The organism is Kitasatospora sp. NPDC057015, assembly GCF_042673745.1.
Lineage (GTDB): Bacteria > Actinomycetota > Actinomycetes > Streptomycetales > Streptomycetaceae > Kitasatospora.
This window is the reverse complement of the sequence record NZ_JBHUSG010000011.1, coordinates 96,843-154,513: the sequence shown is the minus strand read 5'-3', so window position 1 is coordinate 154,513 and position 57,671 is coordinate 96,843. Positions and strand designations below refer to the sequence as shown.

44 protein-coding genes, 1 tRNA gene and 2 pseudogenes (1 of these 47 only partly in view) are annotated in these 57,671 nt (G+C 74.0%); 22 read left to right on the top strand and 25 right to left on the bottom strand.

Features of this window, described 5'->3' with window-relative positions:
• Window positions 1–1,115, top strand: the 3' end of a protein-coding gene (locus tag ACFTWP_RS13945; RefSeq protein WP_380264732.1) for a BTAD domain-containing putative transcriptional regulator. The gene continues 1,870 nt to the left of window position 1, outside the view; 1,115 of the gene's 2,985 nt are visible here — the last part of the coding sequence; the start codon falls outside the window, past its left edge; it ends in the stop codon at window positions 1,113–1,115.
• 47 nt (window positions 1,116–1,162) lie between these two features.
• Here the strand turns inward: ACFTWP_RS13945 and ACFTWP_RS13940 are convergent, their stop codons facing one another.
• The 6 genes from ACFTWP_RS13940 to ACFTWP_RS13915 form a co-directional block, all read right to left on the bottom strand.
• Window positions 1,163–2,050, bottom strand: coding sequence for an amidohydrolase family protein (locus ACFTWP_RS13940; RefSeq protein WP_380264730.1), 888 nt, complete (start codon window positions 2,048–2,050; stop codon window positions 1,163–1,165).
• Complete coding sequence (locus tag ACFTWP_RS13935) at window positions 2,047–3,681, bottom strand: acyl-CoA dehydrogenase family protein (RefSeq protein ID WP_380264729.1); 1,635 nt, start codon at window positions 3,679–3,681, stop codon at window positions 2,047–2,049. The genes ACFTWP_RS13940 and ACFTWP_RS13935 overlap by 4 nt, the downstream gene beginning before the upstream one ends.
• Window positions 3,665–4,276 carry a TetR/AcrR family transcriptional regulator gene (locus tag ACFTWP_RS13930; protein WP_380264728.1) on the bottom strand — a complete coding sequence of 204 codons (612 nt, stop codon included), beginning with the start codon at window positions 4,274–4,276 and terminating at the stop codon, window positions 3,665–3,667. The genes ACFTWP_RS13935 and ACFTWP_RS13930 overlap by 17 nt, the downstream gene beginning before the upstream one ends.
• Before the next feature lie 167 nt (window positions 4,277–4,443).
• Entirely contained in the window at window positions 4,444–5,892 is a 1,449-nt protein-coding gene (locus tag ACFTWP_RS13925) for a S28 family serine protease (protein ID WP_380264726.1), read from the bottom strand.
• A 162-nt stretch (window positions 5,893–6,054) separates the two neighbouring features.
• Window positions 6,055–6,954: a serine protease gene (locus ACFTWP_RS13920; RefSeq protein WP_380264725.1), complete on the bottom strand. Its 900-nt coding sequence runs from the start codon at window positions 6,952–6,954 to the stop codon at window positions 6,055–6,057.
• Window positions 6,955–7,062: 108 nt separating this feature from the next.
• Window positions 7,063–7,692 carry a TetR family transcriptional regulator gene (locus ACFTWP_RS13915; protein WP_380264723.1) on the bottom strand — a complete coding sequence of 210 codons (630 nt, stop codon included), beginning with the start codon at window positions 7,690–7,692 and terminating at the stop codon, window positions 7,063–7,065.
• Window positions 7,693–7,820: 128 nt separating this feature from the next.
• On the opposite strand from ACFTWP_RS13915, the gene ACFTWP_RS13910 reads away from it, so the two are divergent.
• The 3 genes from ACFTWP_RS13910 to ACFTWP_RS13900 all read left to right on the top strand — a co-directional run bounded on the left by ACFTWP_RS13910 (window position 7,821) and on the right by ACFTWP_RS13900 (window position 10,577).
• Entirely contained in the window at window positions 7,821–7,976 is a 156-nt protein-coding gene (locus ACFTWP_RS13910) for a hypothetical protein (protein ID WP_380264722.1), read from the top strand.
• A gap of 170 nt (window positions 7,977–8,146) precedes the next feature.
• A complete protein-coding gene (locus ACFTWP_RS13905; RefSeq protein WP_380264721.1) occupies window positions 8,147–8,452 on the top strand; it encodes a hypothetical protein in 306 nt (101 codons plus the stop codon).
• A 133-nt stretch (window positions 8,453–8,585) separates the two neighbouring features.
• Complete coding sequence (locus tag ACFTWP_RS13900) at window positions 8,586–10,577, top strand: hypothetical protein (protein ID WP_380264720.1); 1,992 nt, start codon at window positions 8,586–8,588, stop codon at window positions 10,575–10,577.
• Between the two features lie 34 nt (window positions 10,578–10,611).
• Here the strand turns inward: ACFTWP_RS13900 and ACFTWP_RS13895 are convergent, their stop codons facing one another.
• The 5 genes from ACFTWP_RS13895 to ACFTWP_RS13875 form a co-directional block, all read right to left on the bottom strand.
• A complete protein-coding gene (locus ACFTWP_RS13895) occupies window positions 10,612–13,191 on the bottom strand; it encodes an ABC transporter permease (RefSeq protein ID WP_380264719.1) in 2,580 nt (859 codons plus the stop codon).
• Window positions 13,188–13,964 (bottom strand): ABC transporter ATP-binding protein, encoded by a 777-nt coding sequence (locus tag ACFTWP_RS13890; RefSeq protein ID WP_380264718.1) that lies wholly within the window; start codon window positions 13,962–13,964, stop codon window positions 13,188–13,190. Before ACFTWP_RS13890 ends, ACFTWP_RS13895 begins: the two co-directional genes overlap by 4 nt.
• Window positions 13,961–14,257, bottom strand: a complete 297-nt coding sequence (locus tag ACFTWP_RS13885; RefSeq protein ID WP_380264717.1) for an SHOCT domain-containing protein — start codon at window positions 14,255–14,257, stop codon at window positions 13,961–13,963. Before ACFTWP_RS13885 ends, ACFTWP_RS13890 begins: the two co-directional genes overlap by 4 nt.
• Window positions 14,258–14,450: 193 nt before the next feature.
• On the bottom strand, window positions 14,451–15,119 hold the full coding sequence (locus tag ACFTWP_RS13880; protein ID WP_380264716.1) for a response regulator: 669 nt from the start codon (window positions 15,117–15,119) through the stop codon (window positions 14,451–14,453).
• A complete protein-coding gene (locus ACFTWP_RS13875; protein WP_380264715.1) occupies window positions 15,116–16,315 on the bottom strand; it encodes a sensor histidine kinase in 1,200 nt (399 codons plus the stop codon). The genes ACFTWP_RS13880 and ACFTWP_RS13875 overlap by 4 nt, the downstream gene beginning before the upstream one ends.
• Before the next feature lie 241 nt (window positions 16,316–16,556).
• Between ACFTWP_RS13875 and ACFTWP_RS13870 the strand changes: the two genes are divergently transcribed.
• Window positions 16,557–17,387 (top strand): thioesterase II family protein, encoded by an 831-nt coding sequence (locus ACFTWP_RS13870; protein ID WP_380264714.1) that lies wholly within the window; start codon window positions 16,557–16,559, stop codon window positions 17,385–17,387.
• A gap of 146 nt (window positions 17,388–17,533) precedes the next feature.
• Here the strand turns inward: ACFTWP_RS13870 and ACFTWP_RS13865 are convergent.
• A pseudogene (locus ACFTWP_RS13865) lies at window positions 17,534–18,100 on the bottom strand (ScbR family autoregulator-binding transcription factor); the annotation flags it as partial.
• Window positions 18,101–18,498: 398 nt separating this feature from the next.
• Between ACFTWP_RS13865 and ACFTWP_RS13860 the strand changes: the two are divergent.
• Complete coding sequence (locus ACFTWP_RS13860) at window positions 18,499–19,590, top strand: sugar ABC transporter substrate-binding protein (RefSeq protein WP_380264713.1); 1,092 nt, start codon at window positions 18,499–18,501, stop codon at window positions 19,588–19,590.
• Window positions 19,591–19,898: 308 nt separating this feature from the next.
• Here ACFTWP_RS13860 and ACFTWP_RS13855 read toward each other — a convergent pair whose 3' ends face one another.
• Window positions 19,899–21,047, bottom strand: a complete 1,149-nt coding sequence (locus ACFTWP_RS13855) for an ROK family protein (protein WP_380264792.1) — start codon at window positions 21,045–21,047, stop codon at window positions 19,899–19,901.
• Window positions 21,048–21,626: 579 nt separating this feature from the next.
• On the opposite strand from ACFTWP_RS13855, the gene ACFTWP_RS13850 reads away from it, so the two are divergent.
• A complete protein-coding gene (locus ACFTWP_RS13850) occupies window positions 21,627–22,376 on the top strand; it encodes a DUF2470 domain-containing protein (protein ID WP_380264712.1) in 750 nt (249 codons plus the stop codon).
• Window positions 22,377–22,426: 50 nt separating this feature from the next.
• Entirely contained in the window at window positions 22,427–22,813 is a 387-nt protein-coding gene (locus tag ACFTWP_RS13845; RefSeq protein WP_380264711.1) for a VOC family protein, read from the top strand.
• A gap of 441 nt (window positions 22,814–23,254) precedes the next feature.
• On the opposite strand, the gene ACFTWP_RS13840 is transcribed toward ACFTWP_RS13845, so the two are convergent.
• Window positions 23,255–23,329 (bottom strand) — tRNA-Val (locus ACFTWP_RS13840).
• A 261-nt stretch (window positions 23,330–23,590) separates the two neighbouring features.
• Between ACFTWP_RS13840 and ACFTWP_RS13835 the strand changes: the two genes are divergently transcribed.
• The 3 genes from ACFTWP_RS13835 (at window position 23,591) to ACFTWP_RS13825 (ending at window position 25,898) form a co-directional block, all read left to right on the top strand.
• Window positions 23,591–24,967 carry a hypothetical protein gene (locus ACFTWP_RS13835; RefSeq protein ID WP_380264710.1) on the top strand — a complete coding sequence of 459 codons (1,377 nt, stop codon included), beginning with the start codon at window positions 23,591–23,593 and terminating at the stop codon, window positions 24,965–24,967.
• Window positions 24,968–25,172: 205 nt separating this feature from the next.
• Entirely contained in the window at window positions 25,173–25,655 is a 483-nt protein-coding gene (locus ACFTWP_RS13830; RefSeq protein WP_380264709.1) for a DUF4442 domain-containing protein, read from the top strand.
• Between the two features lie 21 nt (window positions 25,656–25,676).
• Window positions 25,677–25,898, top strand: a complete 222-nt coding sequence (locus ACFTWP_RS13825; RefSeq protein WP_380264708.1) for a zinc ribbon domain-containing protein — start codon at window positions 25,677–25,679, stop codon at window positions 25,896–25,898.
• Between the two features lie 90 nt (window positions 25,899–25,988).
• Here ACFTWP_RS13825 and ACFTWP_RS13820 read toward each other — a convergent pair whose 3' ends face one another.
• The 3 genes and pseudogenes from ACFTWP_RS13820 to ACFTWP_RS13810 form a co-directional block, all read right to left on the bottom strand.
• A complete protein-coding gene (locus tag ACFTWP_RS13820) occupies window positions 25,989–26,900 on the bottom strand; it encodes an HAD family hydrolase (RefSeq protein WP_380264707.1) in 912 nt (303 codons plus the stop codon).
• Between the two features lie 6 nt (window positions 26,901–26,906).
• Window positions 26,907–29,527, bottom strand: a pseudogene (locus ACFTWP_RS13815) (phosphoribosyltransferase).
• A 233-nt stretch (window positions 29,528–29,760) separates the two neighbouring features.
• Window positions 29,761–30,927, bottom strand: a complete 1,167-nt coding sequence (locus ACFTWP_RS13810; protein ID WP_380264706.1) for an HpcH/HpaI aldolase/citrate lyase family protein — start codon at window positions 30,925–30,927, stop codon at window positions 29,761–29,763.
• A 436-nt stretch (window positions 30,928–31,363) separates the two neighbouring features.
• Here ACFTWP_RS13810 and ACFTWP_RS13805 point away from each other — a divergent pair, with 436 nt between their 5' ends.
• A complete protein-coding gene (locus tag ACFTWP_RS13805) occupies window positions 31,364–32,485 on the top strand; it encodes a TerD family protein (protein WP_380264705.1) in 1,122 nt (373 codons plus the stop codon).
• 55 nt (window positions 32,486–32,540) lie between these two features.
• Here the strand turns inward: ACFTWP_RS13805 and ACFTWP_RS13800 are convergent, their stop codons facing one another.
• Window positions 32,541–33,284, bottom strand: a complete 744-nt coding sequence (locus ACFTWP_RS13800; protein ID WP_380264704.1) for a Tellurium resistance — start codon at window positions 33,282–33,284, stop codon at window positions 32,541–32,543.
• Between the two features lie 345 nt (window positions 33,285–33,629).
• On the opposite strand from ACFTWP_RS13800, the gene ACFTWP_RS13795 reads away from it, so the two are divergent.
• The gene (locus tag ACFTWP_RS13795; protein ID WP_380264703.1) at window positions 33,630–34,733 is read left to right on the top strand and encodes a DUF2637 domain-containing protein; all 1,104 of its coding nucleotides are present in this window, start codon (window positions 33,630–33,632) and stop codon (window positions 34,731–34,733) included.
• Window positions 34,734–34,851: 118 nt separating this feature from the next.
• Here the strand turns inward: ACFTWP_RS13795 and ACFTWP_RS13790 are convergent, their stop codons facing one another.
• The 5 genes from ACFTWP_RS13790 to ACFTWP_RS13770 form a co-directional block, all read right to left on the bottom strand.
• Window positions 34,852–35,958, bottom strand: a complete 1,107-nt coding sequence (locus tag ACFTWP_RS13790; RefSeq protein WP_380264702.1) for a DUF475 domain-containing protein — start codon at window positions 35,956–35,958, stop codon at window positions 34,852–34,854.
• Window positions 35,959–36,097: 139 nt separating this feature from the next.
• Window positions 36,098–36,673, bottom strand: coding sequence for a TerD family protein (locus tag ACFTWP_RS13785; protein ID WP_380264701.1), 576 nt, complete (start codon window positions 36,671–36,673; stop codon window positions 36,098–36,100).
• Between the two features lie 407 nt (window positions 36,674–37,080).
• Window positions 37,081–37,656, bottom strand: a complete 576-nt coding sequence (locus ACFTWP_RS13780) for a TerD family protein (RefSeq protein WP_380264700.1) — start codon at window positions 37,654–37,656, stop codon at window positions 37,081–37,083.
• Between the two features lie 210 nt (window positions 37,657–37,866).
• Entirely contained in the window at window positions 37,867–38,325 is a 459-nt protein-coding gene (locus ACFTWP_RS13775) for a peroxiredoxin (protein ID WP_380264699.1), read from the bottom strand.
• A 228-nt stretch (window positions 38,326–38,553) separates the two neighbouring features.
• Complete coding sequence (locus ACFTWP_RS13770) at window positions 38,554–38,991, bottom strand: DUF3052 domain-containing protein (protein ID WP_073927554.1); 438 nt, start codon at window positions 38,989–38,991, stop codon at window positions 38,554–38,556.
• A gap of 606 nt (window positions 38,992–39,597) precedes the next feature.
• Here ACFTWP_RS13770 and aceE point away from each other — a divergent pair.
• Window positions 39,598–42,348, top strand: a complete 2,751-nt coding sequence (aceE, locus tag ACFTWP_RS13765) for a pyruvate dehydrogenase (acetyl-transferring), homodimeric type (RefSeq protein WP_380264698.1) — start codon at window positions 39,598–39,600, stop codon at window positions 42,346–42,348.
• Between the two features lie 174 nt (window positions 42,349–42,522).
• On the top strand, window positions 42,523–43,851 hold the full coding sequence (locus ACFTWP_RS13760; protein WP_380264697.1) for a cryptochrome/photolyase family protein: 1,329 nt from the start codon (window positions 42,523–42,525) through the stop codon (window positions 43,849–43,851).
• A gap of 40 nt (window positions 43,852–43,891) precedes the next feature.
• On the opposite strand, the gene ACFTWP_RS13755 is transcribed toward ACFTWP_RS13760, so the two are convergent.
• Window positions 43,892–45,442 carry a hypothetical protein gene (locus ACFTWP_RS13755; RefSeq protein ID WP_380264696.1) on the bottom strand — a complete coding sequence of 517 codons (1,551 nt, stop codon included), beginning with the start codon at window positions 45,440–45,442 and terminating at the stop codon, window positions 43,892–43,894.
• A gap of 154 nt (window positions 45,443–45,596) precedes the next feature.
• A complete protein-coding gene (locus ACFTWP_RS13750; RefSeq protein ID WP_380264695.1) occupies window positions 45,597–47,204 on the bottom strand; it encodes an MFS transporter in 1,608 nt (535 codons plus the stop codon).
• 216 nt (window positions 47,205–47,420) lie between these two features.
• Between ACFTWP_RS13750 and ACFTWP_RS13745 the strand changes: the two genes are divergently transcribed.
• The 7 genes from ACFTWP_RS13745 to ACFTWP_RS13715 all read left to right on the top strand — a co-directional run bounded on the left by ACFTWP_RS13745 (window position 47,421) and on the right by ACFTWP_RS13715 (window position 57,543).
• Window positions 47,421–48,095, top strand: coding sequence for a TetR family transcriptional regulator (locus tag ACFTWP_RS13745; RefSeq protein WP_380264694.1), 675 nt, complete (start codon window positions 47,421–47,423; stop codon window positions 48,093–48,095).
• A 124-nt stretch (window positions 48,096–48,219) separates the two neighbouring features.
• The gene (locus ACFTWP_RS13740; protein WP_380264693.1) at window positions 48,220–49,533 is read left to right on the top strand and encodes a sensor histidine kinase; all 1,314 of its coding nucleotides are present in this window, start codon (window positions 48,220–48,222) and stop codon (window positions 49,531–49,533) included.
• Window positions 49,530–50,201, top strand: coding sequence for a response regulator (locus ACFTWP_RS13735; protein WP_380264692.1), 672 nt, complete (start codon window positions 49,530–49,532; stop codon window positions 50,199–50,201). Before ACFTWP_RS13740 ends, ACFTWP_RS13735 begins: the two co-directional genes overlap by 4 nt.
• Window positions 50,202–50,440: 239 nt before the next feature.
• The gene (locus ACFTWP_RS13730; RefSeq protein ID WP_380264691.1) at window positions 50,441–51,577 is read left to right on the top strand and encodes an alpha/beta hydrolase; all 1,137 of its coding nucleotides are present in this window, start codon (window positions 50,441–50,443) and stop codon (window positions 51,575–51,577) included.
• Window positions 51,578–51,664: 87 nt separating this feature from the next.
• Window positions 51,665–52,921: an acyltransferase gene (locus tag ACFTWP_RS13725; protein WP_380264690.1), complete on the top strand. Its 1,257-nt coding sequence runs from the start codon at window positions 51,665–51,667 to the stop codon at window positions 52,919–52,921.
• A 210-nt stretch (window positions 52,922–53,131) separates the two neighbouring features.
• Entirely contained in the window at window positions 53,132–55,024 is a 1,893-nt protein-coding gene (locus tag ACFTWP_RS13720; protein ID WP_380264689.1) for a galactose oxidase-like domain-containing protein, read from the top strand.
• A 140-nt stretch (window positions 55,025–55,164) separates the two neighbouring features.
• Window positions 55,165–57,543 carry a Dyp-type peroxidase gene (locus ACFTWP_RS13715; protein ID WP_380264688.1) on the top strand — a complete coding sequence of 793 codons (2,379 nt, stop codon included), beginning with the start codon at window positions 55,165–55,167 and terminating at the stop codon, window positions 57,541–57,543.
• The last annotated feature ends 128 nt before the right edge of the window (window positions 57,544–57,671 follow it).

The following is a 57,671-nucleotide window of genomic DNA, read 5'->3' as shown; positions in this document are numbered from 1 at the left end:
TGCCACCGGGCGGCGAGCGCGACCGGCGGCTGCCCGAACCGATCGGCGCCGCGCAGCCCTTCGCCGACTCGGCGGCGGCGTTCGCCTGGTGCGACCGCGAGCTGTCCAACATGGCGGCGCTGGCCGTGAACTTCGCCGACGCGCCCGCGCACCGGGAGGCGGTGCTGGCACTGACCCGCTCGCTCTCCCCGTACCTGCAGCGCCGGGGCCGGATCGAGGCGCTGCGCGTGCTGAGCGAGATCGCCCTCGCCACCGCCCGGGACTGCGCCGACCCCGGCGCCCAGGGGCAGGCGCTCAGCGACCTCGCCGCCGCCCACTACATGGCCGGGCAGTTCGAGGCGGCCCTGGCCCTCAACGACCGGGCGATCGAGGTGTGGCGGGCACTCGGCGACGACGACCGGGTGCAGCCCGCCCTCGGCAACCGCGGCCTGCTGCTGCGGGACCTCGGCCGGATCGAGCAGGCCACCGTCGTCCTGGAGGAGTGCCTGCTGATCGCCCGGCGCCGGGGCGCGGAACGCGACGAGGCGATCGTGCTGAGCACCCTCGGCAACGTCCGCGAGCAGGACGACCCCCGGATGGCGATCCACTTCCACACGCTGAGCCTGGCGGTGGGCGAGCGGATCGGCGACGTCATCGTCCACCAGGCGGCCCGCAGCAACATCGGCTACGCGCACCTCACGCTCGGCGAACCCGACCTGGCACTCCCCCAGTTCGAGAGCTGCCTGGCCCTGATGACGGGCGACGACGACTGGCACCACGAGTCCCAGGCCCGGCTCGGCCTGGTCCGCTCGCTGCACGGACTGCACCGCGACGAGGAGGCGGCCCAGGAGTGCCAGGTGCTCCTGGCGAAGGCGGCCGAACGGGGCGACACCTACTCGCAGGGGCTCGCCCGGCACGTCCTGGGGCTCGTCCTGCACTCGCGCGGGCGGATCGACGAGGCCGTGGCGCACTGGCAGGAGGCGCTGCGGGCCCTCGCCGGCTCGGACTCGCCCCTGGTCGCCGAGTTGGAGGAGCTGATCGCCCCCGCGTTCACCGCCCGGGGCGGGCACCCGGTGCTGGCCGACGCCGTGCCGTCCCCGCGCTCGGCCCCCTCGGACGCGCCCGCCAGGCGCTGACGGCGGCAGGCCCGCACGGCCGGGCCCTGGTCGCGTCCGACGCTCGCTCAGTTCTGCTTCGCCGCAGGCAGGTCGAAGAGTTCGGCGGCGTTGTCGTGGCAGACCGCCCGCAGCCACTCCTCCCCCAGCCCGAGGCCGGCCAGCGACCGAAGGGCCTCGACGTACGGGTACGGGATGTTCGGGAAGTCCGTGCCGAGCAGGATCCGCCCCCGCAGGGCCCGCAGGCGCGGCAGTTCGGCGGCCGGGAACGGGCTGTCGCGCTCGGTGAAGGCGGTGAAGGCCATCGTGGTGTCCAGTCGGACCTGCGGGTACCGCTCCGCCAGGTCGAGGAAGTCACCGTACTCGGGCAGGCCCATGTGTGCCACCACCAGCGGCAGTTGCGGGTGCCTGGCAAGTACCGAGGCGATCGGCCCGGGCCCGGTGTGCTTGCCGGGCGCCGGGCCCGAGCCGCAGTGCGTGACCACCGGGGTGCCGCTGTCGGCGAGCAGGCCCCAGACCTCGTCGAGCAGCGGGTCGGCGGGGTCGTACCCGCCGACCTGGAGATGCGCCTTGAACACCCTGGCCCCGCCGTCCAGCGCCCGGGCCACGTACCCGGCCGCCCCGGGCTCCGGGAAGAAGGTGGCGGTGTGCAGGCAGTCCGGGGTCCGGGCGGCGAAGCCGGCGGCCCAGCCGTTGAGCCAGGCCGCCATCCCGGGCTTGTGCGGGTAGAGCATCGAGGTGAACGCCCGGACGCCGAACTCCCGCAGCCGCTCGACGCGTTGCGCCTCCTCCTCGCGGTAGGTGATCGGCCAGGGCCGGCCCAGCAGCGGGCCGGCCGCGTCGAAGTACGCCCAGACCTTGTCCAGGACGTTCTTCGGCATGAAGTGCGTGTGCACGTCGACCAGCCCGGGCAGGCCGAGGCCCTGCCAGAACGCGCGGACCTCGGCCGTGCTCACGCCGGCACCGGCAGGGCCCGGTCGATGATCGCGCCGGTGTCCAGGCCGGTCGGCAGGGTGCCGAAGGCGCCGCCGTGGTCACCGCCCAGCCGGGAGGCGCAGAACGCGTCGGCCACCGCCGGGCTGCCGTACCGCACCAGCAGGGAGCCCTGGAAGGCCACGGCCATCGACTCGACCAGGCGGCGGGTGCGGTACTCCAGGTCGGACAGGTCGGTGAGCTCCTTGCGCAGCGCGCCGACGGCGGCGTCCAGCCGGCGGTCCGCGCCGGCGGCCAGGTCCAGTTCGCCGAGGAAGGCCTCGACGCTCTCCGGTCGCTTCGCCATCGCCCGCAGCGCGTCCAGCGCCGCGACGTTGCCGGATCCCTCCCAGATCGAGACCAGCGGCGCCTCCCGGTAGAGCCGGGGCATCCCGGACTCCTCCACGTAGCCGTTGCCGCCCAGGCATTCGAGCGCCTCCGCCGCGTGCGCCGGACCGCGCTTGCAGACCCAGTACTTGGCGACCGCCAGCCCCAACCGCCGTACCAGCACCTCGTGCTCGTTGCCGGCGAGCGCCGCGTCGGTGGCGGCGGCCAGCCGCATCGCGACGGCGGTGGCCGCCTCGGACTCCACCACCAGGTCGGCGAGCACGTTGCGCATCAGCGGCTGGTCGACCAGGGCGGCGCCGAACGCCCGCCGGTGCAGGGCGTGGTGGACCGCGCGGGTGGCGCCCAGCCGCATGCCGGAGGCGGCGCCGAGGGTGCAGTCCAGCCGGGTCATGTTGACCATCTCGATGATGGTCCGCACCCCGCGCCCCTCCTCGCCGACCAGCAGGCCGACCGCGCCGTCGTACTCGATCTCGGCCGAGGCGTTGGACTTGTTGCCCAGCTTGTCCTTGAGTCGCTGGAGCCGGATGCGGTTGCGGTCGCCGTCCGGGAGCACCCGCGGCAGCAGGAAGCAGCTGAGCCCGCCGGGTGCCTGGGCGAGGGTCAGGAAGAGGTCGGACATCGGCGCCGAGGTGAACCACTTGTGCCCGGTCAGCCGGTAGCCGCCGTCGGGGTGCGGGACGGCCGCGGTGGTGTTGGCGCGGACGTCGGAGCCGCCCTGCTTCTCGGTCATCGACATGCCGGCGATCAGGCCGCGTTTGCCGTGCGGCTCGCGCAGCCCGAAGTCGTACTCGGGGGCGGCGAGCAGCGGCTCCAGCCGCTCGGCGAGGGCCGGTGTGGCGCGCAGGGCCGGGACGGCGGCGTAGGTCATGGAGATCGGGCAGGTGTGCCCCGCCTCGACCTGGCTCCAGACGTAGAACTTGGCGGCGCGGGCGGTGTGCGCGCCGGGTCGGTTGTCGCGCCAGGGCGCGGCGTGCAGGCCGTGGCTCACGGCCGTCCGCATCAGGTCGTGCCAGTGCGGGTGGAACTCGACCTCGTCGATCCGGTTGCCGAAGCGGTCGTGGGTGCGCAGCACCGGCGGGTGCTCGTTCGCCAACCTCCCCCACTCCGCGGCCTGTTCGGAGCCCGCGAGGACGCCGAGCCGGTGCAGGTCGGGCTCGGCCCAGCCCGCACCCGACCGGCGCAGGGCCTCGATGAGGCCCGGGTCGGCGGCGACGTCGTGGCCGTAGGGCAGCGGCGCCTGGTTGGTGACCTCATGCGTCGGTGGCATCGTGTCCTCCCAGGGCACGCAGGGTGAAGGAGACCAGGCCGGGGATGACCTCGGCCGGGGCGGAACCGGCGGCGAGCGGCCCGGCGAGCGCCTCGCCGACCGCGCCGACCAGCGCGGCGGCGGTCAGCTCCGGGTCCTGGGCGGGCAGCCGGCCGGCGGCGACGGCCGCGGCGATCTGGGTCGCTATCACGTCGCGGAAGGCCCGCCGGAACACCAGCCGCTCGGTGTCGACGACGGCGTCCGCGGGTTCGACCAGCAGGGCGTAGGCGAGGCGCGGCGCCCGCAGTGCGCGGGCGGCGAAGGTCTCGACGACGGCGGCGACCTTCGCCTGCGGGGTGTCGTGGCGGGCGACGGCCTCGGTGACGGCGGCGATCTCCCGGCCGACCACCCGCCGGAAGAGCTCCACCGACAGCTCCGCCTTGTTGGCGAAGTGCTGGTAGAGGCTGCCGGTGGCGATCCCGGCGCGGTCGGCGACGGCGGCCATCGAGCACCCGCCGTACCCGCGCTCGGCCAGCAGTCCGACGGCGGCCTGGAGCACCGCCTCGCGCTGGGCGTCCAGGCGGGCCTGTACGGCGGGGGTGCGTCGGTAGGGCATGGAAGCATTGAAGCACCCATTCAGTACTTCGACCAGGGGGCGCGCCCGACCGCCGCCGGGCGGACGCGCCGAACCGCCCGCCGTCCCCCGCGCCCCGATGGCGGGGACGGGCACACGGCGGGCGGACGGTCGGGCGGGCGGGCGGTCGGGCAGTCGGGCAGTCGGCGCTACAGCCGGTGGTGCTCCTCCAGCAGGCCGGCCCGGTCGAGGTCGGTGAAGGGCGCACCCTGCGCGAGGGCGGTCGGGCGGCCGGCCTCCGCGGCCCCCAGACCGGCCCAGTCGAGCAGCTTGGCGGTGGCGGCGGCCGAGTCGGCCGGGGTCAGCGCGGCGATCTTGGCGCCGTGGTTGGCGCCGGGAGCCGTGTAGACGTAGCTGTCCTCGCTGCCGCGCCCGAGGGTGAAGGGCTCGGCGCCCCACGGGTCGTTCTGGCCGTAGACGAAGATGATCCGCTCGGCGTCGTGGCGCACCCAGCGGTCGATGTCCCGCATGGCGGCCGGGTCGAACCGCATCGGGATCGAGCGCGGCACGTAACTGCGCGGCGAGTACAGCTCCTTGGTGTCATAGTGCAGCAGGCCGCCGAGGTGCGACACGTCGAAGTTCGGGGCGCCCAGCTCGGTACCGGCCTGGTAGTAGTACGCGGTGTACCCGGCGAGCGACTGGTCGCTGTTGGAGGTGACGCCGGAGTGGGTGTCGAGCCAGGCGTACAGCTGGTCGTCGGTGGCGGTGGCGGCGGGCACGTTCGCGCAGTCCGCCTCGGTGCTGTACTGCCAGAACGCCCAGACCACGTCCAGGACCCCGACCTCGTACGCCCGGTCGGCGTCGCCGATGACGGTGAAGGTGTTGCCCAGGGCCGCGTTGTCGGCGGCGTAGCGCGGCTCCAGGGCGGCCCTGCGGACGAGGAGTTCGCGCTGGGCGGTGTCCAGCGCGGCCCGGCAGGCGGGAGTGCCGACCTGGTCGAAGAAGGCGCTGTAGGCGGAGTCCTCGCGGTCGTTCACGTCGTTCGGGGCTACGTAGGCGACGGTGCCGTCCACGTCGTCCGGGTAGAACCGCCGGTGGTAGACGGAGGACATCCCGCCCTTGCTCGCGCCGGTGGAGATCCACTCCTGGCCGTAGATCCCCTTGAGGGCGGTGATCAGCCGGTGCGTGTCGCCGGCGGCCTGCTGGATGCCGGCCTTGGTCCAGTCCGCGGGCTGGGGCCGGGAGGGCGTGAAGTAGCGGTACTCGATGGAGACCTGGTTGCCGTCGAGCAGCCGGGTGGGTTCGGTCCGCGAGGGCGTGGTGCCCAGGGTGTAGCCGTTGGTGTAGAGGACGGTCGGGCGGTCCTCGCCCCGGTGGAGCACGCTGAACCGCTGCTGGAACGTGCCCAGCCACGGCCGGCGGTGGTCGACCGGCTGGGTGTACGTGAGCAGGAAGTACCGGTGCCCGGTGGTGGTGGGCTTCTCCTCGGTGACGGTCACCCCCGGGACGGCCGCCAGGCGGTCCCGGATGTCCGCGGTGGCGGCGGTGGCGGCGGTGGCGACACCCTCGCCGCGGGCCAGCGCCGGTGCGGCGGACCCGAGGGCGAGCAGGGGGACCAGTACTGCTGCGACCAGCAGCCTCTTGAGCGTGGTGCGCATCGACTCTCCGTTGTTCGGGCGGTGACGGTGCGGGGCGGTGACCTACGGGGTGGTGCGGGCCGTACGGGGCGGTGCGGGTGCGGGACGTGCCGCGGTGCGGTGCGGTGACGGCCGAGTGGGCCGCCCGCTGGGTGCGGGCGGCCCACCGGCGGTCGGTCGGTCTCAGGGGCGCGGCAGGGTGCAGCCGGCGCGGGTCAGGTCGAGGCGGTTCCCGGCGGCGAAGCAGGCCGGGATCCCGTACGTCTCCTGGGCGTAGTTGATGCCCTGGTGGACCGTCACCGTGCCGTTCTGGTCTACCTCGCAGGGGTTGTTCACGGTGCAGGACTCGCCGTCCTCGTTGCCGGTGTTGTTCACGGCGACGACCTCACCGGTGGCGGCGTTGACCACCGGCGAGCCGGAGGTGCCGCCGATGGTGTTGCAGCTGGAGGTGTAGCGGACGGAGTCCTTGAAGGTCCACTCGCCCTCCTTGAGGCGGTAGACGAAGCCGTCGACCGAGCAGGAGTAGATCTTCTTCCAGTACCCGGAGACGACCTTGATCGAGGTGCCCTGGGCGGGGTGGGTCGCGGCGATGGTCAGCGGCGCGATCCCGTACCGCGACTGGATCGCGGAGTACGTGGTGTTGAGCTGGTAGAGCGACACGTCGGTGTCGGTCATGGTGCCGTAGACGACCTTGCTGGCGCGCAGCGTGCCGAGCTTGGCGCCGGAGGCGCTGAGCAGCGAGAAGGTCCGGCTGGAGGCCTGGTTGACGACCACTTCGCCCGGGCCGGGCATGCCGCTCTCCAGACAGTGGCCGTTGGAGAGGACGAGCGCCGGGTCACCGGCGGCCGAACCGGGCAGGCGGACCAGGGAGCCGGAGCAGTTGCTGAGCGCCACCGTCCCGGCGAAGGAGACGGTGACGGCGGGTGCGGCCGGGGCGGGCGCTGCGGCGGGGGCCGCATCGGTGAGGGTCTGCGCCTCGGACGCGGCGGGGGCGGTGGCGGCGGATGCGGGCGCGGCGCCGGCGAGGGCGGTGGCCCCGGCCAGCAGGAGCGCGGTGAGCACGCCTATGAGCGGCTTCTTCATGGGAGGGCCTCTCGTATGTGGGGTGCACCAAAATTGGCGCGCACATGACGAGATGTCAAGACTTCATCGACGGCGGGAAACCGGCCCCACCGGCCCGCCGACGCCCCCTCAGGCGTCCTTCCAGTGCCGGCGCCCGAGGCTGACCAGCCGCAACTGCATCCGTGCGGCGGCGGCCACCCGCCGGGCCGCCGCGGGATCGTCGGAGGGCGCCTCCAGGAAGGCCGCGGCGGTCGACACCACATGGCCCACGTAGAGCTCGGCGAGCATCCGCAGCTCCTCCTCCCCCCAGCCGGCGGAGACCGACTGCAGGGCGAGGGCGTCCCCCACCTCCTGCGCGAACCGGTCCAACTCGGCCGCGATCGCCTCGCGCACCTGCCGCACCCCGCCGTGCCGCTCGCGCGCCAGGAACCGGACATGGGCACGGTTCTCACGGACGTGCAGCTCGATGATCTCGACCGTACGGTCGATCAGCTCCCCCGAACCGCCTCGCCCCTCCAGGACGGAACGGACCAGCAGATGGAGGCTGGCGAGCGACTCCTCGACCAGGGCGACACCGAGATCGGCCATGTCCCGGAAGTGGCGGTAGAACCCGGCCGGGGACATCCCGGCGGCCCGGGTGACCTCGCGAACCCCCAGGCTGGTGAGGTTCTGGTCCTCCAACAGGTGCAGGCCGGCATCCATCAGTGCGCGCCGGCTCTGCTGCTTCTGGGCCTGTCTGACCCCCACGGTGTGACTCACGTCATTCAGTAAACAACTGTTTGCCGAGATTCGCCAGCGTAGAGTGAGGAAGTCAGCGAACACTTGTCATCCCAAGTGTTCGCCGAAATCTCCTGCCGCAGCCGGACAACCGAGAAAGGCCGCCCACCATGTTCCTCCTCGCCCTGCTGGTCACCATGGGAGTCGTCGCCGGTGCCGCCGTCCACACCTCGATGTCCGTCTTCCTCGCCTCGGCCGCCGCGATAGCCCTGTGGCTGCTCGCCTTCGGCGCCCGCGAGGGCCTCGCCCAGCGCCGGGTCCACTGACCCGCCCGGCCCTTCGACCGCACCGCGCCACCACCGGCCCGACGGCCCGCCATCACCGGCCACCGGCCCGACGGCCCGCCTTCACCAGCCACCGGCCCGCCCGCCGTCGGGCCCGCCCACCGGAAATCCGGCCCGGCAGCCCCGCCGGCCGACCATCGGAGGAGAACCCCGTGGACAGCATCCTGACCACCCGTCGTACCCGCGCCCACCGGGCTGCCGCCCGCCCGACCGCCGCCCGGCCGGCCACCGACGCCGACAACCTGGCCGTCGCCTCGTTCCTGCTCGGCCTCCCCGGCCTGCTGCTCTTCAACATCGCCCTCGGCCCGCTCGCGATCGTGCTGGGCGTCCTCGCCCTGGTCCGCGGGACCTCGCGCCGCGGCCGCGCGGTGCTCGGCCTCACCCTGGGCATCGCCGACCTCGCGGTCCTGGCCGCCGCCACCCTCGCCGACCACGGGCAGCTCTGGCACCTCGGCTGACACCGCGCCCGACCGGCCGCCGAGCCCCACGAGCCCCACGGGCCACCACCCGCCGACGACCGGGCCGCGCGGTCGACCGGCTCCGCAACGGCGTCCCCTGCCGGGCCGACGGGGCTGCGGATACGCTCCCCGCATGGAGCCCACCTACGCCGACTTCGCTTCAACTCCCTTCATTTCCAACAACATCGGCATTCGAGCCCAGTACGGATCGGCACCGGACGGCGGCCACCTCAGGGTGGCGCCCGGCGGCCGGCTGGAGCTCGCCTTCGAGGTGCCCACGCACTCCGGGCCCGAGCTGGCCGTCGCCCTGGCCGCCGACGGCGTCCCCGTACTCTCCGTCAACGGGGAGCCCCTCACCATCGGGCCCACGAGCACCCGGCCCACGCGCACCCGACCCGCGAGCACCGAGTCGGCGAGCACCGAGTCCGTCACGGCCGGGTCCGCCACCGCCGACGACTCCTTCGCCACCGGGCCCGGCGCCCCACACGTCGGGCCGGCCGGCGCACCGCGACCGGGAACGGCGCCGTCCGCAGCACGGACCACGCAGCGGGTGCGCCCGGCCGGCGAGCCCACGGCGACCGTCGCGATCCCCTCCGCCGTGCTCCGGCCCGGCCGCAACCTGCTCCTCGTCGCCAATCCCGCGACCTCCGGCCGGGACCTGCTGATCCGTCGGATCCTGGTCGACCCCACCGCGCTCCCCGGCCGCTCCGAGCGGGCCCTGCTGGCCGACCCCGACCGGAACAGGTTTCTGGGGAGCCGCACCCGCCTGCGGATCTTCACCACCCTGCGCACCCCGCTGGACGACCCCGGCGAGCCGTGCGCCGGAGTGCTCCGGCTGGCCCTGGACGACGGCACCGCCCCGGAGCTGCGCACGCTGTCCTGGCAGGACGCCGAGGGCGGTCGCGGGTCCGTCGGCTTCGGCGGCCGGATGCGGCGGTTCCAGGGCCACTGGGTGGCGGCGGACGGCCGGCGCTTCGCGTACGAGGGCGGCGACGCGGGCTCCGAGGAGCCCGCCGACGGGCCGACCCCCGGATGCGACTCCTTCTTCCACCGCCTCGCCGACGGGCGACCCGGACTGGACCTGCGGCTCGACGCCGGAGTCGCGCCGCTGCCCGTCGAACTGGCCTGGAGCGACACCGAGGGCCGCGCAACCTCGATCCTGTTCGACGCCGGCTGGGACACCTTCGTCGGCCACACCCGGCGCGACGGGCGGCCCGTCGACGCCTACCGGGGCCGCCGGGCGCCCGGCGTCGGCCCCGGGCCGTCGGGCAGCCGGCCGGCGCCCACCGGCCCGGCCGCCGGGCAGCCCGCCACCGGGGCCGTCCCGTTCCGCCGGGTGCGCGCCGAACAGGTCGACTTCCCGGCCGTGTTCAGCTCCTTCGCGCAGAACCTGCGCGTCGACGGCCGGCCCCGGACGCCGCACCAGATCCAGGAGGTCGGCGACCTCGTCCTGCCGACCGGAACCCTGGAGGTGACCGCCCCCGGGCGGCACGGGTGGGCGGTGGAGGACGTGCTGCCCGCCGGCCGGTACCCAGTGGCCGTCGCCGTCGAGCCGCTGGCCGAGGCCCCGCAGGCCGGCCAGCACGCGCGGGTCCGGATGCTGGCGGTGGCCCTCTCCGCCACCCCGCCGGTCAGCTGGGACGAGAGCGCGGGGAGCCGGATGAGCGGTCACGGACTGCTCTGCTTCGCCGGCCGCCCGGCGGACCCCGACACCGGGACGGACCCGGCGGGCGAGGCACCGACGACCGGCGGAACCCGGGCGGCCACCGCGGCCGGCCCCGCCGACGGCCCGGGTACCGCGCCGGCCCCCACCACGGCGGCCGTCGTCCGCCGGCTGGTCGACCACGCCCGGCCGGTGCTGGAGGCCAGAGCGCTGATCGCCGGGGGCGACCGCCCCGACGACGCGGCCCCGCACCGCACCCGACCCGCCGGCCACGCCGCCGGACGCGACCCCGGCGCCTTCGCGCACGGCTGGCACACGGTGGCGCAGCCCGCCGCGGGCGGGGTGGCCGTGGGCGTCCTGGTGGAGCGCGCCGAGCGCCCGGACGCGGGCGGCGCCGGCCGGGTCGGCCGCGACGCGGAGGGCCGCCCGGTGGCGTACGTCCACCACTTCCCGCAGCCGTAGGCCGTCGGTCGGGTGGTGCCCGGCCGGCGGAGCGTCAGTCCGCGGCGACCGCGCGCAGCACGTCGAGCCGGGCCGCGCGCCCTGCCGGCCGCAGCCCGGCGACCGCGCCCGCCAGCAGTCCGGCGCCGAGCACCACCGCCAGTTGGAGGGGCGGGATCGCGAAGGAGCCCGTCCCGGCGTCGTCCGAGGCCTTCACCAGGGCCCAGCCGAGGAAGGCGCCGAGACCGAGCCCGCCGACCGTGCCGAACGCGGCGACCAGCACCGACTCCCAGCGGACCATGGCCCGGAGCTGACCGCGGGTCTGACCGACCGCGCGCAGCAGACCGAGCTCCCCGGTGCGCTCGTGGACCGCCAGGGTCAGCGTGTTGGCGATGCCCAGCAGGGCGATCAGCACCGCGAGGGCGAGCAGCGCGTAGACCACCGAGAGCATCATGTCGACGCCGGAGGCCGCACTCGCCGCGTACTGGTCGCGGTCCTGCACCTGCGGGTTGCCGAACGGCTCGGCGGCCCGCTCCACCGCCGCCCGGCCCTGCGCGAGCGGCACACCGGGCCGCAGGGCCACGGCGACCAGGGTGTCGCTGTCCTGCCCCCGGTGCGGGGCCCAGGCCTCGCGGGTGATCAGGTAGTCGCCGGCCAGGCCGGCGCCGTCGTACAGCGCCCGGACGGTGTACGGGCCGCTCGACCCGTCCGTGAAGCCCACCGTGACGCTCCGGCCGAGCTGCCAGCCCTGCCGGTCCGCCTCGGCCCGGGAGACCGCGAGACCGTCGGTGCCGAGCCCGTCCAGCGAGCCCTCGACCCGGCCGAGGTCGACGATGCCGGCCAGCCGGTCCGGGTCGGTGACGTCCAGGGTGCGGCCGTGGCCGTCGATCCGGGCCACGCCCCGGCCGAGCCCGACGCTGCCCCGCACCTCGGGCAGGCCCGCCAGGGCGTCGGCCAGCCTCGGGCTGAGGCCGCTGCCGCCGGCCCCGAAGGAGGGCGCGGTGACGGCGAGGTCCCCGGCGAAGGAGTCGTCGACCGTCCGGTCCATGGTGGCCCGGATCGAGGCGCCGAAGACCGTGAAGAGGGTGACCACCGCGACGCCGATCATCAGCGCGGTGGCGGTGGCCGCCGTCCGGCGCGGGTTGCGGGCCGCGTTGCGCCTGGCCAGCGTGCCGCTGACGCCGCGCAGCCGGGGCAGCGGCGCGCCCAGCACACGGACCGCGAGGGCCGCCGCGACCGGGCCCAGCACCACCGCGCCGGCCAGCACGGCCAGCGCACCGGCGGTGGTCAGCAGGACGGACGGGCCGTCGGTGGCACCGACCACCGCCACCGGGACACCGGCGGCGAGCAGCAGCCCGCCGAGCGCGAGCCTGGCCCGGCCGGCCCGGCCGTCGGCGGCGCGGTCCACGGCGCTCTCGCGCAGCGCCGCGAGCGGCGCCGTCCGCCCGGCGCGCACGGCGGGCAGCAGCGCCGAGCCGGCCGCGACCACCGTGCCCACCAGCAGCGGCAGCAGGACGGCGGCGGGGGTGACCACCATGCCGCCGGTCGGCAGCGAGAACCCGAGGGCGGAGAACAGGGCCTTCAGGCCGGTCGCCACCCCGATGCCGCCGACCAGCCCGCCGAGCGAGGCCAGCAGTCCGACCGCCAGCGCCTCGGCCAGTGTCGCGCCGAGCACCTGGCCGCGCGCCGCGCCGAGCGCCCTGAGCAGGGCGTTCTCCCTGGTCCGCTGCGCCACCACGATGGCGAAGGTGTTGTGGATGGTGAAGGTGGCCACCAGCAGGGCGATCCCCGCGAAGACCAGCAGCAGGGTGGTGAACAGGCCGAGGAACCGACCGGAGACCTGCTCGGTGCTCTCGGCGGTGGCCGCCGCGCCGGTCACCGCCTGCACGCCCTCGGGCAGCCGGGGGGTGATCGCCCGGACCAGCTCGGCCTGCGAGGTGCCCGGCGTGGCGCGGACCTGGATGGCCGCGGCCTGCCCGGCGCCCTTCGGGGTGAGGTGGCGCTCGGCCTCGTCGAGGGTCAGCGCGGTGAAGGTGCTCGGGCCCATCCCGTCCGCGCTGTCGCCGAAGGTGGCGATGCCGACGATGGTGATCCGGACCGGGTCCGGGGTGCGCAGCACGGTGGTGTCACCGAGGTGCAGGCCGCCGCTCCTCGCCGCTCCCCGGTTGACCACGGCCTCGCCGGCCGCGGCGGGCGCGCGGCCCTCGGCGAGCCGGTAGGGGTTCAGCTTCGGGTCGGCGAGCCAGTTGCCGGCCAGGGTGGGCGGCCCCTGGCCGCCGACCGGCCGGCCGTCGCTGCCGACGAGTTGCCCGGCGCCCAGGACGGAGGCCTCGGCGGCGGCCACGCCCGGTACGGCGCGCAGCCGTTCGGCGAGCGCGGCCTCGACCGGCGCCCTGACCCCGCCGGGGGTGCCCGGGGACTCCAGCACGTCGGCGCTGCGGACGACCGCGTCGGTGCCGGCGTTGGCGTCCGCGAACAGGGTGTCGAAGTTGGCCCGCAGGGTGTCGCCGAGCACCATCGTGCCGGCCAGGAAGCTGACGCCGAGCAGGATGGCGAGGAAGGTCCCGGCGAGGCGCCGCCGGTGGGCGCGCAGCGAGCGCAGGCTGATCCGCAGGGCCGCGGTGGCCGGGCTCATGACCGCCCCCGTTCGAAGGCCTTCATCCGGTCCAGCACCCGGTCGGCGGTGGGCGCGGCCATCCGGTCGACCAGGCGGCCGTCGGCGAGGAAGAGCGCCTGGTCGGCGTGGCCGGCGGCGACCGGGTCGTGGGTGACCATGACCACGCAGCGGCCCATCTCGTCCACCGCGCGGCGCAGCAGGCCGAGCACCTCGGCGCCGGTGCGGGAGTCGAGGTTGCCGGTGGGCTCGTCCGCGAACACCACCTCGGGCCGGCCGGCCAGCGCCCGGGCGACCGCGACCCGCTGCTGCTGGCCGCCGGAGAGCTCGCTCGGGCGGTGGTGCAGCCGGTCGCCGAGCCCGATCACGTCGATCAGACCGTCGAGCCAGGCCTGGTCGGGCGCGGCGCCGGCCAGGTCGAGCGGGAGGGTGATGTTCTCCCGGACGGTCAGGGTGGGGACGAGGTTGAAGGCCTGGAAGACGAAGCCGATCCGCTCGCGACGCAGCAGGGTCAGCCGCCGGTCGTTCAGGGTGCCCAGCTCGGTGTCGCCGATCCAGGCGCCGCCGGAGCTGAGGGTGTCCAGCCCGGCGGCGCAGTGCATCAGGGTGGACTTGCCGGAGCCGGAGGGCCCCATGACGGCGGTGAAGCGGCCGGCGGGGAAGTCGACGGTGACGTGGTCCAAGGCGCGGACCTCGGTGGCGCCGATGCCGTGGACCTTCACCGCGTCGACCACCCGGGCGGCGACGTCGGTCACCACGTCGAGGGTGGCCGACCGGTGCTCGGCGGCGCTCACTTCGCACCGCCCCGGTGGTCGCGCGGGTCCTCGGTGAGGACGGCGCGGCGGGCCCGGTACTCGTCGGCGTCGATGCCGCCCTCGGCGTAGCGGCGGCCGAGCACGGCGAGCGGACCGTCCGGACGGCCCGCGCAGCCCCGGCGCCACACGGTGCGGCGCAGCACGAAGGCGACGAGGAGGACCACCCCGATCCAGAACAGCGGGATCAGCAGGATCCAGGGGCCCGGTCCGTTCCAGTCGTGGTCGGCGAGGACGGTCTGGGCCGGCAGTGCGCCGGCCGGCAGCGTGTACATGAGGGATCGTCTCCTCGGCGGTGGCTCGTCCCGGAGGTCCCCGGGCTCCTTCGAGCATTCCGCCGAGGGGGGTCGCGGCGCGTCGTACGGGCAGCGGCTTCGCGGCTACTGCGGGGGGAGTACCCGGGCCGGGGCCCGCTACGACCCTTCGGCCCGATCAGCCCGATCAGCCCGCGCGGATCACTCGACCCGGTCAGCCGAGCCAGCCGGGACGGACCAGCCCGGACTCGTACGCCAGGACGACGAGTTGGGCGCGGTCCCGGGCCGCCAGCTTGACCATCGCCCGGCTGACGTGGGTCTTCGCGGTCAGCGGGCTGACCACCAGGCGGCGGGCGATGTCCTCGTTGGAGAGGCCGAGGCCGACCAGTGTCACGACCTCGCGTTCGCGTTCGGTGAGCACCGAGAGGTCAGGGCCGGCGCCCTCGGGCGCCTTGGAACGGGTGGCGAACTCGCCGATCAGGCGGCGGGTCACGCCGGGCGACAGCAACGCGTCGCCGGCCGCCGCGACCCGCACGGCGCGCAGCAGGTCGGCCGGCTCGGTGTCCTTGACCAGGAACCCCGCGGCGCCGGCGCGCAGCGCCTCGAAGACGTACTCGTCCAGCTCGAAGGTGGTCACGACGACCACCCGGACGGCGGCCAGCGCCGGGTCCACGGCGATCCGGCGGGTGGCCTGCAAACCGTCCAGGCGCGGCATCCGGACGTCCATCAGGACCACGTCGGGGGCGAGTTCGCGGGCCAGCCGGACGGCGTCCTCACCGTCGCCGGCCTCGCCGACCACCTCCAGGTCGTCCTGGGCGTCCAGCAGCGCGCGGAACCCCGCCCGGACCAGCGCCTGGTCGTCGGCCAGCAGCACCCGGATCACGTCGTGCGCTCCGTCCTCGTCGACAGCGTGGCCCGGACCCGGAATCCGCCGTCCGGCCGCGGGCCCGCCTCCAGCGTGCCGCCGAACGCGGCCACCCGCTCCCGCATGCCGACCAGACCGCTGCCGGAACCGCCCGCGTCCCCGTGCCCGGCCGGCCCCGGGTCGTCCACCTGGACGGTGAGGGCGTCGGCGTCCTCCCAGTCCAGCAGCACGGCGGCGCGGCGGGCCGCCGAGTGCCGGATCACGTTGGTCAGCGCCTCCTGGACGATCCGGAAGGCCGTCAGGTCGGCGCCCGCCGCCGGCGTCCGCGGCCGGCCCGCCACCCGAACGGCGACCGTCAGCCCGGCCCGGCCGGCCTGCTCGACCAGCTCGTCCAGGCGGGCGAGCCCGGGGGCCGGTCCGCGCGGGGCGGCGGCGTCCGGCGAGCGGAGCGTGCCGAGCACCTGCCGCACCTCGCCGAGCGCCTCCTTGCTGGCGCTCTTGATGGTGGTCAGCGCGGTGCGGGCCTGCTCGGGCCGGGTGTCCAACAGCTCCAGTGCGACCCCGGCCTGGAGGTGGATCAGCGAGATGCTGTGCGCCAGGATGTCGTGCAGCTCGCGGGCCATCCGCAGCCGCTCCTCGTCCGCCCGGCGCCGTTCGGCCTGCGCCTCGAAGGCCCGGCGCGCGTCCATCCGCTCCCGCCGGAACCGCAGGATCTCGGCCACCGCCACCACCAGCAGCACCCAGGCGACGGCGCCGAACTCCTGCCACCACAGCACCCGCGGCCCGCGCGACCAGGCGGCCGGCAGCACGAAGCCGACCAGCGCGTGGGCCAGGTAGCAGGCCCCCAGACCGAGCCAGGCCGCCCGGCGGTGGCCGCGCTGCACGGCCGCGCAGACGGCGACGACCAGGCTGAGGAACACCGGACCGTACGGGTAGCCGGCGAAGAGGTACGCCACGGTGACCGCCGAGACGCCGGCCACCACCGCGACCGGCCACCGGCGGCGCAGCACCAGCAGCGCCGGCCCGAGGAGCAGCAGCAGGTAGCCGAATGCGTCCAGTTCTACGTGGCCGCCGCTCTGGTGGCGGCCCGCCGCCGTGGTTCCGGCCACCTGGACCACCGCGACCACCAGTGCCGTGGCCACCGGCCAGCCCGCCTTGGCGGCTCGCACCCACGGCGGGCGCCACGGCCCGGAGTCCTCAGGATCGGTTGCCATGTCCGGAAGGCTAGACCGCGGGGCCCGCGCTCCGCGTCACCCGGCCGGGGCGATCGGGCGTACTCCCCGTGTAGTACGCCCGGAGCCTCCCGTCGTCCGTCCCGGCCCTCCGGCCGCGGCCGCGGCGCTCCGCGTTCTCGCGTTCTCGCGACGGTCGACGTCCGCGTGCGCCCGGCGACGCTCCGCGTTCTCGCGGCGGTCGGTGTTTGCGTGCGCCCGCCGCCGTTCCTACGCTGAGGCCGTGCATACCCCAGTTGCCGGTTCATGGATCCGTCGGTTCCCCGCCCTGGCGCCCGGGGGTCGCGGCGCCGAGCACACGGTGCGGCTGGTCTGCTTCCCGCACGCGGGCGGGGCGGCCGGGGCGTACGCCGGCCTGGCGCGGGTGCTGCCACCGGGCATCGAGCTGCTGGCGCTGCAGTACCCCGGCCGGCTGGACCGCTTCCGCGAGCGCCCGCTCGACAGCATCCCGGCGCTGGCCGACGCCGCCTTCGAGGCGCTGCGCACCGAGCTCACCGGCACCTTCGCGTTCTTCGGGCACAGCATGGGCTCCGTCGTGGCCTTCGAGGTGGCCCGCCGCTTCGAGCAGGGCGCCGCGAACGGCCCGGTGCGGCTGTTCGCCTCGGCCCGGCGGGCTCCCTCGGCGCCCCGCCGGGAGCAGCTCCACCTCGGGGACGACGCCGCGTTGCTGGCCGAGCTGGAGCGGCTGGGCGGCACCGAGCGGGAGGTGCTGGACGACCCGGAGATCATGGCCCTCGCCCTGCCCGTCCTGCGCGCCGACTACCGGGCGATCGAGACCTACCAGAGCCCGCCGGACGCGCGGGTCGACTGCCCGCTGACCGTCCTGGTGGGCGACGCGGACCCGGTCACCTCGCCCGCCGAGGCCGCCGACTGGGCCGCTCACTCGACCGCGGGGACCGACCTGCGGATCCTGCCCGGCGGCCACTTCTACCTGGACGCGCAGCTCTCCCGGGTGGCCGCGCTGGTGGCCGGCGCCCTGCTCCCCGCGCCGGGCGGCCCCGCCCTCCCCGAGGGCCCCGCGGAGGACCGGAGCCGTTCGGAGAGCCGGAACTGATCGGAGAGCCCGAGCCCTTCGGAGCGCCGGAGTTCGTCGGGGAGCCGGAGTTCGTCGGGGAGCCTGTGATCGGAGAGCCTGAGCCCCTCGGCGAGCCGGGCGGCCAGGTCCAGGTAGTGCGTGCGGCGCCGGGGCGGCACCAGGCCGGGGATCAGCACCTCCCACATCTCCCGCAGGCGGGCCGGCAGGTTGCCGCCCGTCTCCGTCGCCCGCGCCACCAGCTGCAGCCCGGCGAAGGAGCTGATCACGAAGCGGGCGCAGGCGTCCGGGTCGACGCCGGGGCGCAGGTCCAGCTGGCGCGCCGCCCGCCTGAACTGCTCGCCGAGGACGGCGGCCCACTCCCCGTACGGGCCGGTGGCCGGGCCCCGCGTGATGCCTCCCTCCAGCGTCAGCCGGACGCCGGCGCGGGCCACCGGATCGGCGAGCAGCTGCTCCGCCAGGACGAAGGACAGCCGCACCACCGTCTCGACCCCGGGCAGGCCCCTGGCGAGGAGCCGGTCGGCGGCGTTCATCGCCTGCCGGTGCTGGAGCCCGATCACGGCCAGGGCCAGTTGCTCCTTCGAGGCGAAGTGGAAGTAGAGCGCGCCCTTGGTGACCCCGCTCTCGCCGACGATGTCCGCCAGGCTGGTCGAGCCGAACCCCTGACGGTCGAACATCCGTGCGGCGGCCGCGACGATCGTGGTCCGCGTCAGCTCCGCACGCTGCTGCTTCACGGTGACTGGCTCCTCGGGGCCTGAGGGCGGGCGGACTCACGGGCAGGTCTGACGGACGGGCTCACCGGGGCAGGACCCGCCGGCCCGGAAACGGGTCGACCGGTATGTTATCCGAGCCGAACAGAATGTTCACGCATGATCCAAAACCGTCACCCGGCGCCCACCGGATCCGGGTGCGACCACCCGGAGGGCCAGGAGCCCCACGGGGCCGGGACGCTGAAGCCCGGTCAGCGTCCTTCGCCCACCGATCACCGAGGGCGACCCCACCTTTTAAGAAGATAACGAATTAGGCACCTGTCCAGCGGCGACGTTTTAGTTATTGACGGCAAGCATGGAAGGACGTTTGACTCCGGTCCTCAGCCGCAACGATGCGGCGCAGTCAGGAGGCACCACCCAGCATGAACGTTGTGACGCGTCGCACCATCAGTGGCACAGCCGCACTCGCGCTCGCACTCTTGACCCTCACCGCCTGCGGGGAGGACGACGCGGGGAAGAGCTCGGACGGCGTCGGCCACACCACAGTCGGCCTGCTGCTTCCCGAGAACTCCTCCTCCACCCGCTACGAGGCCTTCGACAAGCCGCTGATCCAGGCCTCCGTCGCCTCGCTCTGCACCAAGTGCACCATCGACTACGCCAATGCGGACGGCAACGAAGCCACCCAGAAGCAGCAGTTCGACGCCCTGCTCGCCAAGGGCATCAAGGTCATCCTGCTCGACCCGGTGAACGCGAAGAACACCGCACCCTGGGTCGAGGCCGCCAACGCCAAGGGCGCGAAGGTCATCGCCTACGACCGGCTGGCCGCCGGAAACGTCGCCGCCTACGTCTCCTTCGACAACGCCCGCACCGGCGAACTCCAGGGCAACGCCCTGCTGGAGGCCCTCGGCCCGAAGGCCGCCGACGCCGAGGTCGTCATGATCAACGGCTCGGAGGCGGACCCCAACGCCGCCAGCTTCAAGAGCGGCGCGCACAAGTCGCTGGACGGCAAGGTCAAGAAGATCTCCTACGAGCAGTCCGGCGAGTGGAAGCCCGACGTGGCGGCCCAGAAGATGAACGAGGCCATCCGCAAGGTCGGCAAGGACAACATCGACGCGGTCTACGTCGCCAACGACGGCATGGCCGCCTCGGTCATCGAGACCCTCAAGGCGGCCGGCCTCAAGAACATCCCGGTCGGCGGTCAGGACGCCTCGATCGACGCCGTGCGCCGGGTGCTCTCCGGTGAGCAGTCGTACACCATCTACAAGCCGTACAAGCCGGAGACCGACGCCGCGGCCACCATCGCCGTCCACCTCTTGAAGGGACTGGACGTCACCTCCATCGCGAGCTCGATCACCGAGAGCAACGGGTCGCACGTCCCGTCGATGCTCCTCACCCCGATCGTGGTGACCAAGGCCAAGGTCGCCGTGACGGTGATCGCCGGCGGTCTCTACACCGCTGCCGAGGTCTGCGCCGCGCCGTACGCCGACGCCTGCGCCGCCGCCGGCATCAAGTAGCCACCGGGACCGGGCGACCCCTGGCGCCGCGTAACCACCCGGACCGGGTGACCACGCCGGCACGGGACGACCGTCGAAACGGGACGGCCGCCAGGACAGGACGGCCGCCAGGACGGGACGACCGTCGGTACCGACTGACCGCGCGTCCCGGTCGGCGCCCCGGACGCCGGGCGACCACCGGATACCGGGCGACCACCCCGGCGCCATCCGCTCCAGACCACCGCAGGGTGGCCCGCCTGCCGCTGTGGCCGGTGCCCGACCGGCACCGGCCGCGGTAGCAGGCGGGCCACCCCGGCAGCGCCGGGCGGTCAGGCCCGGGCCACCGCCGCCGAACGGCGGTCGAAGACCTCCGGCCGGGCGGTGCGCAGCGCCGTGGACAGCGCACCGATCAGCACCGCCTCGTCCCCCAGCAGGCTCGGCGCCAGCCGCGGACGCAGCGGGGTGAGCGCGTGCAGGGCCTCCTCGACCCGGTCGAGCAGAAGGTCGGAACTCTGGCCCATTCCGCCCCCGAGCACCACCAGATCGGGATCGATGACCGAGGACACCACCGCCACGGCGTAGGCGAGTTGCTCCGCCTGGCGTTGCACGGCGGCGAGCGCGGCCGGGTCACCCGCCCGCGCCGCGTCGAAGACCTGCTTGGCCGTCGACGCGCCGCGCAGGCCCGACTCCCGCGCCCCGCGGACCACGGACTCGGCCGAGGCCGCCGACTCCAGCATCCCCCGCCGCTGGTCGTGCTCCCCGCCCGCACCGGCACCCGCACCGCCCGGCAGCGGCAGGAACCCGATCTCGCCGGCCGCCCCGTGCGCACCGCGCTGGAGCTTGCCGCCGGAGACCACGCCCATCCCGATGCCGGTGCCGAGCAGCAGGTAGACGAAGTGCCGGCTCCCGGCGCCCGCGCCCCGCGCGTACTCGCCCAACGCCGCCAGGTTGGCGTCGTTGTGCACGCTGATCGTGGTGTCCAGGCCCGCCCTGATCCGGTCGAAGAGGCCCCGCCGGCCCCAGCCGGGCAACTGGGCCGCGTAGCGCACCCGCTGCTCCGACTCGTCCCAGACGCCCGGGGTGCCGATCGCGGCGTGCACGACGGCGCCGGGGCCGATCCCGGCCTCCTCGATGGCGGCCCGGGACTCCGCGATCACCGCGTCGGCCACCGCGCCGGCGCTGCGGCCCCGGTTCGGAACGTCCCGCCGGGCGGTGATCTCCCCCGCGAGGTCCGCGACCGCGACCCGCAGTCGGCCCCGGCCGATGTCGACGCCCAGCACGTACCCGGCGGTCGGGTCCGGCTCGTACAGGACGGCCACCCGGCCGCGGCCGGGGGCGAGCAGTCCGGCCTCGCGGGCCAGTCCGGCCTGCTCCAGGGTGGCGAGCGCGGCCGAGACGGTGGGCTTGGAGAGACCGGTGTCCCGGGCGAGTTGGGCGCGCGAGGCGGAGCCGGTGGTGCGCAGGCGCTCCAGCAGCATCCACTCGTTGTTGCTGCGCAGCCGCTGCCTGCTCCAGGGCTGCTCGGGCGCCGACCCCGGCGCGGGGTCGGGCCCTCCCAGGTCGGAGCCGCCGGTACCCGATGATGCGCCGCCGGTGCCGGGTGTGCCGGGGCCGGATGTACCGTCCCGGCCATGACCTGAGGCCTCGTCCGCGGAGTGCGGCCCCGAGACGGATGCCCGGTCGGAGCCCTGGTGGGAGGGCTGTTCGGGACGCTGGTCGGAAAGCTGGTCGGAGCCCGGGCCGGGTCTCGCGGCCGGGTGGGAGCTCATGGTCGCCTCCGCGCCTGGATGGTCTCGGTGATCTTCTGATCCGCCCCGCAACTCTAAGCGGGATCGTGCCTGCACCGACCGACGATTCGCCAGGTCGATGTGATGCCCGCGTGCCGCGGGGGTGCGTCGAGTGTGTGGAGGGGGTGGCGCCACGATGTCGACCGATGGCGTCGGCCGCCGACGCCGGTCGACGGCATCGGCCGACGGCATCGGTTGCCGCGCCGCCGGCCTGGCCACCCGTCGACCCAATGGGTTAAGTTAGCCTTACCTAACCAAGGGAAGGCCGTCATGCACCCCACCCACGTCAGCAACCAGGCCCCGACGGACGCCGAGCGGGTACGGAGCCTGCTCCTCACCGCCTCCTCGCTCACCACCACGACACGGGCGGGTCGCCACGACCTGCTGGGCCCGGACCTGCTCGACCTCGGCGCCCTCCCCCACAACCCCGGGGCCCGGCTGACGGCCCCCCAGGACTGCCGACTCACCCACGAGGCGGCCCAGGCGGACGAGGAGGGCGTACCCGTCCTCCTCGAATGGACCGACGTGGCACCGGTCGCCGTCCGCGACCGGGTCCGCTGCCAGGTGCGGATCGCCGGGCGGCTCGGCCGGCCCCGGGCCGCGGCCGACGGCACCGTCGTCCTACCGCTCGACCCGACCCAGGTACTCCTCACCGCCGACGGGACCCACCTCCCCGTCGACTTCGACGAACTCACCCGGGCCGCCCCGGACCCGATCGCGCCCTACGAGGCCGCGCTGCTCACCCACCTGGACGAGGACCACCACGACCAGGTGGCCGCCCTCTCCCGCCTGGTCGACCCCCGCCTGCTGTCCGGCGTCACCCGGGTGCGGCCGCTCGCCCTGGACCAGTACGGCATCGTGCTCCGCCTCGAACACCTCCGGGTCCACCACGACGTCCGACTGGCCTTCGACCGGCCCCTGCTCGACGCCGGCGAGGTCGGCCACCGCATCCACGCACTGCTCGACTCCGCGGCCCGGGTCCGCGCCCGCCGCCTGCGACTCCACACCGAACGGCACTGAGCCCGGACGGCACGGAACCACGCGCCCAGGAGGCGCGGCATGATGAACACGTGATCGGACGCCTGTTCTCCCTCGTCATCGACTGCCCCGCCCCCGCCGAGCTCGCCAGCTTCTACGAGCAACTGCTGACCCTCACCCGGGTGGAGGACACCCCCGACTACGTGGTGCTCGAAAGCCCCACGGGCAGCGAGACGGTGACCTTCCAGCGGGTCCCCGACTTCCGCCCGCCGCGCTGGACGGACCCGGACCACCCGCCGCAGATGCACGTGGACGTCCTGGTCGACGACCTGGACGTGGCCGAGGAGGCCGTCCTGACCCTCGGCGCAACCCTGCTGGAGGGCTCCGACAAGCCGATCGGCTACCGCGTGTACGCCGACCCGGTCGGCCACCCGTTCTGCCTGGTGACCCGGGAGGGCGTCACCGCCCCCGAACAGTGACCCTGCCACCGGCGCCCCGGCCACGGCCGGCTTCCTACCTCCCCCGGTCGCAGTTCCACGCCGCTGAACGAACCGAATGTCGATCCGGTGGCGACGATGAACCCGCCGCAGATGGATCGGGCCTGACGTTGGGACATGCTCCGGAAGCACCCGGGCGAGAAGCCCATCGTGCGTCGGGGATCACGGAGCCCGCCGCCGACAGTGCAACGAGCGCCGGCCACCGGCAAAGCCCCCGCAGGTGGCAATGGAGATCTTGGGCCACTCGCGGATCGCCGTGACCATGAACGCGTGAACGGACGTCTCGACACGCACCCGGCGGCAGATCCCCGGGCACCCGGGCCGTCTGCCGGAGCGGCACCGCAGGAGCGGCTGGCATCACCCGTTGCTGTCAGCCACTGCAGTCAAATGCCCCGTAGCGTGATCGCTGCGGGGCCTTTTGGCTGGTGGGCGCGGACGGTTTCGAACCGCCGACATCTGCTTTGTAAGAGCAGCGCTCTACCACTGAGCTACGCGCCCCCCGTCGCGGCCGGTGGGGGCACGACGAAAGGCAAGACTACCTGGTCCGGCCGGTCCTCCGGGCCATGTGGCCGAGGAGTGGGACGGCGGGCGGGGTCGAGGGCGACGGGAGGTGGGGTGGGCCGGGTGGGAGCGGGGGCGTGGCCGGGGCGGGAGGGGTGCCGGTCGGTGGGGGTGATCGGGAAGAATGGGGGTGGATCAGCTGTCGGGCGGGCCTTCGGGCGGCCGGGCGGGACGGGACGGCAAGGCAGGGAGCGCGGTGTGAGGGTGGCCGGCGGGAGCGGGCGGGGGCGGCTCGGGGGCGCGGCGGTCGAGGCGCTGGTGCTGCCGCTGGTGGTGGCCGGGATGTTGGGGGCGGCCGGGGCGTCGGCGTTCGGTTCGGCGGGGGGTGGCCGGGGTGGCTGGTGGCGGCGCAACGACGCGTTGCGGGCCGAGGCCCGGGCGGCCCGCGATGCCGCGCAGCAGGCGTTCTACGAGCTGGACTCGGCCCAGCGGGACGTGCAGCTGGCGGTGGAGACGGTGCGGGCGGCCGAGGACGGCGCCGCGGCTCGCCAGGCCCTCGCCGACTTCCAGCAGGTGACGGGGCGGGTCGACCAGGTCAGCGTGAACTATCTGGCCGCGCTCGACGCGTTCGACCTGGACGCGGAGGAACTTGAGTCGGCGGCGGCCACCCAGGCCCGGCGGCGACTGGAGGACGTCAAGGGGCAGTTGGGGTCCGCGCAGGCGGAGTTGGACGGGTTCCTGCAGCGCCTGCAGCCGCTGCTCCAGCATGCCGAGTCGCAGCTGATGCGGGTGACGCCGGCCGTCGAGAAGGCGAAGCGTTCGCTGCTCGCCGCGACCACCTCCCTGGAGGCCGTCCGGGGCGCGGGCTTGAAGGCGGACGATCTCGCGGCGCAGTTGGCCGAACTGGCTCCGGAGCTGACCCGCCTGAACGAGGGCGCCTCGCGGCACGGGGTCGCTCCGACGCTGAAGCGGGCCGAGGACGTGGCCCGGCGGGCGGAGGCGATCGCGGAGAAGGCCGGGCAGTTGCCGGAGCGGGCGCAGGAGATCGACCGCCGGGTGGCGAGTCTGCGGACCAGGATCCAGGCGCTGGAGACGAAGTCGGGCACGGTGGAGCCGGCTCTCAGTGAGTTGCGCCGCCGGTTCAGCAGCGCGTGCTGGCAGGACCTCCAGCGGGTGCCCGTCCAGGTCGCCGAGGCGGTGCGGGCCGCGCAGGAGAACCTCGCGGAGGCCGCGCGGGCCCGTGACGAGCAGCGGTGGCCGGACGCGACGGGGGCGATCGGTACCGTCCGGGCGCTGCTGACCACCGCGGACGACTCGGTGGCGGCCGTCAACGAGCGGCTGCGGCGCCTGAACGAGGTGGAGCACGACCCGAACCGCGAGGTCGAGCGGACGCGTTTCGCGCTGCGGGACGCGCAGCGGCTGGCGATGGCCGGGCGGCAGGCGCCGGATCCCCGGCACGCGGGCCCGCTGGACGCGGCCGTCGGGCGGCTGGACCGGGCGGTCGCCGAGCTGGAGGCAGCCGGGCGGCACCCCGACTACTGGCACTTCCTCGGTGAACTGGCGGCGGTGCGGGAGACGGCCGCCGAGGTGGTGGAGCTGATCCGGGGTGACCTGGGCGCGAGCGGCCATCACTGAGAACCGCGAGCGGCCATCACCGGGAACCGCGAGCGGCCATCACCGGGAACCCCGAGCAGCCATCACCGGGAACGGCGAGCAGCCATCACCGGGAACGGCGAGCGGCCATCACTGAGAACCGCGAGCAGCCATCGCCGAGAACTGCGGGAAGTCCACGCCCCACTCCGCATTACTGACGAGTAACTTGATCGGCTAGAGTCCTCCCATGGCACGTAAGCGCACCATGACCGCCGCGACCTTCCGGCGTGGGATCAACCTCTGGCCGCCCTTCCTCTGCGCGGGCATCCGGGTGCTGTCGGTCTCGGAGGACTTCACCTTCGCGAAGGTGAGGCTCCGGCTCGGCCGGCTCAACCGCAACTGGGTCGGCACGCACTTCGGCGGATCCATCTTCGCGATGACCGATCCGTTCTGGATGCTGCTGGTCATGCAGAACCTCGGCCGCGACTACGTGGTGTGGGACGCCGCCGCCGAGATCAGTTTCGTCTCGCCGGGGCGGGGCGACATCTTCGCCGAGTTCACGCTGACCGACGACCGGCTCGCCGAGATCCGCGAGCTGACCCGGGACGGCAAGAAGGCCCTGATCTGGTTCGACACCGAGGTCGTCGCGGCGGACGGCTCGGTCGTCGCACGCGTGCGCAAGCAGGTGTACGTCCGGCAGAAGCGCAAGCAGGACGTACCCACCGGCTGATCCGCTGGGTACCCTGCGGGTATGCCTCGTTATGACTTCCGCTGCCGCTCCTGCGGCGCCACCTTCGAGCTCCGCCGCGCGATGGCCCAGGCCAACGACCCGGCCGTGTGCCCGCAGGGACACCCCGACACCGTCAAGCTGCTCTCCACCGTCGCCGTCACGGGCGTGGGCGGCGGCGCCTCCGCGGCACCGCAGCAGGCCCCGTCCGGTGGCGGCTGCTGCGGCGGCGGCTGCTGCGGCTGATCCCGGACGCCGCGCAGCGGTCCCCGAGCCCGAGGGCGGGCCCGGGGCCGCGGTGCGTTCGTCGGGCGTGCCCGTGCGACCCCGGCGGCCCTACCGGACGGGCGCCGGCCGGGCCGTCGCCTGCGCGCCGGCCCGGACGCGCTCCAGCATCTGACGGACGATCTCCTCGCCCGCCGCGACGCCGATCTGGGTGAGCGCGGTGACGCCGGGCGCCGTCCAGTCGGAGTCGGCGAGTTCGCCGTGGCCGGGGCGCCAGCCCGCGTCCGCCGCGAGCAGCAGCTCGGCGTCGAGCAGCGAGTCGCCGGCCGACAGGACGGTCGCGCCGCCGACCCGGCGTTCCACCTCGGCGAGCGCCGCGCTCTTGCTGAGCGGGGCGGGCACGGCGTAGACCTTGCGCCCCTGGAGGGAGACGGTCCAACCGCGCTCGCCGCACCAGCCGGTGAGCTCGTCCAGCCAACCGGCCGGCAGCTCGGCGCGCTCGACGACGAGGTAGGCGAAGAGGTCCTCGGCGACCCGGCGCTTGTGCGTCCACTCGGGGTCGGCCGACAGGGCCAGGTGCTCGACGACCTCGCGCAGCGGCGCGGACGCGGCCTCCAGCCTGGTGCGGACCTCGGCCTGCCAGTCCTCGTCGGGCACGCCGCCCACCAGGATCTGGCCGCCGTTGGTGCAGATCGCGTACTCCGGCACCCAGCCGGGCGTGGGGCCGGGCAGGTTGACCCGCTCGTACTGGGTGCGGGTGCGGGTGGTGGCGGGCACGAAGAGGGCGGCGCCGACGAGCTCGACCAGCAGTTCGGCCGCCTGCTCGGTCATGAACGAGAGCGCCTTGCCGTCGTGCACCTCGACCGAGAGCAGGCGCGGCGCCAGCCGGTCGGGGACGTCCAGCGCGAGGGCGCGGTTGGAGTAGATCAGCGTCCGGTCGAGGTCGCTCGCCACCAGGAACCGGCGGTCGGCGCCGGCCGGCTGCCGGTCGGTGCTGCTCGTCTGCCGTTCGGGGGTGCTCATCAGGCGTCAGGCCTCCTTCGTGAGGACGGCGGTGCCGGCTTCGCCGACGGCGCCTCGACTGTACCGGGGGTGGATCAGGCCCACGCAGGAGTACGGCAGGTCGTCGACCTCCTCGACGGGCACGCCGCGCTGGGCCGCCAGCAGCCGCACGTGGTCGAGGTCGGCGCCGGCGCCGCGCCGGGCCAGCACCCGCCAGGGCACCCGGCGGAGCATCACCCGGGTGGTCTCGCCGACGCCGGGCTTGACCAGGTTGACGTTGTCGATGCCGTACTCGGCACTGATCCGCTCGACCGCGGCCCAGCCCTCCCAGGAGGGGGTGCGGTCCTCCTCGGCCAGCTTCGCGGCGGCGGCGAGGGCCTCCTCGCGGACGGCCTCGAAGTGGTCGGCGACGGTCTCCAGGAAGGAGTTGGAGACGTCCGCGCCGGCCAGGTCCGCGTAGTGCTTGGCGCCGTGGAAGTCGTCCGGGCCGATCAGGTCGTCGCGCAGGACGGTGCGTGAGATCAGTCCGGAGACGGTGGAGTTGAGGCAGGCGGACGGGATCAGGAAGTCGTCCCGGGTGCCGTAGGTGCGCACGCAGCCGCCCGGGTCGGCGAGGACGGCGAGCTCGGGGTTGAAGCCGGTGCCCACCAGGGCGTCGGCGAGTTCGCGGGTGATCGCGCCCTTGCCCGTCCAGCCGTCGACGAAGACCACGTCGGCGGCGTCGTGGTGGGCGGCGAGGTAGCGGAGCGCGACCGGGTCGATGCCCCGGCCGCGGACGATCGAGACCGCGTAGTGCGGGGTGTCGATGTCGTGCGCGAAGGCCAGCCAGCGGCGGATCAGGATGCCGACCGGGGTGCCGGCCCGGGCGAGGGAGGCGAGCACCAGGCCCCGGCCGCGCTCGCGCAGCAGGGTCTCGGCGACGGTGCCGACGGCCAGCGCGATCCGGCGGGCGGAGGTGCGCAGGGCCTGGTGGAACAGCTCCTGGTACTCGGGGCTGGGCTGGTACTCGACCGGCAGGGACTCGGCGTAGTGGGCGCCGCCGCTCTGCACGGCCTCCTCCCGCTCCTCGGTGGGAGCCTCCAGCGGGACGTCGGAGAGGTCGGTGAGCAGCCAGCTGACATCGGCGGCGGCGTAGGAGGAGAACTCCGGGCCGTACAGCGGGCGCGCTGTGGTCGCGGTGCTGGGGGGCAGCGTGGTCATGTTCGCCTTCGGTCTGGTGCGCGGCTGGTGGTCGGACGCGTGCGTGCCTGGGTCCCGGCTCATGGTGCGGCCGGGGGCTGGGAGGGAGCGGGCGCGGTGGCGGATCCGGGCCGGTACGAGGGCAGTACGGCGAGGACGACGTGGTCGGTGACCTGGCGGAGCTGGGCGAGCAGGGCCCGCTCGCCCTCGTGCAGCGCGGGGGTGTCGCCGTGGTCGTCGACCACCAGCAGGATCGCCTCGAAGCGGCGGGCCGGGTCGTTGCCGGGGGCCACGTTGTAGGCGTAGCGCTCGCCGGAGCCCCCGTCGGCCGGGTCGTCGTGGGCGGGGAAGGCCAGCCGGGTGCGGATGGCGTAGCCGGGGTCGTCCACCGCCAGCACCGGGGAGCGGGTGGTGGTCGAGAAGCGGACGCTCTCCTCGCCGAGGACGGTGGCCAGGCCGCCGGCCAGCCGCAGCGGGGCGTACATCAGCTCCTCGAAGCCGAGGACGAGCACGCGCGGGGCGGCGGCCAGGCCGGGGGTGCTGGTGGCGGGTCCGGCGACCAGGCCGCCGAGCAGCTGCCGGGTGAGCGCGGGCAGGGCGGCGTCCAGGGCGGCGCGGTGGTCGGGGGTGAAGCCGTGCCGCCCGCCGTCGGGCAGGCCGGCGGGCCAGTCCAGTTCGACCCGGGTGACGGGGGCGGGCGGGCCGTCGGGCAGCGGCGCCGGGGGCGCGGCGGCGTCGATCAGCGCCTGGGCGCGGGGCATCACGTCCGCGGGCAGCTCGACGCCGCCGCTGACGGCGGCGACGAGGTCGAGACGGGCGCCGAGTTCGGCGGCCGCGTCGGCGAGCCGCGCGCGGTCGGCCTCGCCGCGCAGGTCGACCAGCGAGACGACCACGTAGTGGGCGCGCGGGTGGCCGGCGTGCAGGGCGCGGATGGTGTTGAGGACGGTGTTGCCGGTGGAGAACTCGTCGTCCACCAGGACGAGCGGTCCGTCGCCGGCCAGCAGCCCGGGGTCGGCGGGGAGCAGCAGGTGCGAGGTGGCGTGCGAGTGCTCCTCCTCGAACCCGCCGACCGGTGCGACGCCCTCGACCGGCCGCCGGGTGGAGTGCAGGCAGGGCGCGCCCAGGGCGTCGGCGACGCTGTGGCCGAGGCCCGTCGCGGTCTCGGCGTAGCCGAGCACGACGGCGCGGCCTGCGGCCTCCTCACCGAGCAGTTCGCGGACCCGGCGTCCGAGGTCGAGGCCGGCGCCGTGGACCACGCCGGGGCGTTGCGGGACGTGCTTGCCGAGCACGTTGGACACCAGCAGGTGGGCACGCTTCTTGTTCTCGCGCAGGGCGAGTCCGACGAACTCGGGCAGCCGCTCCGATCCGGTCAGGCCGATGCCGAGCCGGTCGGTGACCCAGCGGCCCGTCCACGGCGCCGCTCCGGCGACGGTGGTGGCGGGGCCCGCGGGGGCTTCCTGTGCTGTCACTGCTCCTGCTTTCGTGCTGCTGTGCCTGCGTGCGGGTCCGTGCTCGGGTACGGGTCGTACCGGACGGGTCGGCCTACCGGACGGGTGGGCTGGTGGGGCGGCGGGTTGCGGGTCGGGATCGAGGGCCGGGGCTACGGGCGCCGTGCCCCCTCCCGGGCCCACGACGGCCCTCCGAGGCCGAAGGGCCAGCGTACGGGGGCCCGGGCGGCGGCGCGGTCGCGTCCACCGGGCGGTCAGAGGCAGGCGGCCAGCAGCTCCGCGAAGCTGACGTCCTCCCTGGCCACGCCGAACACCTCGGCCCGCAGCAGGACGCGCTCCGCCCAGGCGCGGTGCGGCTTCGCCTCGTTCATCTTGTTCGTGTAGGCCGAGCGCAGCACTCCGCCGCCGCCGCGCTCCTGGTCCAGGATGTCGCGGGCGTCGGAGAACTCCTCGTGGGTCACCACCGAGAGGGCGTGCACGGCGGGTACGTGGCTGGGGTGGATGCAGGTCTTGCCGAGCAGTCCGTTGGCGCGGTCGAGCTCGATCTCGCGGATCAGCCCGTCCAGGTCGTGCTCGATGATCCGCTGGCGGACGGCCTCCCCCGGAGGGTCGGTGGCGGTGAAGGGGGTGCGGCGCAGCTGGGGCTTGAACATCCGCTCCTGGACGGGGAAGTACTCCCAGACCGGGCCGGTGACGGTGAAGCCGCTGCCGTCGGCGCGGCCGAGCACGTTGACCACGTCGCCGATGACGGCGGCGACCAGCGCGACGTCGTAGGCGGTCAGGTCCGGTGAGCGGCGCAGTCCGTACGCGGAACAGAGGTCGGTGACGCCGAGCCGGACGGCGAGGATCCGCTCGCGGTGCTTGGCGAGCAGCCGGGAGATGCCGAACAGCTGCTCCCGGCGGGTCTCCAGGTGGGCGAGTTCGGGCGATTCGAGCACCGGCATGGCGAACAGCCGGTGGCCGCTGCTCTCCTCCGCGGCGGCGAGCGCCTCCAGGAAGTCGTTGCCGCTCTCCTCGGTGAACTTCGGCAGGACGAAGCCGGAGAGCAGGCCGACGGCGGGGCCGAGCCGGCGGGTGAGGTCGGTGATCTGCCCGGCGGTGCGGACCCGGATGAAGAGAAGGGGTAGATCCTGTGTGTCACTCGTGTGCAATTCGCCGAGCCGGGCCACCAGATTGGCCTCGGCGGCCGGCACCTCGCGGTCCGATATCGCGTCCTCCAGGCAGAGCACCATCGAGACGACGCCCCGCGCCGCCTGCTTGCGCACGTCCGCCCCGAGGGTCTCCCGGGTGGCGGGGCAGTACAGCGTGGCCCCGAGCGCCGTGGACAGCACACCGGACTCGCTGTCCCGGTCGAAGCCGCCGGGCTGTTCGAGGAAGAGGCGATCGCGTACGTCGTCGGCGAGGTGGCCGAAGTGGCGCAAGGTGCTCTCCTCAAGGGGGGTGCGGGCTCGCCGGAGGGCGGGGCCTGGGTGGATCGTGCATGGCCGGAGGCGGGTGGCGCCGGAGGCGGGTACTGCTCTGCGATGCTCGGCCGACATGGTGGACAACAGGTCCGGTCGGTGCGGTGGTTCCCGGTTCGGACGTCGTCCGTCGGGTGGGCGGGGCGGGCGGGCGCCCGGGTACCGCGCGCCGTTGCGCGTACGAGGGGCCGACGGCCCTGCTGAGCTGCTCAAACCCCCCGGACCCCTGGCCGCCCATCGTACGGACCGTTGCAGCCGAATGTTCCGTCGAAACATCGAATTCTCGGAAGGTTACCGTCCACTTCACAAAGCGCAAGCAGTCGGCAAAGTCCTCCACGCTTCGGCCACCTTCGGCCACGTTGTCCGAATGGGTGGCGAACGGGCAGGATGGTCCGCTATGACGCACGTGATGGCAAAGGGCGCCAACGTCGCGCTGCCGGTGGCCGCGGTCCGCGCCGTGCTGCGCTGGAACGCCGTACCCGGATCGCCGGACGTGGACGCCTCGGCGCTGCTGCTCGGCGCCGACGGCAGGGTCCGCTCGGACGCGGACTTCGTCTTCTACAACCAGCCGCGGCACCCGTCCGGGCTGGTGCGCCACCTGCCCAAGCACCGCACGGGTCAGGACGCCGAGGTCGCCGACACCATCGAGGTGGAGCTCGCCAAGCTGCCGGCCGACGTCGACCGGGTGGTGCTGGCCGGCTCGGCCGAGGGCGGCCCGTTCCGCGCGGTGCCCCGGCTGCGGGTGCTGCTGTACGACGCCGCGGCGGGCGACGGCGCGGCGCCGCTGGCCGAGTTCGCGGTGACGGACGCCGAGGAGGTCACCGCGCTGCTGGCGGCCGAGATCTACCGGCGCGACGGCGGGTGGAAGTTCCGCGCGGTCGGGCAGGGGTACGCCTCCGGACTGATCGGGCTGGCCACCGACTTCGGCATCACCGTCGAGGACGAGCCGGCCGCGGACGCCCCGCCGCCCGCCGGCGGGCAGCCGTCCGTCCCGCCCCAGCCGGCCGGCGCGGCGGCCCGGGACCCGCGGAACACCCCGCGCCCCGACCCGCGCTCGGAGCCCCGCTCCGAGCCGGGTACGTACACCCTCGCGCCCGCCACCCCGCTCGCCGTTCCCCCGCCGCCCACCGCGCCGCCGACCGCCCCGCCGGCGCCGCAGCAGCACCCGCAGCCCGCCTGGGGGGCCGCCCGGCCGGAGGCCGGGGGCGGCTACCAGCAGCCGCAGCCGCCCCAGCAGCCGGGCTGGGGCGCACCCAGGCCGGAGGCGTACCCCCAGGGCCCGCAGCAGCCGCAGCAGCCGTACCAGCAGCCCGGCTGGGGGTCCCCCCGGCCGGAGCCCGGCTACGGCTATCCGCACCCGGGTGCCGAGCAGCCCGCGGCGGCCCCGCAGTCGGGCTACGGCTACCCGCAGACCCCGGCGGCGCCCCCGCAGGGCCCGCCGGTCGCCCCGGCCCAGCCGCCCGCGCCGCAGGAGGGCTTCGCCCTGCCGCCGCAGGGCCCGCAGTTCCAGCCGCGCTGACGGTCCGCCGGGCCTGCCGGGGCCGGACCCGGTCCGGCGGCCCCGGCAGGCCCGGTCACTCGGCCGCCCCCGAGGGCGTCTTGTAGCCGCGCTGCCACTGCATCCCGAAGCCGTACAGCCGGTCGATGTCCGACTGGAAGCCGTTCACGTACCGGACCTCGCGCCGTACCGTGAGCTGCCCGTCGCCGGTGTTCTCGATCAGCACCACCGCGCAGGAGCGCGCGGCGGGCGCCCGCTCCTCCAGCTTGATCTCGATCCGCGGGCCGGTCTGCGGCACGATCGTGACCACCGCGTCGGTCTGCCCGAAGGCCGGGGTGCCGTCGTAGATGTACACGAAGATGAGCAGCCGTTTGAACTGGTCCTTCTTCTCCAGGTTGATGTACATCGTCTCGCCGGAGGGCGCTCCGTACACGTCGTCGCCGCTGAGCTTGACGTAGGGCGGCTGCTGGAGGTCCCCGAAGAGCTTGCCCAGCGGCTGCACCACCCCCCGCTTGCCGTCGCTGAGCTCGTACATGCAGGCCAGGTCGAGGTCGACGTTGACGTCCGGCCGCTGGTACGAGTCGGGCTCCATCGGACTGAGGATCCGCGGGCTGAACCAGCGGCGCAGGGTCTCGCCCGCCGAGGGGCCCTGCGTGGCCGGGCGGGTCGTCCAGTGCAGGTTGACGTACAGGTTGCCGGTGGTGGCCGCGGCGCCGGTCAGGGCGTGTTGCGGCTTCGCCTTGGTGAGGGTCACCTTGTTCTCCCCACCGAGGTCGAGGGTGTTGCGCTCGCCCCTCAGGTACTCCCAAACCGAGGCCATCCAGTCCTCCCCCAGGTCCGCCAGTCGATCTGACGGCCCATGATCCGGCATCCCCGTCCGACAGGCCACCGTGCGTATCGACACCCCTACCCAAGTCGACGGCCGAGGCACCGTCAAACGGCCCCCCGCGCGCCGGATGGCGGGGTGAACACGGCTCCCGTACGATGCAGCCCCTTCGGACGCGATATCGTCTAGCCGCACAGGTGTCCCGCCTGCATCACCGGGGTGCCGTTGGTGCGCCCGCGGCTGTCGAAGACGCACCGTCAGGCCCACCGCCCTCCGCGGTACCTGAACTCCTGTGCCGCACACAGACCATTCCTGCGGAAAGCCGAGGCCCGACCCGCAATGAACCTCTCCTCCATACAACTGGTGTGGGCCGTCGTCGCCGGCGCAGCACTGGTGTTCACCGCCGTCCTGGTGGCGACGCTCCGCTTCAGGAACAACAAGACCGAGGACAACGGGGACTCCTGGGAGCGCACCGAGGAGCGCCGTCGTCGCAAGGAGATGGTCTACGGGATCGCCTCCTACGTCCTGCTCTTCTGCTGCGCCGGCGTCGCCGCGGCCCTGTCCTTCCACGGCCTGGTCGGTTTCGGCACGGAGAACCTCGGGCTGTCCGGCGGCTGGGAGTACCTCGTCCCGTTCGGCCTGGACGGCGCCGCCATGTTCTGCTCGGTGCTCGCCGTCCGCGAGGCCAGCCACGGTGACGCGGCGCTCGGCTCCCGCCTGCTGGTCTGGGTCTTCGCCGTCGCGTCGGCCTGGTTCAACTGGGTGCACGCCCCGCGCGGCCTGAGCCACGACGGCGCCCCCGAGTTCTTCTCCGGCATGTCGATCTCCGCCGCGATCCTGTTCGACCGGGCGCTGAAGCAGACCCGCAAGGCCGCCCTGCGCGAGCAGGGCCTGGTGCCGCGCCCGCTGCCCCAGATCCGGATCGTCCGCTGGATGCGCGCCCCCCGCGAGACGTACGCGGCTTGGTCGCTGATGCTCCTGGAGAACGTCCGCAGCCTGGACGAGGCCGTCGAGGAGGTCCGCGAGGAGCGTCAGAACAAGATCGACGCCAAGGCCCGCGCCCGCAGCGCGGACCGTCGCGAGCGCGCCGAGATGAAGGCCATCTCCCGCCAGGGCGGGATGCTCGGCCGGGCCCGCGGTGGCCGCCAGGTGCCCGCCCTGACCGCTGCCGGGGACGGCCAGACCGCTACGGAGCCTGCGCTAGCCGCTGACTCCGACGCCCTGGCCCCGAGCGGCACCCCGGCCCTGGAGCCGGCCACCCGGAACGCGATCTCGGCGGGCCGCCGCCCGCGCGCGGCGGTCGAGTCCTCCTACTCGTCCTCCTCGTACTCCTCGTCGTACTCGTCCTCGGTGGACCTGACCGCGGACGACGACACCCTGTCGATGCCCAAGCTGGACTCGCTGGAGCGCAAGCTGCGCGCCATCGAGCAGCAGCTCGGCTGACGACCGGCGCACGCCACGACGACGAATGGCCGCCCCCGTCGGGGGGCGGCCATTCGTCGTCGTGGCGGCGGTACGGGCGCCGGCTCCGGGAGGACGCCGGAGCCCGTACGGTCGCTCGCTAGTGGGAGTTGCTGCCGACCAGTTCGGGCTCTTCCCCGCCGCCGGCCTCCGCCGCCCGGCGGTTGCGCAGGATCGAGGAGCCGAGGGCCAGGCCGATGAAGGCGACGCCGATCAGGCCGGTGACGATCTCCGGGATGTGGTACTCGATGCCGACCAGCAGGATGACCGCCAGGGCGCCGATCGCGTAGTGCGCGCCGTGCTCCAGGTAGACGTAGTCGTCCAGGGTGCCCTTGCGGACCAGGAAGACCGTCAGCGAGCGGATGTACATCGCGCCGATGCCCAGGCCCAGGGTGATCATGAAGATGTCCTGGGTGATGGCGAAGGCGCCGACCACGCCGTCGAAGGAGAACGAGGCGTCCAGGACCTCCAGGTACATGAAGAGGAAGAACGCGGCCTTGCCGCCCACCTGCACGATGGTCCTGCCGGACTTCTCGGCGGCCTCCTCGGCCTCCTCGTCCTCCTCCAGGCCGGCCTCGAAGACGCTCGACAGGCCGTTGACCGCCAGGTAGGTGACCAGGCCCATGATGCCCGCGAGCAGCACCGTCTCGGCGCCGTCACCGGCGAAGAAGTTGGCGGCCAGGGCCAGCGTCACCAGGGCGATGACCGAGGAGAACGCCTCCAGCTTGCCGACCTTCTCCAGCGGCTTCTCGATCCAGCTCAGCCAGTTGAAGTCCTTCTCCTCGAAGATGAAGTCGAGGAAGATCATCAGCAGGAAGATACCGCCGAACGCGGCGATGGCCGGGTTCGCCGCCTCCAGGTACTGGGCGTACGTCGACCCGTTGTAGGTCTGGTCCGAGTGGAGCGCGAGATCGATCACCGTCGCCGGGTTGAGGTGCGCGGTGAGGCCGACCACCAGCAGCGGGAAGATCAGGCGCATGCCGAAGACGGCGATCAGCACGCCGACGGTGAGGAAGATCTTCTGCCAGTACGGGTTCATCCGCTTCAGCACCGTGGCGTTGACCACCGCGTTGTCGAACGACAGGGAGATCTCCAGGATGGAGAGGATCAGCACGATGCCGAAGCCCTCTGCGCCCCAGAACAGGCCGGCGGCGATCAGACCGATGACAGTGATCGCGAGCGACCAGCCGAATGTGCGGAGGAACACGGGATTTGGTTACCTTTCGGGTGTCAGGGCGCTTGCCACGGGCGCGGCGTCGTCCTGAGACGCCCTGACCGGGACCGGATCCCGGTCAGGCCACCCCCGTGGTGCCCCTTGTTGCTCATATCGAGTGATGAGAGGGCCTTTACTGTACGTTTACGCCGAAATCCAGAGCAATGCCGCGCAGGCCCGAGGCGTAGCCCTGGCCCACCGCGCGGAACTTCCACTCCCCCTGGTAGCGGTACAGCTCACCGAAGATCATGGCGGTCTCGTTGGACGCGTCCTCGGTCAGGTCGTAGCGGGCGATCTCCTGCCCGTCCACCACGTTCACCACGCGGATGTACGCGTTGCGGACCTGGCCGAAGTTCTCCATCCTGGCCTCGGCGTCGTAGATCGACACCGCGAAGACCACCTTGTCCACGTGGGCCGGCACCAGCTCCAGGTTGACCACGACGACCTCGTCGTCACCGTCACCGTCGCCGGTGAGGTTGTCCCCCTGGTGCTCCACCGAGCCCTCGGGGCTCTTCAGGTTGTTGTAGAACACGAAGTACTCGTCGCCGAGCACCCGCCCGGACTGGCAGAGCAGCGCACTGGCGTCGAGGTCGAACGGCGCACCCGTGGTCGAGCGCGCGTCCCAGCCGAGTCCGATCTGCACCTGCGTCAGGTTCGGCGCGGCCTTGGTCAGCGAGACGTTCCCGCCCTTGGCGAGCGTGACACTCATGACTGTTCTTCCTCCCACTCCCTGACGGCTCCGGCCGAACGGCGGCACGGTGAGGCGCATCCCAGATCTATGCCCTCGGACCCCCGAACGACCACCGGCCGCCCACTGAACTTCCTGAACTAGCAGAACCTATCAGCGCGCGACCCGGCGGCCGCAGGAGCGGGCCACCGGCGGGCGGCCCGGCGCGGGCGACGCGGGGCGGGTCACCGAACCGCGAAGGCCGGAGTCCACCGGCGGAGTTCACCGGCGGAGCGCGCGGCCCGGGATGCGCGGCCGGGGTACGCGGTCGGGGTGCGCGGTCGGGTGCGCTCCCAGAGCGCGCGACCGGCCGGGGCCGGACCGCCCGGAAAGACGCCGCGGCCCCGCGTTCCGGGGAACGCGGGGCCGCGGGCAGGGCTCGGGACGGGTCAGACGTTGACGCCGAAGTCCTGGGCGATGCCGCGCAGACCGGAGGCGTAGCCCTGGCCGATGGCGCGGAACTTCCACTCGGCCCCGTTGCGGTACAGCTCGCCGAAGACCATGGCGGTCTCGGTCGAGGCGTCCTCGGAGAGGTCGTAGCGGGCCAGCTCCTTGTTGTCGGCCTGGTTCACCACGCGGATGAACGCGTTGCGGACCTGGCCGAAGTTCTGGGTCCGGTTCTCGGCGTCGTAGATCGACACCGGGAAGACGATCTTCGACACGGCGGCCGGCACGGTGGCGAGGCTGACCTTGATCTGCTCGTCGTCGCCCTCGCCCTCACCGGTGAGGTTGTCCCCGGTGTGCTCGACCGAGCCGTCCGGGCTCTTCAGGTTGTTGAAGAAGACGAAGTTGCCGTCCCCGTCGACCCGGCCGCTCTCGTTGCAGAGCAGCGCGCTGGCGTCCAGGTCGAAGTCCGTGCCCGTGGTGGTGCGAACGTCCCAGCCAAGGCCGACGATCACGGCGGTCAGGCCGGGGGCCTCCTTGGTCAGGGAGACGTTGCCGCCCTTGCTCAGGCTGACACCCACTGGTCCTCCAAGATTCGGGAGGCACGTCGTGGTGCCCCCGCGGTGCGGTCCGAAGCGGCCGGCCTCGGCCGGTGCGCCTCTGACCTGCCAACGGCCCGATCGTAGTGCCGGGTTCCCGTCCTGCGCAGTGACCGGGCCCAATCCGTCCGGATCGCCCTGGCCACGGGGCCGCCCCGGCGTGCCGCGGGCCCCCGCCGACCGCCGCGGTCCTCAGAGCGAGCCGAGGACCTTCAGGTACTCCTGCTCGTCGCGGGCGTCCGGCAGGCCGTTCACGATCGACCAGCGGACCACGCCGGCCTTGTCGATCACGAAGGTGCCGCGCACCGCGCAGCCCTTCTCCTCGTCGAGGACGCCGTACGCGCGGGAGACCTCGCCGTGCGGCCAGAAGTCCGAGAGCAGCGGGTACTCCAGGCCCTCCTGGTCGCCGAAGACGCGCAGGGTGAACGGCGAGTCGCAGGAGACGGCCAGGACCTGCACGTCGTCGTTCTGCAGGCGCGGCAGCTCCTTCTGGATCGCGCACACCTCGCCGGTGCAGACGCCGGTGAAGGCGAAGGGGTAGAACACCAGGACGACGTTCTTCTCGCCCTGGAAGTCGGAGAGCCTGACCAGCTCGCCGTGCTGGTTCTTGAGCTCGAAATCCGGAGCCTGGGTGGCGACCTCGATGGCCATGATGCGGACCTTTCTGACGCGACGCGGCCGCTCTGCGGGCGCGGCCGAGCCACATCCTTGCATCCGTTCCGGGGCGTTGAGCCGAACGAGTGAGCGGCCCGGGGCCTTCGGACACCGCTTTCGCCCTCGGCGAACAACTCGCCCGGCGACACCTACAGACGGCCGCCGGGAACGGCCGGGCCCCGCTGGAGAAAACTCCAGCGGGGCCCTTCCAGGCTAGTCCTGCGATCAGCGCTTGCCCGACTTCGCCGCCTTCGGGGTGGCCAGACGGGTGCCGGCCCAGTCCTTGGCCACGGCCACCGAGCTCGTCTGGGAGAGACCTGCGGTCTTGGCGGCGTCCGCGATCTCATGGGCCTCGACGTGCCCGTCGCGGCCCGTCTTGGGGGTCAGCAGCCACACCAGGCCGCCGTCGGCCAGGTATTCCTGGGCGTCGACGAGGGCATCGGTGAGATCCCCGTCCTCCTCGCGGTGCCACAGCAGAACGGCGTCGGCGACGTCGTCGTAGTCCTCGTCGACGAGATCCGTACCGGTGATCTCCTCAATGCCTTCGCGGAGATCCTGGTCAGTGTCATCGTCGTACCCGAGCTCCTGGACGATCTGGCCTTCTTCGAAGCCCAGACGGTGCGCCGGGTTGGACTTGTCCGCGGGGTCCGCGGTCGCGCTCACGGGAATAACCTCCAGTATTCGGCTCGGCATCCATGCCGAGGCTTGGCCGTAGTCCACACGGGCGCGGCGGTTCGCGCAAGTACCCGACCCCCGATCCCACCCAAAGGTTGACGTCTTGTGGCAAGACACGCCGCTCGACGTGTCGGTAATCACACCGATTTGCCCATTTCTGCACCAGTCCACCATGCCGCCGGACGCCACGCCGGGGTGGCGCCCGGGAGCACCCGACCGGCGTACACGGGGCGTACGCCTGCCCGAGATGCGAACGGCATTCGGAACCGGTGTACTCCCGGGCGTAGAGTCTCCTGTTGGCCCTCAGCCCGACCGCCCGCCCATCGGACGGAAGGGTGCCTGGAGGCCTGGAGAGCCCGTACCCCCGAATCGGGAGTGCAGGCACAGCAGGCACAGCAGGTAAAGGTCGGACCACCTCTTCGTAACTCCCGGGGGTGCGCGAGTCAGGCAACGGAGCCTGCCGCACACCTCATGGCCGGCCCGCCCACCAGGCGGAACGGTTACCCATCGGTAGAGATGACGGCTCTCCGAGTTTCGGTACACGATGGAGGCGGCGCGACACACCTCAGTTTCGACCGACAGTGAAGGAACAGCGTGGCTTCCGGATCCGATCGCAACCCGATCATCATTGGCGGCCTTCCGAGTCAGGTCCCGGACTTCGATCCCGAGGAGACCGCGGAATGGCTGGAGTCGCTTGACGCGGCCATCGACGAGCGGGGGCGCGAGCGTGCCCGTTACCTGATGCTCCGCCTGATCGAGCGCGCCCGCGAGAAGCGTGTCGCCGTGCCCGAGATGCGCAGCACGGACTACGTCAACACCATCGCGACCAAGGACGAGCCCTTCTTCCCCGGCAACGAGGAGATCGAGCGCAAGGTCCTCAACGCGACCCGCTGGAACGCGGCCGTGATGGTCTCCCGGGCGCAGCGCCCGGGTATCGGTGTCGGTGGCCACATCGCCACCTTCGCCTCGTCCGCGTCGCTCTACGACGTGGGCTTCAACTACTTCTTCCGGGGCAAGGACGCGGACGGCGAGTCCGGCGACCAGATCTTCTTCCAGGGCCACGCCTCCCCCGGCATCTACGCCCGCGCCTTCCTCCTGGACCGGCTCACCGAGCAGCAGCTCGACGCCTTCCGCCAGGAGAAGTCGAAGGCCCCCTACGGCCTCTCCAGCTACCCGCACCCGCGGCTCATGCCGGACTTCTGGGAGTTCCCGACCGTCTCGATGGGCCTCGGCCCGCTCGGTGCGATCTACCAGGCCCGGATGAACCGCTACCTGGAGCACCGCGGCATCAAGGACACCTCGGACAGCCACGTCTACGCCTTCCTCGGCGACGGCGAGATGGACGAGCCGGAGTCGCTCGGCCAGCTGTCGCTGGCGGCGCGCGAGGGCCTGGACAACCTGACCTTCGTCGTCAACTGCAACCTGCAGCGCCTCGACGGCCCGGTCCGCGGCAACGGCAAGATCATCCAGGAGCTGGAGTCGCAGTTCCGCGGCGCCGGCTGGAACGTGATCAAGCTCATCTGGGACCGCAGCTGGGACCCGCTGCTCGCGCAGGACCGCGACGGTGTCCTGGTCAACAAGCTGAACACCACGGTGGACGGCCAGTTCCAGACCTACGCCACCGAGACCGGCGGCTACATCCGCGACCACTTCTTCGGCGGTGACCTGCGGCTGCGCAAGATGGTCGAGGACATGACCGACCAGCAGATCCAGCACCTGGGTCGCGGCGGTCACGACCACGCCAAGGTCTACGCGGCGTTCAAGGCGGCCCGCGAGCACACCGGCCAGCCGACGGTCATCCTCGCCCAGACCGTCAAGGGCTGGACGCTCGGTCCGAACTTCGAGGGCCGCAACGCGACCCACCAGATGAAGAAGCTGACGACCGAGGACCTCAAGCGCTTCCGCGACCGGCTGCACCTGCCGATCACGGACAAGCAGCTCGACGAGGGTTACCCGCCCTACTACCACCCGGGCAAGGACTCCGAAGAGATCCAGTACATGCACGACCGCCGCAAGGAGCTGGGCGGCTACATGCCGACCCGCAAGGTGCGGCCGCGCAAGCTGGAGCTCCCGGGCGACGAGGCCTACAAGGCGGTCAAGAAGGGGTCCGGCAACCAGACCATCGCCACCACCATGGCGTTCGTCCGGGTGCTGAAGGACCTCATGCGGGACAAGGGCATCGGCAACCGGTTCGTGCCGATCGCGCCCGACGAGTACCGCACCTTCGGCATGGACTCGCTCTTCCCGTCGGCGAAGATCTACAACCCGCTCGGCCAGACCTACGAGTCGGTCGACCGTGATCTGCTGCTCGCCTACAAGGAGTCCCCGAGCGGCCAGATGCTGCACGACGGCATCTCCGAGGCCGGCTGCACGGCCTCGCTGATCGCCGCCGGTTCGTCGTACGCCACGCACGGCGAGCCGCTGATCCCGGTGTACGTCTTCTACTCGATGTTCGGGTTCCAGCGCACCGGCGACCAGTTCTGGCAGATGGCCGACCAGCTCGCCCGCGGCTTCGTGATCGGCGCCACCGCCGGCCGCACCACCCTGACCGGTGAGGGCCTGCAGCACGCCGACGGCCACTCGCAGCTGCTCGCCTCGACCAACCCGGGCGTCGTCGCGTACGACCCCGCGTACGGCTTCGAGATCGCGCACATCATGCAGGACGGCATCCGCCGGATGTACGGCTCGTCGGTGGAGTTCCCGCACGGCGAGGACGTCTTCTACTACATGACGGTCTACAACGAGCCGATCAAGATGCCGGCCGAGCCGGAGAACGTCGACGTCGAGGGCATCCTCAAGGGTCTGCACCGGTACGCGCCGGCCACCGCGGGCCAGATCCCGGCGCAGATCCTCGCCTCGGGTGTGGCGGTGCCGTGGGCCCTGGAGGCCCAGCGCATCCTCGCCGAGGAGTGGAACGTCAAGGCCGACGTCTGGTCGGCGACCTCCTGGAACGAGCTGCGTCGTGACGCGGTGGAGACCGAGGAGTTCAACCTGCTGCACCCGGAGGAGCCGCAGCGCGTCCCGTACGTGACGCAGAAGCTCACCGGTGCCGAGGGCCCGTTCGTCGCCGTGTCCGACTGGATGCGCGCGGTGCCGGACCAGATCTCGCGCTGGGTCCCGGGTCAGTGGCAGTCGCTGGGTGCGGACGGCTTCGGCTTCGCCGACACCCGCGGCGCCGCCCGCCGGTTCTTCCACATCGACGCCCAGTCGGTGGTCCTGAGCGTGCTCACCGAGCTCGCCAAGCAGGGCAAGGTCGACCGCAGCGCGCTGAAGGAGGCGATCGACCGCTACCAGCTGCTCGACGTCGCCTCCGCCGACCCGGGCGCCGCCGGCGGCGACGCCTGATCCGGTAGGCCCCTGCTCCGCCAGGTCCCGTGAGGGCCGGACTCCCCCGAGGGAGTCCGGCCCTTCGGCTTTCCGTCCGCCCCGCTCGGGCCGCCGCCGACGCACTGGTGTTCGCCGGGCGACGGCCGGGCGTGTCGGCCCCGGCGGCCCGCCCCGCGGCGGTAGCCATGAGGCATGTCCGTCTCCATCGCGCTCTTCACCCAGGACCTCCGGCTGCACGACAACCCCGTGCTCCGGGCCGCCCTCGCCGACGCCGACGAGGTGGTGCCGCTGTTCGTCCTGGACGACGACGTGGCCGCCACCGGCTTCGCGGTCCCCAACCGCACCGCCTTCCTCGCCGGCTGCCTGGCCGACCTCGACGCCGGCCTGCGCTCCCGGGGCGGGCGGCTGGTGCTGCGGCGCGGCCCGGTGGTGGCCGAGACCGCCCGGCTGGCCGCCGCCACCGGCGCGGTCTCGGTGCACGTCGCGGCCGGCGTGAGCGGCTTCGCCCAGCGCCGCGAGAGCGCCCTGCGGGCCGCCCTCGGTGACCGCCTCCGGGTGCACGACGCGGTGCTCACCGCCCTCGCGCCGGGCGCCGTCGCCCCCGCCGGCAAGGACCACTACGCCGTCTTCACCCCGTACCTGCGGGCCTGGCGGGCCGCCCAGCGCCGGCACCCGGTGGCCGCGCCCCGCACCGTCCGGGTACCGGCCGACGTGTCGGGCGACGTACCGGGCGGGCGGCCGCCCGAGGTCCGCCCGGACTCCCCCGGGCTGCCGGCGGGCGGCGAGAGCGCCGGCCGCGCACGCTGGTCCGCCTGGGAGGTCGAACGGTACGAGGAGGTGCACGACGACCTGGCGGGCGACGGCACCTCCCGGCTCTCCCCGTACCTGCACTTCGGCTGCCTGTCCGCCACCGAGCTCGTCGCGCTGGCCGAGCGGCGCGGCGGCGCCGGCACCGAGGCCTTCGTCCGGCAGCTGGTCTGGCGGGACTTCCACCACCAGGTGCTCGCCGCCCGGCCGGCCGCCGCGCACGCCGACTACCGGCCGCACGACGACCGCTGGCACCGGGACGAGGCCGAGCTGACCGCCTGGAAGGCCGGCCTGACCGGCTACCCGATCGTCGACGCCGGGATGCGCCAGCTCGCCCACGAGGGCTGGATGCACAACCGGGCCCGGCTGCTCACCGCCTGCTTCCTCGCCAAGACCCTCTACCTGGACTGGCGGGCGGGCGCCGCCCACTTCCTCTCCCTGCTGGTCGACGGCGACGTGGCCAACAACCAGCTGAACTGGCAGTGGGTGGCCGGCACCGGCACCGACACCCGGCCCAACCGGGTGCTCAACCCGCTCGCCCAGGCCAAGCGCTTCGACCGGGACGGCGCCTACGTCCGCCGCTGGGTACCGGAGCTGGCGCACGTCCCCGGGCCGGCCGTGCACCAGCCCTGGCTGCTGGCCGAGCGGCCCGACTACCCGGCCCCGCTGGTCGCCCTCGACAACGGGCGCTTCCAGCAGGGCCGGGGCCGGTAGCGCCCGGGCCCACGGGGGCGGGCGCCGCCGGCCGGACCGGTCAGCCCACCGGCTCCGGGACGCGGGCCCGCTCCTGCCGGGGCGGCGGCAGCGCGCCCTCGCCGGGCGCCTCCGGACGCGGGGCGCACAGGGCGGCTGCCGCGGCCACCACCAGGGCGAGACCGGCCGCGTAGATCGCGAACACCTGGTGCTTGACGCCCTCGATCGCCTCGCCGTACGCGGCGGTGAGGAACTGGGCCGCCGTGACGCCGGCCAGGCAGAGCAGCGCCGAGACGAGCGCGCGCCGGCGCGGGTGCTGCCGCAGCGCGCTCAGCCGCCAGGCCGCGCCGGTACCGAGACCCAGCACGATCAGCAGCAGCGGGCCGCCGCCCAGCAGGCGCAGCAGCGCGCCGAACACGGCCAGCCGCGACTCCTGCGCCCCGGGCGGCTCCCCCGCGTCGACCGGGTAGGAGCCGAGGTAGGTGGGCCGGGCCGCGTCGAAGTCCTCGACCGCGCCCAGCGCGATGTCGGCGGCGATGCCCGGGTGCGTCAGCAGGAAGCCGGCGATGGTGCCGTACGTCATCCGGTCCCTGACCTGCGGCCAGCGCGGGTCGTTCTGCGGCGGGTCCGGCGTCCACCAACTGCGCCCGGCGTACTGCGCGAAGTCCGCCGGCAGGCCCAGCTCCACCGCCGAGGCCGCCGGGTCGGGGCTCGACCCGAGCAGGCCGACGAAGACCACCTCGGTGGGGTTGATCACCTTGAACGGCTCGGTCTGCCACTGCAGGGTGACCACGCCGGTCACCGCGATCACGGCCGCCGCGCAGAACGGCAGCACCCGGCCGGCGAGCGCGCCGGTCGCGCGGCCCAACGGCACCCGGCTGAGCAGCAGCAGGACGACGAACGGGAGGGCCATCGTCACCGACTGGGTCTTCGAGGCGACCGCGAGCACCGCGCCCGCCGTGAAGACCAGCAGGCCGCCCAGCCGCGCCCGCCCCGAGCCGCCCAGGTGGCTCGCCCCCGCGACCGCCGCCAGGATGCCGAGCAGTCCGGCCGTCTCGCTGTAGGGCGAGGCCGCGTAGCCCGCGAAGATGCTGTCGCCGACCACCGCGAACACCGCCAGGCAGACCAGCGTCCGGGCGGGCAGGCCGCCGCGCAGCGCGCCCGCGAAGACCCCGACGGCGAGGCCGGCGAGGAGGCAGAAGAGGACGGCGAGCGCCCTCAGGTCCAGCTCGCCGGGCAGTCCGAGCCAGTGCCCGAGCGACCGGGCGAGCCACAGCAGCAGGTTCCCGCTGCTGCGGTAGGTGGCGAGCGGGTCGCAGCTGCCGGGCTGCGCGTGGTCGTAGCCGAAGTTGACGTGGCTCCACCAGGGGCTGGAGCCGGGGTCCACCCGCGCGACGGTCTCCAGTGCGCACATCCGGCGCGGGCCGTCGCCGTTGTCGGCCATCCCGACAGGGCCCGGCAGGAAGATCCGCGCGGCCATGAGCAGGGCCGTGGCCGCGCCGGCGGCGGGCGCGAACACCCCCGGGCGTCCGAGGAACGCGGCGGCCCGCCCCGCAGGGGGCCGCGGCGGATCCGGCGACTGCTTCTCTCCGATGGCATCGTGGCTGGTCATGCGCCTACCCCACCCCGAGCCCGGCCCGCGGGCAAGGCGCCACACCCGCGGCGGGCGGGTGATTCGACGGACCGTCAGATCCCGTTGCCGGCCGCCCCGGTGAACGCCGAAGCCCCCGGCGTCGCGGGCGACGCCGGGGGCGGACGTACGGGGGTCAGATGTGCACGGCCGGGCCGGCGTCGGTGGTGCCGCGCCGGGTGAGCAGGCCGAGCAGGGCGGCCGCGAAGGCGGCCACGGCGGCGACCGCGAAGGCGAGCGACATGCCGCTGACGAAGGAGTCGTGCACGGCCGTGGCCATCGCGTCCACGACCTGCTGCGGCGTCCCCGGCTGGGCCGGCGGGGCGAAGCCGAGCTGGGCGGCCTGCTCCAGGCCCTGCGCCTGGGCGCCCTCGACCGGCGGCAGCCCGGCCGCGGCCCAGTTGCCCGGCAGCACGTCGGTGACCTTGGCCGCCATCAGGGCGCCGAGGACGGCGGTGCCGAGGCTGCCGCCGACCTGCATCGCGGCCTGCTGGAGGCCGCCGGCGACACCGGACAGCTCCAGCGGGGCGTTGCCGACGATGACCTCGGTGGCGCCGACCATGACCGGGCTGATGCCCAGGCCCATCAGCACGAACCAGAGCGACATCACGCCGGAGCCGGAGCCGGCGTCCAGGGTGGACATGCCGTACATGGCGACCGAGGTGAGCAGCATGCCGACCACGATCGGGATCCGCGGGCCGACCTTGCCGATCGCGGCGCCGGCCGCCGGCGCGCCGACGATCATCATGCCGGTCATCGGGAGCAGGTGGACGCCGGCGTCGACCGGCGACATCCCGTGCACGTTCTGCAGGTAGAAGGTCACGAAGAAGATCGCGCCGAAGAACGAGAAGGCCATCAGGATCATCAGCAGGGTGCCCGCCGACAGCGGCACCGAGCGGAACAGGCTCAGCGGGATCAGCGGCTCGCGGGCGACCCGCTGCCAGAGTGCGAAGGCCACCATCGCGAGCACCGCGCCGCCGAGGAAGAGCAGCGTGCTCGGGTCGCCCCAGCCCCAGCTCGGGGCCTTGATGATGCCCCAGACCAGCAGGAACATCGCGGTCGAGAGCAGCAGGATGCCGGGGATGTCGAAGGACTTGGCGGCGTTCTCGGACCGGACGTCCTTGAGGACCCAGATGCCGAGCAGCAGCGCGAGCAGGCCGACCGGGATGTTGATGAAGAACACCGACTGCCAGGAGACGTGCTCGACCAGCAGGCCGCCGACGATCGGTCCGGCGGCGGTGGAGGCGCCGATCACGCCGGCCCAGATGCCGATCGCCATGTTGAGCTTCTCGATCGGGAACGCCCCGCGCAGCAGGCCGAGCGCGGCGGGCTGGAGCAGCGCGCCGAACAGGCCCTGCAGCACGCGGCAGGCGATCACCGTCTGGATGTTGCCGGCGAAGCCGATCGCGGCCGAGGTGGCGGCGAAGCCGACCGCGCCGACCAGGAAGGTCGACTTGTGGCCGAAGCGGTCGCCGATCTTGCCGGCGGTGATCAGGAACACCGCGAGGGCCAGCAGGTAACCGCTGGTCACCCACTGGATGTCGGCGGGCGAGGCCTTGAGGTCGGCCTGGATCACCGGGTTGGCGATGGCCACGATGGTGCCGTCGAGGGCGACCATCATGACGCCGACCGCGACGGTCAGCAGGGTCAGCCAGGGGTGGCCCTGCAGGCTCCTCCCGGCCGAGGACGCGTCGCGTGGCGGCGGAGCGTCCGCCTTCGCGTTCTTGACGACGGACTGGCTCATCTGGGGCCCTCCGGGGCGTGGACGACTCGGAACGTTGGCGCGGCGCCGCGGGCCCACCCGTCCCCACGAGTCGCACGGCCCGGCGGACGCCACTCCGGGGAGATTATGTCAGCCTCTGACATTCGGCAAACCCTGCCTTGTGTCTATGGCTGACATTTGTCAGAGCGCTATCGTTGGCCCTGACGCCCTGCCCACCCGCAGTCGGAAGGCCCCGCCATGGCCGCGCAGCTCACGACCCCCGCCCCCGACTCGGCCTACCGGGTCGTCGGCCTGCGCGAACGCAAGAAGCAGCGCACCCGGGACGCCCTGGTCGAGGCCGCCCACCGGCTCTTCCTCCAGCAGGGTTTCGGACACACCACCGTCGACGAGATCGCCGCCGCCGTGGACGTCTCCCAGCGCACCTTCTTCCGCTACTTCGCCAACAAGGACGAGGTCGCCCTCGCCGTGATGGCCGACGCCGAGGACTACTTCATCGAGTGCCTGCGCGGCCGGCCGGCCGACGAGGGCCCGATCCGCGCGCTGCGCGCCTCGATCGTCCAGTGCTGGCGCGACCTGGCCAGCAGCCGGCACGACGGGCCGAGCGGCGTCACCGCGGCCCTGGAACTCATGCAGCTGATCGAGGACACCCCGACCCTGCTCGCCGCCCACCTGCGCCGGATCACCGAGCAGGAGCAGGTGGTGGCCGGACTGCTCGCCGAACGCGAGGGCCTCGACCCCGCCGTGGACCTGCGCCCCAAGGTGATGGCGGCGGTCTTCGGCGGCGTGCTGCGCTCGGCCCACCTCGCCTGGTCCGCCCAGGCCGAGGACAGCGGCCCGGAGGGCATGATCCAGCTGATCGAACGGCACTTCGACCAGCTGGGCCCGGCCCTCGCCGGCGACTGGCGGCACTGACCGCCGCGCCCTGTCCGGTCGGCGCCCGCCGCGCGGTTCGCGGGGCGTCATACCCCGGTACCACCCGCCGGACCGTACTGCGGTCCGACGCCCCTCCCCCGCCGCTCTCCTAGGCTTGGGCCGCATGGACACCCCGCCCGCCGGACGCACCGGGGCCGCGCGGCCGACCGCGTCGGCCGCCGCCCTGGCCCGAGCTCTCACCCGGCCCTCCGCGGACCGCAGCCCGCTGCTCGCGCACGCCACCAACCGCTGGGTGCGCCACCTGCCGTACGTCCTGGCGCTCGGCGCGGTCGGAGCGCTGCTGCCCAGCACCGTCAACGTCCTGGGCAGCGACTACGGCCTCAACGGCGGCGTCGCCGCCGGACTGGCGGTGGCGCAGACCCTGCCGCTGCTGCTGGCCGTCAGCCGCCCGCTGCCGGCCTGGTGGATCATCGGCTCCGCCCACCTGCTGACCGCCCTGCTGCTGCTCTCCGCCGGCGGGCGGACCGACTCCGTCTGGCCCTGGCCGGCCACCTCGGTGGTCGGCTACTGCCTGCTGATGGTCCCCCTGGCGCTGCGCGAGCCCCGCCGCACCCTGCTCGCCGTCTGGCTCGCCACCGGCGCGGCCACCCTGACGATGTCCCTGATCGCCCCCGACGGGCGGTTCGGCGGGGACAACAGCCTGCTCGTCATCACCCTCTCGGGCGCGGTGCTGGCCTTCGTCGGCGCGCTGCGCGAGCGCGAGGAGGCCCGCCGGCTGCTGACCGCGCAGGAGCACATCAGCGAGGCCGAGCGCGGACGACGCACCCTGCTGGAGGAGCGGGCCAGGATCGCCCGCGAGCTGCACGACGTGGTCGCCCACCACATGTCGGTGATCGCCGTCCAGGCCGCCAGCGCGCCCTACCGGCTCACCGGCGTGTCCGCCGAGGCCACCGAGGAGTTCACCGCCATCGCCGGCACCGCCCGGCAGTCGCTGGCCGAGATGCGCCGGCTGCTGGGCGTGCTGCGCAGCGAGGACTCCGGCGGCGAGAAGGCCCCGCAACCCGGCGTCGGGCAGCTCGCGCAGCTGGTCGAGACGGTCGGCCGGGCCGGGGTGGAGGCCGAACTGACCGTCAGCGAGCGGGCCGCCGGCGCGCTGCCGCCGGCGGTGGACCTCTCGGCGTACCGGATCGTCCAGGAGGCGCTGGCCAACGTGGTCCGGCACGCACCCGGCGCCCCGGCCCGGGTCTCGCTGTCGGTGGACGAGGGCGTGCTGCTGGTGACGGTCGTCAACGCGGCGCCGCCGGGGCGGGGCCGGTCGCCGGAGCACGCGGCGGAGGGCACCGGCCACGGACTCGTCGGCATGCGCGAACGCGTCCGGCTGCTGGATGGCAGGCTGGACACCGGCCCGCTGCCGGACGGCGGCTTCCGGGTCGCCGCCGCACTGCCGATCGACAGCCTCCAGGAGAGCGCCCCATGACCATCCGGGTGATCATCGCCGACGACCAGGCCATGGTGCGGGCGGGCTTCGCGGCCCTGCTGGGCGCCCAGGGCGACATCGACGTGGTGGGCGACGCGGCCGACGGCCGGCAGGCCCTGGAGGTCAGCGGGCACACCCACCCGGACGTCGTGCTGATGGACGTCCGGATGCCCGGGATGGACGGACTGGAGGCGACCCGGCAGCTGCTCGGCCGCACCGACGGCGGCCACCGCCCGAAGGTCCTGATGCTGACCACCTTCGACGTCGACGACTACGTGTACGAGGCGCTGCGCGCCGGCGCCAGCGGCTTCCTGCTGAAGGACGCCCCGCCCGCCGACCTGATCGCCGCCGTCCGGATCGTCGCGGCCGGCGAGGCCCTGCTCGCGCCCTCCGTCACCCGCCGGCTCATCGAGGACTTCGCCCGCACCCGGCCCGCCCCGCGGCGGGATCCGAGGCTGCGGCTCAACGGCCTGACGCCGCGTGAGACCGAGGTGCTGGAACTGATCGCCCGCGGCCTGTCCAACCAGGAGATCGCTGCCCGGCTGGTGCTCGCCGAGCAGACCGTGAAGACCCACATCGGCCGCATCCTCGCCAAGCTCGACCTGCGCGACCGCGCCCAGGCCGTGGTGCTGGCCTACGAGTCGGGCCTGGTGACGCCGGGCCAGTAGGACCGCACGCCCGCCCGGGCCGGTAGGACCGGGCGCCGGCCCGGGCCGGTAGGACCGGGCGCCCACCCGGGCCGGTAGGACCGGGCGCCCACCCGGGCCGGTAGGACCGGACGCCCGCCCCAGCCTTCGGTAGTACCCGGGTACGACCCGGTGTTTGGCCCCGCGGAGTGACGCCCGCGGGGCCGTCGCCTTCCTACCTTCTCCCACGTCGCACCCACCGGACGAGGGAGAACGAATCCATGCTGCTGCGCCTCAGGCGGACCCTGGCCGCCGCCGCCGTCACCGCGGTCACCCTGCTCGGCGCCGGCGGCTGGGCCGCCGCCGACGCCCAGACGCCCGTCACCGGACCTCCGCCGGGCACCGCCGCCTGGCTCGCGGACACCACCCTCGGCGTCCCCCTGCCCGACCCGGCCGCCGCCGCGCCCGCCGAGGTGGCGGCCTTCTTCGCCGGCCTGCCGGCGGCCCAGCGGGACTCGCTGACCGTCCGCCACCCGCAGGTGGTCGGCAACCTGGACGGCGCGCCGGTGCCCCTGCGGTACCGGGCGAACGCACTGGCCCTCGCCGAGGAGGCCGGCCACGAGCGGCAGCGGGCCGCCGACCCCGCGCTGTCCGCCCGCGACCACGCGGCAGCGCGGGCCCGCGCCGAGCGCTACACCGGGCTGCTGGCGGACGGCCGCCAGGTGCTGGCCTTCGACCCGCGCGGCCGGGGCCAGGTGGCCGAAGTCCTCGGCGACCTCGGCACGGCCCGGCACACCGCCGTGGTGGTACCGGGCTCGGACATCGACCTGATGAGCTTCGACCGCGACCACGACCCGTACGGCACCCCCGCCGGGATGGCCCGCGCCCTGTACGGGGCCACCGGCCCCGGCACCGCGGTGATCGCCTGGGCCGGCTACACCACCCCCGTCGGGGTCGGCCCGGACGCCGCCACCGAGCGCCTCGCCGAGGCCGGCGCGCGACGCCTGGACCGCCTCCTCGGCGGTCTGGCCGCGACCACCTCCCCGGCCGCGCCCGCGACGGTGTTCTGCCACAGCTACGGCTCGGTGGTCTGCGGGCTGGCCGCCCCGGGCCCGGCGCTGGCCGGGAGCCTGGTGGTGCTGGCCTCGCCCGGCATGGGCATCGCCGACGCCTCCGCGCTCGACCCCCGGGTGCCGCTCTGGGCGACCGAGCGCAACGACTCCGACTGGATCGCCGACGTGCCGCACGTCTCGCTGCTCGGTCTCGGCCACGGCGCCGATCCGACCGGCGGCGGCTTCGGCGCCCGGCTGCTGAGCTCCGCCGGCTCGCACGGCCACACCGGCTACTTCGCGCCCGGCACCAGCTCGCTCGCGGGCTTCGCCGACCTCACCCTCGGCCGCCCGCCGGCCGGCCGGTAACCCGGGGCCCCTCGCCCGCACCGGCACCGGCCGATCCCACCACCCCCGCCGTCCCCGCAGTCCCTGCCCGGGCCGAAGGAGCCGTCCGTGAAGGAGCCACTCGTGAAGAACCCGCTCGTGAAGAACCCGCTCGACGCCCTGCGCCGCACCGCCTCCGCCGTCGACGCGCAGACCCCCGCCACCCGCGACCGCGCCCTCGACGGGCTGCGCGCGCTCGCCCTGCTCGCGGTGCCGTTCGGGCACTGGATGCTCGGCGGCCTGACCCTCACCCCGGACGGCGCGCTGCACAACGCCAGCCCGCTCAGCTCGCTCGGGTTCTTCGCGCCGGCCAGCTGGCTGCTGCAGATGCTCGGGGTGTTCTTCCTGGTCGGCGGCCACTCCTCGGTGCGCTCGCTGGAGCGGGCCCGGGCCCGCGGCACCGGCACGGCGGCCTGGCTGCGCGGGCGGGCGGTGCGGCTGCTGCGCCCGGTGCTCGGTGTCGCCGCCGTGTGGGCGCTGCTGATCCCGCTGCTGCACCGGACAGGAGTGCCGGGGGCGACGGTCCGGACCGGGGCGGTGCTGGTCGTCCAGCCGCTCTGGTACATCGCGGTGTACCTCGGGCTCACCGCGCTCACACCGTGCTGCCTGGCGCTGGCCCGGCGCCTCGGCGGGTGGTCGGCGGCGGCGATGGCCGGGCTGGTCGCCGTGGTCGACCTGCTGCGCTACGGGCCGTGGGGGTCGGCGATGCCCTCCTGGCTCGCCCTGGTCAACCTCCTGCCGGGCTGGATGTTCGGCTACCAGCTGGGTGTGCTGTGGGCGCGGGGCCGGCTCGGTCGCCCGGCCGCGCGGGTGCTGCTGCTGGGCGGGGGCGCGCTGTTCGCCGCCCTGCTGCTGGTGTTCCACTACCCGGCCAGCATGGTCGGGGTCCCGGGGGCGGCGCGCACCAACTCGCACCCGCCGTCGCTGCTGGTGCCCGCGCTGGCGGCGGTGCAGTGCGGGGCCGCCGTCCTGCTGCGGGAGCGGATCGGGCGGCTGCTGCGCCGGCCGCTGCTCTGGCTCCCGGTGGCGCTGGTGAACCTGTCGGCGATGACGATCTTCTGCTGGCACCAGAGCGCGATGCTGGCGGTGGCGGTGCCGGGCGGCGCGGTGTTCGGGGCGGTCCCGGGGCTGACCACCGCCCCCGACTCCGTCGCCTGGGTGGCCGGGCGGCTGGCCCTGCTGCCGGTGTTCGCCGGCGTGCTGGTCGTGATCGGCCGGTTCGCCCGCCGCTTCGACGGCCCGTGGACGTCGTTCCCCCGGGCCTGGAAGGCGGTGGCGGGCGCGGCGGCGGCCGCGTTCGCGGTCTACGCCCTCGGGGTGGTCTGACGGCGCGCCGGCCGACGGATCGTCACGGAGCGCAGTCGCCCGCGGAGGCCCGAACGGCTCATCCTTGACCGACCACCGGTCGAGTCGCATGCGAACCACCACGGGCCGTGATGATGTGTCACCGTCGGCCACCGGTTCGCGCGCTCACGCCCACGGTTCCCGCGCGACCTCCCCGCCGAGGCCCCCCTTCTCCCGCCCCCGAGGAGCCCCATGTCCCGCAGGAATCTCTCCGCCGCGGTGTCGGCCTGCGCCGTCGTCTCGGCCCTGACCGGCGCCACCCTGCTCACCACCGCGGCGCCGGCCCTGGCCCGTACCGCGCAGGTGCGCACCCACGACGTCCACCCGGCGGAGCCGGACGCCGCCCCGCACATCACCTCGCCCCGGGTGATGGCCGAGATGCGCCCCGACGAGGTCGCCTCGCTGGGCCAGGAGCACGCCGAGGCGCACGCGAGCGCCCGCGCGGCGATCCGCGGCGTCGGCGACTACCCGCAGACCACCCGCACCAACCGGCTGAAGGCGCTGACGGACAGCCAGGCGAAGATCAACGCGGGGTTCGACCCGGCCCTCTCCGGCGCCTTCAAGCAGTACTTCCCCTCCCCCGAGTTCGCCGCGCACATCGCCATGCTGCCGACCGGCAAGGTGCTGCTGTTCTCCTTCGAGCGGATCGAGACCAACCCGGAGAAGGAGCCGGCGCCCACCCAGACCATCGGCAAGGAGAACGCCGGCCGCGCCTTCCTGTGGGACCCGGCCAAGGGCACCGACCCCTCGGCGTTCACCAAGGTGACCCCGCCCGTGATCGACATGCCGGACGGGCTGGGCGAGCCGCGCCCCGCGCCGTTCTTCTGCGCGGGGCACTCCTTCCTGCCGAACGGGATGCTCGGGGTGTTCGGCGGCAACCTCGGCGGCAACGGCGGCAGCGGCGCCAAGCTGTCCCTGGTCTTCGACCCGTGGACCGAGACCTGGACCCGCAACCCGGACATGTCGGTGGGCCGCTGGTACCCCTCGGTGGTCACCGGGCCGGACGGCCGCCAGCTGATCATGTCCGGCCAGTCCGAACTGGGCTGGGGCACCCCGACGCCGGTGGTCGAGCGGTTCCCGGCCAAGGACTACCCCGTGCCGCAGACCAAGGCGGACCTGCCGCGCAACACCCCGGTGGACACCTTCAAGGCCTCCGCGCCGTTCACCCTCGACTACCCCCACCTGTTCTCGATGCGCGACGGCAACGTCTACGGCTTCGGCCGCCACCCCGGCGAGCAGTGGCTGTTCAACCCGGAGACCGAGAGCCGCAGCGACCTGCCGGCCCGGCCGGACGGCAAGAAGCGCAACTACGGCTCGGCGGTGCCGCTGCCGGGCGGCACCGAGGGCCCCGACGCCACCCTGCTGCTCGGCGGCGACCGGGACAACCCGGGCACCCTGCGGTTCTCGAACGGCACCTGGACGGCGGAGAAGTCCCGCGCCTTCGGCCGCACCCAGGACGACACCCTGCTGCTGCCGGACGGCACCCTGATGACCGTCAACGGCGCCTACGACATCCGCGACTACGGAAACGGCCCGTACAACCCGAACGCCGACCTGAAGTACCGCCAGACCGAGCTGCGCGACGCGCAGGGCAACTGGCGGCTCGGGCCGGTCCAGCGGCTGCCGCGCGGCTACCACTCCAACGCGGTGGTGCTCCCCGACGGCCGGGTGATGGTGACCGGCGACGAGCTGCAGCAGCTCGCCAACGACCCGGACATCAAGGACGACATGAACGGCACCATCGAGATCTACGAGCCCGCCTACCTGTCCAAGGGCAACCGGCCGGCGCTGGACCGGGTGCCGCAGAGCATGATCGGCTACAACGGCAGGTTCCTGGTGACCACCTCGACGCCGACCCAGGCCGCCCGGGCGGTGCTGCTCTCGCCGACCACCGCGACCCACTCGGTGAACACCAGCCAGCGCCACCTGGAGCTGCGCATCACCAGCCGGGCCGGCACCAAGCTGGAGCTCCAGGCCCCGCCCTCGGCGGCGGCGGCCCCGCCCGGGTACTACATGCTCTTCCTCCTCGACGACAAGGGCGTCCCGAGCACCGCGCAGTGGGTCCAGCTGGGCACCCCGTCCTGACGGTCCGCCACCGGAGCCTCCCGTACGGGGCGCACGCCGCGGTCCGCGCGCGCCCCGTACGAGTGAACTATTGGTTCGCTCACGATGAATCCGACTACGGTACGTAGCCGTACGACTACCCCGCCCACGGGAGAACACGCATGCCGACCGATCTGCGACTGCGCGAGAGCGACGAAATCCAGGGCGACGTCCTCGCCGGGTTCAAGAAGGACCACGTCACCCTGCTGTTCCTGAAGTTCGAGGAGGCCGCCCGGGCCCGGGCCTGGCTCAAGGCCCTCACCCCCCGGATCGCCACCACCCGTCAGGTGGCCGCCTTCAACGAGGCCTTCAGCGCCGCCCGCCGGGCCTCCGGCGGCGACGACCCCAAGTCGCTGAAGGCCGTCTGGACGGGCATCAGCCTCACCTACGCCGGGCTGCGCGAGCTGTCCGGGCGGGAGCCCTACGAGAGCGCCCCGACCGGCGGCACCCTGGAGGCCTTCAAGGACGGCTCCGCCAAGCGGGCCGGCGCGCTCGGGGACACCGGGGACAACTCCCCCGACAACTGGCTCTTCGGCAACGGCAGCACCCAGCCGGTGCACGCGGTGCTCACCGTCGCCGCCGACACCGCGCAGGACCTCCAGGCCGCGGTGACCGAGCAGCGGGACGCCGCCGCCCAGGCCCGGATCGTGATCGTCTTCCAGCAGAACGCCGCCACCCTGCTCGGCACCCGCCGCGGCAAGGAGCACTTCGGCTTCAAGGACGGCGTCAGCGAGCCGGGCGTCCGCGGCTTCGACCCGCCCTCCGAGACCGACCCCGAGCAGGTCGAGGGCCACCCCGGCACCCGGCTCGTCCCGGCCGGCGAGTTCGTCATCGGCGAGCCGGCCGCCCCCGGCAGCACCACCGACTTCCCCGACTGGGCCAGGAACGGCTCCTTCCAGGTGGTCCGCCGGCTCGCCCAGGACGTGCCCGGCTGGTGGGCCCAGGTCGCCGTCCAGCTCAAGGTCCTCAAGCAGGCCAAGGCCGTACCGCCGGAGGTCACCACCGAGTGGTTCGCCGCCCGGCTGGTCGGCCGCTGGCGCTCCGGCGCCCCCGTCTGCAAGCACCCGGACGCGGACGTGCCGTTCGACCCCGCCGCGTCCAAGGACAACGACTTCGGCTTCCGGGACGACCCCGACGGCCTGGTCACCCCGCTGTTCTCGCACCTGCGCAAGACCAGCCCGCGCGACGGCCTGCAGGAGCGGCCCGGCCGGCCGCCGCTGGACGCCGCCGTCCTGGACGGCCGCCGGATCATGCGGCGCGGCGCCCCCTACGGGCAGCCCTTCGACCCCGCCTCCGAGGGCCCGGGCGGCCCCGACGACCCGCGCGGGCTGCTCTTCGTCTGCTACCAGGCCGACATCACCACCCAGTTCGAGTTCATCCAGACCGCCTGGATCGACGAGACGAACTTCCCGCCCGGCCGCACCCCCGAGACCGGCGGCGACCCGATGGTCGGCCTGGACTGCCCGGTCAGCTTCGAGAGCCGGGCCGCCGACGGCAGCCGCAGGACGACCCCGCTGAGCTTCAGGCAGTTCGTCCGCACCGAGGGCTCGGTCTACGCCTTCGCGCCCTCGATCAGCCTGCTGCGCGGGCTCGGCGACGGCAGCCTCACGCCGCAGGCGCAGCCGGTGACGGAACCGTCCGGGACAGGGCAGACGGGGACGGCCACCGGGCAGCCGGCCGCCGGGCAGACGGGCAGCGGGCAGACGGCCACCGGGCAGCCGGCCACCGGACAGGCCGAACCGCTGCCGCCGAAGCCCCCGGCCCTGGTCATCGACGAGTTCCTGGCGGTGCCCGACCGGCAGCGCCAGGGCGGGGTCAGCGAGTACTGGGCGTTCCGGCAGGGCCAGTACCGCAAGATCTCGGTCGCGGACAGTGCCCACAACGACGCCCTGCTGAAGTCCGACGGGTCGCTCAGCGGCTGGAACGCGCTCCAGGGCGTCAGCCGGGTCGACGCCGTGCTGCCCGTCCCCGGCGCGCAGCGGACCGGTGGCAGGAGCCAGTACTGGTTCTTCCACACGGTCGCCGGCAAGCAGGTCTACCGGGGCGTCACGATCGCCGACGGCAGCGCGCACACCGACAGCCTGGACCACTCCGACCGCAGCCTCGGCAGGTGGGGCTCGCTGGCGGGGGTCGCCCGGGTCGACGCCTTCCTCCCCGTGCCGGACCAGCAGGGCAGCGGCGGCAAGAGCTGGTACTGGGTGTTCCACACCACCGGCGGCCGGCAGGTCTACCGGCTGATCTCGGTCTTCGACACCGGTCTGCACATGGACACCCTGGAGCGCTCGGACCGCGAGCTCGGCGCCTGGGTCTCGCTGGAGGGCATCACCCGGGTCGACACCTTCCTCCCCGTGCCGGACCGTCAGCGCAGCGGCGGCAAGAGCGAGTTCTGGGTGTTCCACGAGGACAGGTACCGCAGGATCTCGGTCGCCGACGGCAGCGGGCACCCGGACAGGCTGGAGCAGGCGGACCGCGCCGCCGCCACCTGGACCTCGCTGGTCTGACCGCGTCGGCGCCCCCGGCGGGGGGGGCGGGGGGCCCCCGCCGGGGCGGGCGCCCCCCCCCCCCGGGCGCGCGGGGGGCCGCCCCCGCCCGCGCCGCGCGCGGGGGGCGGACCCGGGGCGCCCACGGC

Excerpts from the sequence above, each read along its gene's own strand:
- ACFTWP_RS13935 (WP_380264729.1), bottom strand. The coding sequence starts at position 3,681 with ATGCCACCGACGCATGAGGTCACCAACCAGGCGCCGCTGCCCTACGGC.
- ACFTWP_RS13785 (WP_380264701.1), bottom strand. The coding sequence starts at position 36,673 with ATGAGTGTCACGCTCGCCAAGGGCGGGAACGTCTCGCTGACCAAGGCC.
- ACFTWP_RS13920 (WP_380264725.1), bottom strand. The coding sequence starts at position 6,954 with ATGAAGAAGCCGCTCATAGGCGTGCTCACCGCGCTCCTGCTGGCCGGG.
- ACFTWP_RS13825 (WP_380264708.1), top strand. The coding sequence starts at position 25,677 with ATGCCTCGTTATGACTTCCGCTGCCGCTCCTGCGGCGCCACCTTCGAG.
- ACFTWP_RS13875 (WP_380264715.1), bottom strand. The coding sequence starts at position 16,315 with ATGGCAACCGATCCTGAGGACTCCGGGCCGTGGCGCCCGCCGTGGGTG.
- ACFTWP_RS13900 (WP_380264720.1), top strand. The coding sequence starts at position 8,586 with ATGGAGCCCACCTACGCCGACTTCGCTTCAACTCCCTTCATTTCCAAC.
- ACFTWP_RS13775 (WP_380264699.1), bottom strand. The coding sequence starts at position 38,325 with ATGGCCATCGAGGTCGCCACCCAGGCTCCGGATTTCGAGCTCAAGAAC.
- ACFTWP_RS13760 (WP_380264697.1), top strand. The coding sequence starts at position 42,523 with ATGTCCGTCTCCATCGCGCTCTTCACCCAGGACCTCCGGCTGCACGAC.
- ACFTWP_RS13800 (WP_380264704.1), bottom strand. The coding sequence starts at position 33,284 with ATGGCCTCGGTTTGGGAGTACCTGAGGGGCGAGCGCAACACCCTCGAC.
- ACFTWP_RS13830 (WP_380264709.1), top strand. The coding sequence starts at position 25,173 with ATGGCACGTAAGCGCACCATGACCGCCGCGACCTTCCGGCGTGGGATC.
- ACFTWP_RS13820 (WP_380264707.1), bottom strand. The coding sequence starts at position 26,900 with ATGAGCACCCCCGAACGGCAGACGAGCAGCACCGACCGGCAGCCGGCC.
- ACFTWP_RS13795 (WP_380264703.1), top strand. The coding sequence starts at position 33,630 with ATGAACCTCTCCTCCATACAACTGGTGTGGGCCGTCGTCGCCGGCGCA.
- ACFTWP_RS13930 (WP_380264728.1), bottom strand. The coding sequence starts at position 4,276 with ATGCCCTACCGACGCACCCCCGCCGTACAGGCCCGCCTGGACGCCCAG.
- ACFTWP_RS13735 (WP_380264692.1), top strand. The coding sequence starts at position 49,530 with ATGACCATCCGGGTGATCATCGCCGACGACCAGGCCATGGTGCGGGCG.
- ACFTWP_RS13885 (WP_380264717.1), bottom strand. The coding sequence starts at position 14,257 with ATGTACACGCTGCCGGCCGGCGCACTGCCGGCCCAGACCGTCCTCGCC.
- ACFTWP_RS13720 (WP_380264689.1), top strand. The coding sequence starts at position 53,132 with ATGTCCCGCAGGAATCTCTCCGCCGCGGTGTCGGCCTGCGCCGTCGTC.
- ACFTWP_RS13910 (WP_380264722.1), top strand. The coding sequence starts at position 7,821 with ATGTTCCTCCTCGCCCTGCTGGTCACCATGGGAGTCGTCGCCGGTGCC.
- ACFTWP_RS13715 (WP_380264688.1), top strand. The coding sequence starts at position 55,165 with ATGCCGACCGATCTGCGACTGCGCGAGAGCGACGAAATCCAGGGCGAC.
- ACFTWP_RS13895 (WP_380264719.1), bottom strand. The coding sequence starts at position 13,191 with ATGAGCCCGGCCACCGCGGCCCTGCGGATCAGCCTGCGCTCGCTGCGC.
- ACFTWP_RS13730 (WP_380264691.1), top strand. The coding sequence starts at position 50,441 with ATGCTGCTGCGCCTCAGGCGGACCCTGGCCGCCGCCGCCGTCACCGCG.
- ACFTWP_RS13745 (WP_380264694.1), top strand. The coding sequence starts at position 47,421 with ATGGCCGCGCAGCTCACGACCCCCGCCCCCGACTCGGCCTACCGGGTC.
- ACFTWP_RS13755 (WP_380264696.1), bottom strand. The coding sequence starts at position 45,442 with ATGACCAGCCACGATGCCATCGGAGAGAAGCAGTCGCCGGATCCGCCG.
- ACFTWP_RS13740 (WP_380264693.1), top strand. The coding sequence starts at position 48,220 with ATGGACACCCCGCCCGCCGGACGCACCGGGGCCGCGCGGCCGACCGCG.
- ACFTWP_RS13925 (WP_380264726.1), bottom strand. The coding sequence starts at position 5,892 with ATGCGCACCACGCTCAAGAGGCTGCTGGTCGCAGCAGTACTGGTCCCC.
- ACFTWP_RS13850 (WP_380264712.1), top strand. The coding sequence starts at position 21,627 with ATGCACCCCACCCACGTCAGCAACCAGGCCCCGACGGACGCCGAGCGG.
- ACFTWP_RS13860 (WP_380264713.1), top strand. The coding sequence starts at position 18,499 with ATGAACGTTGTGACGCGTCGCACCATCAGTGGCACAGCCGCACTCGCG.
- ACFTWP_RS13750 (WP_380264695.1), bottom strand. The coding sequence starts at position 47,204 with ATGAGCCAGTCCGTCGTCAAGAACGCGAAGGCGGACGCTCCGCCGCCA.
- ACFTWP_RS13855 (WP_380264792.1), bottom strand. The coding sequence starts at position 21,047 with ATGCTGCTGGAGCGCCTGCGCACCACCGGCTCCGCCTCGCGCGCCCAA.
- ACFTWP_RS13805 (WP_380264705.1), top strand. The coding sequence starts at position 31,364 with ATGACGCACGTGATGGCAAAGGGCGCCAACGTCGCGCTGCCGGTGGCC.